The organism is Pantoea sp. MBD-2R, from assembly GCF_039134845.1.
In the GTDB taxonomy this organism is placed as follows: Bacteria; Pseudomonadota; Gammaproteobacteria; order Enterobacterales; family Enterobacteriaceae; genus Erwinia.
Genome location: NZ_CP152417.1, coordinates 2350195 through 2407865 on the forward strand (window position 1 = coordinate 2350195; position 57671 = coordinate 2407865).

The 57671-nt window shown below is 53.7% G+C and carries 50 protein-coding genes (2 of these 50 only partly in view); 15 read left to right on the forward strand and 35 right to left on the reverse strand.

From position 1 onward, the window contains the following. From fhuE to eptA, 4 genes are all read right to left on the reverse strand, one after another. A protein-coding gene (fhuE, locus tag AAGQ96_RS10780; RefSeq protein WP_342753532.1) for a ferric-rhodotorulic acid/ferric-coprogen receptor FhuE crosses the window boundary here: on the reverse strand, window positions 1-720 show its beginning. 1488 nt of this gene lie to the left of the window's left edge; 720 of the gene's 2208 nt are visible here — the first part of the coding sequence; it begins with the start codon at window positions 718-720; its stop codon lies beyond the left edge, outside the window. 562 nt (window positions 721-1282) lie between these two features. Beyond that, window positions 1283-2365: a two-component system sensor histidine kinase PmrB gene (gene pmrB, locus AAGQ96_RS10785; protein ID WP_342753533.1), complete on the reverse strand. Its 1083-nt coding sequence runs from the start codon at window positions 2363-2365 to the stop codon at window positions 1283-1285. Beyond that, window positions 2362-3042 (reverse strand): two-component system response regulator PmrA, encoded by a 681-nt coding sequence (pmrA, locus tag AAGQ96_RS10790; protein ID WP_342753534.1) that lies wholly within the window; start codon window positions 3040-3042, stop codon window positions 2362-2364. Before pmrA ends, pmrB begins: the two co-directional genes overlap by 4 nt. Next, window positions 3043-4680: a phosphoethanolamine transferase EptA gene (eptA, locus tag AAGQ96_RS10795; protein WP_342753535.1), complete on the reverse strand. Its 1638-nt coding sequence runs from the start codon at window positions 4678-4680 to the stop codon at window positions 3043-3045. A gap of 390 nt (window positions 4681-5070) precedes the next feature. Between eptA and AAGQ96_RS10800 the strand changes: the two genes are divergently transcribed. After that, window positions 5071-5880 carry a hypothetical protein gene (locus tag AAGQ96_RS10800; protein ID WP_342753536.1) on the forward strand — a complete coding sequence of 270 codons (810 nt, stop codon included), beginning with the start codon at window positions 5071-5073 and terminating at the stop codon, window positions 5878-5880. Between the two features lie 167 nt (window positions 5881-6047). On the opposite strand, the gene AAGQ96_RS10805 is transcribed toward AAGQ96_RS10800, so the two are convergent. Beyond that, window positions 6048-7064, reverse strand: coding sequence for an NAD(P)-dependent alcohol dehydrogenase (locus AAGQ96_RS10805; RefSeq protein ID WP_147197952.1), 1017 nt, complete (start codon window positions 7062-7064; stop codon window positions 6048-6050). A gap of 372 nt (window positions 7065-7436) precedes the next feature. On the opposite strand from AAGQ96_RS10805, the gene AAGQ96_RS10810 reads away from it, so the two are divergent. Genes AAGQ96_RS10810 through AAGQ96_RS10820 form a run of 3 tightly spaced genes read left to right on the forward strand, consistent with a single transcriptional unit; the run spans window position 7437 to window position 14301 of the window. Further along, window positions 7437-8927, forward strand: coding sequence for an SrfA family protein (locus AAGQ96_RS10810; RefSeq protein WP_342753537.1), 1491 nt, complete (start codon window positions 7437-7439; stop codon window positions 8925-8927). A gap of 2 nt (window positions 8928-8929) precedes the next feature. Next, window positions 8930-11914, forward strand: coding sequence for a virulence factor SrfB (locus AAGQ96_RS10815; RefSeq protein ID WP_342755550.1), 2985 nt, complete (start codon window positions 8930-8932; stop codon window positions 11912-11914). After that, window positions 11911-14301, forward strand: coding sequence for a virulence factor SrfC family protein (locus tag AAGQ96_RS10820; protein ID WP_342753538.1), 2391 nt, complete (start codon window positions 11911-11913; stop codon window positions 14299-14301). Before AAGQ96_RS10815 ends, AAGQ96_RS10820 begins: the two co-directional genes overlap by 4 nt. A 51-nt stretch (window positions 14302-14352) precedes the next feature. Here AAGQ96_RS10820 and AAGQ96_RS10825 read toward each other — a convergent pair whose 3' ends face one another. The 8 genes from AAGQ96_RS10825 to AAGQ96_RS10860 form a co-directional block, all read right to left on the reverse strand. Further along, a complete protein-coding gene (locus AAGQ96_RS10825; RefSeq protein ID WP_342753539.1) occupies window positions 14353-16719 on the reverse strand; it encodes a putative mucin/carbohydrate-binding domain-containing protein in 2367 nt (788 codons plus the stop codon). A 290-nt stretch (window positions 16720-17009) separates the two neighbouring features. Beyond that, window positions 17010-17279 carry a barstar family protein gene (locus AAGQ96_RS10830; RefSeq protein WP_147197961.1) on the reverse strand — a complete coding sequence of 90 codons (270 nt, stop codon included), beginning with the start codon at window positions 17277-17279 and terminating at the stop codon, window positions 17010-17012. 1 nt (window position 17280) lies between these two features. Further along, entirely contained in the window at window positions 17281-17724 is a 444-nt protein-coding gene (locus AAGQ96_RS10835; protein ID WP_342753540.1) for a ribonuclease domain-containing protein, read from the reverse strand. A gap of 113 nt (window positions 17725-17837) precedes the next feature. Continuing rightward, window positions 17838-19415 carry a methyl-accepting chemotaxis protein gene (locus AAGQ96_RS10840; RefSeq protein ID WP_342753541.1) on the reverse strand — a complete coding sequence of 526 codons (1578 nt, stop codon included), beginning with the start codon at window positions 19413-19415 and terminating at the stop codon, window positions 17838-17840. A 206-nt stretch (window positions 19416-19621) separates the two neighbouring features. Continuing rightward, window positions 19622-20644, reverse strand: a complete 1023-nt coding sequence (locus tag AAGQ96_RS10845) for an AI-2E family transporter (RefSeq protein WP_147197967.1) — start codon at window positions 20642-20644, stop codon at window positions 19622-19624. Window positions 20645-20848: 204 nt separating this feature from the next. After that, entirely contained in the window at window positions 20849-21184 is a 336-nt protein-coding gene (locus tag AAGQ96_RS10850; RefSeq protein WP_147197969.1) for a helix-turn-helix domain-containing protein, read from the reverse strand. Between the two features lie 244 nt (window positions 21185-21428). Beyond that, window positions 21429-21911, reverse strand: coding sequence for an Rrf2 family transcriptional regulator (locus AAGQ96_RS10855; RefSeq protein WP_147197971.1), 483 nt, complete (start codon window positions 21909-21911; stop codon window positions 21429-21431). Window positions 21912-22091: 180 nt separating this feature from the next. Then, window positions 22092-22964, reverse strand: coding sequence for an NAD(P)-dependent oxidoreductase (locus tag AAGQ96_RS10860; protein WP_342753542.1), 873 nt, complete (start codon window positions 22962-22964; stop codon window positions 22092-22094). A 198-nt stretch (window positions 22965-23162) separates the two neighbouring features. Between AAGQ96_RS10860 and AAGQ96_RS10865 the strand changes: the two genes are divergently transcribed. Continuing rightward, on the forward strand, window positions 23163-23714 hold the full coding sequence (locus tag AAGQ96_RS10865) for a flavin reductase family protein (protein ID WP_147200602.1): 552 nt from the start codon (window positions 23163-23165) through the stop codon (window positions 23712-23714). Between the two features lie 304 nt (window positions 23715-24018). Beyond that, entirely contained in the window at window positions 24019-25203 is a 1185-nt protein-coding gene (locus tag AAGQ96_RS10870; RefSeq protein ID WP_342753543.1) for a sugar transporter, read from the forward strand. A 44-nt stretch (window positions 25204-25247) separates the two neighbouring features. Here the strand turns inward: AAGQ96_RS10870 and rhaM are convergent, their stop codons facing one another. The 4 genes from rhaM to rhaB are packed head-to-tail and all read right to left on the reverse strand — an operon-like array spanning window position 25248 to window position 29129. Beyond that, on the reverse strand, window positions 25248-25562 hold the full coding sequence (rhaM, locus tag AAGQ96_RS10875; protein WP_147200603.1) for an L-rhamnose mutarotase: 315 nt from the start codon (window positions 25560-25562) through the stop codon (window positions 25248-25250). Continuing rightward, window positions 25552-26394 (reverse strand): rhamnulose-1-phosphate aldolase, encoded by an 843-nt coding sequence (gene rhaD / locus AAGQ96_RS10880; RefSeq protein WP_147197977.1) that lies wholly within the window; start codon window positions 26392-26394, stop codon window positions 25552-25554. Before rhaD ends, rhaM begins: the two co-directional genes overlap by 11 nt. Before the next feature lie 9 nt (window positions 26395-26403). Next, complete coding sequence (locus AAGQ96_RS10885; RefSeq protein ID WP_147197979.1) at window positions 26404-27660, reverse strand: L-rhamnose isomerase; 1257 nt, start codon at window positions 27658-27660, stop codon at window positions 26404-26406. Beyond that, entirely contained in the window at window positions 27657-29129 is a 1473-nt protein-coding gene (gene rhaB / locus AAGQ96_RS10890) for a rhamnulokinase (RefSeq protein WP_342753544.1), read from the reverse strand. The genes AAGQ96_RS10885 and rhaB overlap by 4 nt, the downstream gene beginning before the upstream one ends. Before the next feature lie 288 nt (window positions 29130-29417). Between rhaB and rhaS the strand changes: the two genes are divergently transcribed. Beyond that, window positions 29418-30245, forward strand: a complete 828-nt coding sequence (rhaS, locus tag AAGQ96_RS10895; RefSeq protein WP_147197984.1) for an HTH-type transcriptional activator RhaS — start codon at window positions 29418-29420, stop codon at window positions 30243-30245. Between the two features lie 14 nt (window positions 30246-30259). Then, complete coding sequence (gene rhaR, locus AAGQ96_RS10900) at window positions 30260-31114, forward strand: HTH-type transcriptional activator RhaR (protein WP_342755551.1); 855 nt, start codon at window positions 30260-30262, stop codon at window positions 31112-31114. A 13-nt stretch (window positions 31115-31127) separates the two neighbouring features. On the opposite strand, the gene rhaT is transcribed toward rhaR, so the two are convergent. Further along, window positions 31128-32162 (reverse strand): L-rhamnose/proton symporter RhaT, encoded by a 1035-nt coding sequence (gene rhaT / locus AAGQ96_RS10905; protein WP_342753545.1) that lies wholly within the window; start codon window positions 32160-32162, stop codon window positions 31128-31130. A 425-nt stretch (window positions 32163-32587) separates the two neighbouring features. Here rhaT and aldA point away from each other — a divergent pair, with 425 nt between their 5' ends. Next, window positions 32588-34033 (forward strand): aldehyde dehydrogenase, encoded by a 1446-nt coding sequence (aldA, locus tag AAGQ96_RS10910; protein WP_342753546.1) that lies wholly within the window; start codon window positions 32588-32590, stop codon window positions 34031-34033. An 84-nt stretch (window positions 34034-34117) separates the two neighbouring features. Here aldA and AAGQ96_RS10915 read toward each other — a convergent pair whose 3' ends face one another. Next, a complete protein-coding gene (locus AAGQ96_RS10915) occupies window positions 34118-35398 on the reverse strand; it encodes an MFS transporter (protein WP_342753547.1) in 1281 nt (426 codons plus the stop codon). Beyond that, window positions 35395-36819, reverse strand: coding sequence for a M20 family metallopeptidase (locus AAGQ96_RS10920; protein ID WP_342753548.1), 1425 nt, complete (start codon window positions 36817-36819; stop codon window positions 35395-35397). Before AAGQ96_RS10920 ends, AAGQ96_RS10915 begins: the two co-directional genes overlap by 4 nt. A gap of 158 nt (window positions 36820-36977) precedes the next feature. Between AAGQ96_RS10920 and AAGQ96_RS10925 the strand changes: the two genes are divergently transcribed. From AAGQ96_RS10925 to AAGQ96_RS10940, 4 genes are all read left to right on the forward strand, one after another. Beyond that, window positions 36978-37883 (forward strand): LysR substrate-binding domain-containing protein, encoded by a 906-nt coding sequence (locus AAGQ96_RS10925; protein WP_147197994.1) that lies wholly within the window; start codon window positions 36978-36980, stop codon window positions 37881-37883. Between the two features lie 82 nt (window positions 37884-37965). Next, the gene (locus AAGQ96_RS10930; RefSeq protein WP_342755552.1) at window positions 37966-39240 is read left to right on the forward strand and encodes a PocR ligand-binding domain-containing protein; all 1275 of its coding nucleotides are present in this window, start codon (window positions 37966-37968) and stop codon (window positions 39238-39240) included. Beyond that, the gene (locus AAGQ96_RS10935; RefSeq protein ID WP_342753549.1) at window positions 39212-40273 is read left to right on the forward strand and encodes a helix-turn-helix domain-containing protein; all 1062 of its coding nucleotides are present in this window, start codon (window positions 39212-39214) and stop codon (window positions 40271-40273) included. The genes AAGQ96_RS10930 and AAGQ96_RS10935 overlap by 29 nt, the downstream gene beginning before the upstream one ends. 179 nt (window positions 40274-40452) lie before the next feature. After that, window positions 40453-40767 carry a BMC domain-containing protein gene (locus tag AAGQ96_RS10940; RefSeq protein ID WP_342753550.1) on the forward strand — a complete coding sequence of 105 codons (315 nt, stop codon included), beginning with the start codon at window positions 40453-40455 and terminating at the stop codon, window positions 40765-40767. On the opposite strand, the gene AAGQ96_RS10945 is transcribed toward AAGQ96_RS10940, so the two are convergent. The 14 genes from AAGQ96_RS10945 to AAGQ96_RS11010 form a co-directional block, all read right to left on the reverse strand. Further along, the gene (locus AAGQ96_RS10945; RefSeq protein ID WP_342753551.1) at window positions 40738-41655 is read right to left on the reverse strand and encodes a glycyl-radical enzyme activating protein; all 918 of its coding nucleotides are present in this window, start codon (window positions 41653-41655) and stop codon (window positions 40738-40740) included. The genes AAGQ96_RS10940 and AAGQ96_RS10945 overlap by 30 nt on opposite strands. Window positions 41656-41701: 46 nt before the next feature. Then, window positions 41702-44245, reverse strand: a complete 2544-nt coding sequence (gene grpM / locus AAGQ96_RS10950) for a glycyl radical diol dehydratase GrpM (protein ID WP_342753552.1) — start codon at window positions 44243-44245, stop codon at window positions 41702-41704. Between the two features lie 38 nt (window positions 44246-44283). Continuing rightward, entirely contained in the window at window positions 44284-44577 is a 294-nt protein-coding gene (locus AAGQ96_RS10955) for a BMC domain-containing protein (RefSeq protein WP_147198005.1), read from the reverse strand. 15 nt (window positions 44578-44592) lie between these two features. Beyond that, on the reverse strand, window positions 44593-45981 hold the full coding sequence (locus AAGQ96_RS10960; RefSeq protein ID WP_147198007.1) for an aldehyde dehydrogenase family protein: 1389 nt from the start codon (window positions 45979-45981) through the stop codon (window positions 44593-44595). Between the two features lie 40 nt (window positions 45982-46021). Continuing rightward, window positions 46022-46807, reverse strand: a complete 786-nt coding sequence (gene pduB / locus AAGQ96_RS10965; RefSeq protein WP_342753553.1) for a propanediol utilization microcompartment protein PduB — start codon at window positions 46805-46807, stop codon at window positions 46022-46024. A 21-nt stretch (window positions 46808-46828) separates the two neighbouring features. Continuing rightward, on the reverse strand, window positions 46829-47110 hold the full coding sequence (grpH, locus tag AAGQ96_RS10970; protein WP_005969382.1) for a propanediol utilization system shell hexameric protein GrpH: 282 nt from the start codon (window positions 47108-47110) through the stop codon (window positions 46829-46831). Window positions 47111-47163: 53 nt separating this feature from the next. Next, a complete protein-coding gene (gene tdcD, locus AAGQ96_RS10975) occupies window positions 47164-48396 on the reverse strand; it encodes a propionate kinase (protein WP_342753554.1) in 1233 nt (410 codons plus the stop codon). A 25-nt stretch (window positions 48397-48421) separates the two neighbouring features. Then, complete coding sequence (locus AAGQ96_RS10980; protein ID WP_342753555.1) at window positions 48422-48928, reverse strand: heme-binding protein; 507 nt, start codon at window positions 48926-48928, stop codon at window positions 48422-48424. Between the two features lie 2 nt (window positions 48929-48930). Then, window positions 48931-49230 (reverse strand): EutN/CcmL family microcompartment protein, encoded by a 300-nt coding sequence (locus AAGQ96_RS10985; protein ID WP_147198015.1) that lies wholly within the window; start codon window positions 49228-49230, stop codon window positions 48931-48933. Between the two features lie 9 nt (window positions 49231-49239). Next, complete coding sequence (locus AAGQ96_RS10990) at window positions 49240-49947, reverse strand: hypothetical protein (protein WP_342753556.1); 708 nt, start codon at window positions 49945-49947, stop codon at window positions 49240-49242. Between the two features lies 1 nt (window position 49948). Then, window positions 49949-50608, reverse strand: coding sequence for a phosphate propanoyltransferase (gene pduL / locus AAGQ96_RS10995; RefSeq protein ID WP_342753557.1), 660 nt, complete (start codon window positions 50606-50608; stop codon window positions 49949-49951). Between the two features lie 15 nt (window positions 50609-50623). Next, entirely contained in the window at window positions 50624-51733 is a 1110-nt protein-coding gene (locus AAGQ96_RS11000) for a 1-propanol dehydrogenase PduQ (RefSeq protein ID WP_342753558.1), read from the reverse strand. Window positions 51734-51988: 255 nt separating this feature from the next. Next, complete coding sequence (locus AAGQ96_RS11005) at window positions 51989-53581, reverse strand: ABC transporter substrate-binding protein (RefSeq protein WP_342753559.1); 1593 nt, start codon at window positions 53579-53581, stop codon at window positions 51989-51991. Between the two features lie 179 nt (window positions 53582-53760). Then, window positions 53761-54189 (reverse strand): OsmC family protein, encoded by a 429-nt coding sequence (locus AAGQ96_RS11010; RefSeq protein ID WP_342753560.1) that lies wholly within the window; start codon window positions 54187-54189, stop codon window positions 53761-53763. Between the two features lie 125 nt (window positions 54190-54314). Between AAGQ96_RS11010 and AAGQ96_RS11015 the strand changes: the two genes are divergently transcribed. Continuing rightward, the gene (locus tag AAGQ96_RS11015; RefSeq protein WP_342753561.1) at window positions 54315-54494 is read left to right on the forward strand and encodes a DUF2158 domain-containing protein; all 180 of its coding nucleotides are present in this window, start codon (window positions 54315-54317) and stop codon (window positions 54492-54494) included. Window positions 54495-55036: 542 nt separating this feature from the next. Continuing rightward, complete coding sequence (gene pepT / locus AAGQ96_RS11020) at window positions 55037-56269, forward strand: peptidase T (protein ID WP_342753562.1); 1233 nt, start codon at window positions 55037-55039, stop codon at window positions 56267-56269. A gap of 55 nt (window positions 56270-56324) precedes the next feature. On the opposite strand, the gene AAGQ96_RS11025 is transcribed toward pepT, so the two are convergent. Then, window positions 56325-57671, reverse strand: partial view of a methyl-accepting chemotaxis protein gene (locus AAGQ96_RS11025; RefSeq protein WP_147198031.1) — the 3' portion only. 306 nt of this gene lie beyond the right edge of the window; 1347 of the gene's 1653 nt are visible here — the last part of the coding sequence; its start codon lies off the right edge, out of view; the stop codon is at window positions 56325-56327.

Genomic DNA, 57671 nt, shown 5'->3' on the forward strand with positions numbered 1-57671 from the left:
GTTATCCTGATAACCGGCAACCAGGCGACCGCGAACGTTGCCCGACTCACTCAGCGGCGCAGACAAATCAGCGACATAGCGCTGCTTGTTCCAGCTGCCGTAAGTCGCGGAAACGTCGCCGGTGAATTCTTTGCTGTCGGCATGCTTGCGCACCATATTCACCGCGGCGGAAGGATTCCCCGCGCCGGTCATCAGGCCGGTTGCGCCGCGCACCACCTCAACACGCTCATATAGCGCCGTATCGGTCTGGGAATCGCCCAGGTTCCAGCGCCCTTCAAAGACGGTTGGAATGCCATCGACCATATAGTTGTCGATTAAAAAACCGCGCGAGTAATACGTTTTGCGGTCCATATCCGCACCAGAAACGCTTTCCTGAATCGCGGTGGTGTTATTCAGTACCTGCCCCAGAGACTGAAGCTGCTGATCCTGCATGCGCTGCTTGCTGATAATACTGACCGATTGAGGAATATCACGCGCCGTCAGCGACATTTTGGTGCCGGCGTTAGTGACCGGCACGCTGTAATCGGTAGCAGCAGTGTCGCTGGCACTGTTGGCCGTGGCGTCTACCGTCAGAGTCTGCTGTTCTTTTGTCACTTCTGCCGCTGAGGCGTGCGGCATTTGAATGGCGACAGCGACCAGCGCAGCGACGACGGAATAAGGCGTGCCGGTTTTTAGGCTACAACAGCTACTTTCCCTGATACGGTTTAAGTCAAAAAACATCTTATTTCCTCAAAAGAATTTTTATTGTGTTTTATTTAAACGCCTGTCGAATGGCGCTCAGCCACGCTTAACAACTCGCCGGACTAATGGCGGCGATCCCCCTGTACCTGAAGAGGTTTTTCTGCTTTCCGCCCCGCGGGCACCCACAGAGACGCCAGTCCATAAATGCGAATGAGAACTATAATTTTTTTTATTTAGCATGTAAAAGATTATTAATGAACTTTTCAGGATTTTGTAAGTCCCCTGTTAAGCTCGTCTAAAGGTATGAAGGTTGAGTGGATGGTATTTAAAAGAAATAGATATGTATGTTGTAACTAAATATGGACGGGGCCACCCGCTTTTCGCTAACCGTGTCGGCTGCCACGCCGGGTTCCGTCACAAAAGAATCCTCTTAATGTTTCCTTAATATAAACCTGAGAAACTCCTCAGACGACATAGAGGAGTTTCCGATGAAATCTGCACGCATCCGTCCGGCCAGTGAATATGCCACCGCGCTGTTTTGCGCCCTGGTGATCGTCTCTTTTCTGAAAATCTGGTTCACCACCTTTTAGCGCCCCGCTTCTCAGCCGCCAGAGGTAAAAGTTATCCTGGCGGAACAGCCATGCTGCTCGCGACGATTCTCAAGGAAAAAGTGAGCCTGATGCAGTTGGGCAATGCGGGTGACAATACTCAGTCCCAGGCCAATCCCGCCGTAACGGCTGTCCATACGGACAAAAGCTTTGGTCAGTTCGCCGCTTTTACTCTCATCAATGCCCGGTCCCTGATCTTCCACCACCATTGCTGGCGCAGGCTGATGATCAATCCGAAGCGTGATAACCGTTCCTTCCGGGCTATAGCGATGGGCGTTCTCAACCAGATTACGTAACAGAACCCGTAACAACGTGGCGTCGCCGCGAACGCTCACCGCTGTGGTAAAGTCCATTTTCAGGATCTGCTGGCGCTGTGCCAGCATGGTGTGCAGTTCATGCTCCATTGGGATCGCCACATCCTCCACCAGCGAGACGTTCTGATAATTACCGGAAGTGAACGACTGACCCACCCGCGCCAGCTGCAACAGCTGCGAAACGCTGTTGGTCATCTGATCCAGCCGTTGCAGCAGCGGTTTGACGTTAATATTATTTTTTTTCTCAATCAGTTCCAGATGCAGGCGAAGCCCTGCCAGCGGCGTGCGTAGCTCGTGCGCCACGTCAGCGGTGAACATCCTTTCACGCTCTATACTGGTGGTTAAACGAGAGACCAGCTGATTAATCGCCAGGGTAACGGCATCCACTTCATTAACCGACCGGCGAAGATTGATCGGGTCGAGATCGTCGTCCCGGCGATTCTCAAGATGATGCTGAAGCTCATATAAGGGGCGGGTGATCCATTTCACCGCCTGATAGCAAATCAGCAGCGTCATGGCGATCATAATCAGGCTGGGCAAGGCCAGACTCGCTACCGCTTCATGGATCTCTTTCTCAACATGCTTGTGCTGATCGTGCTTGTGAACTTCCGCATCCACCAGCAGCTGAATTTGTTCTTTGCTTTCATGCCACAGCCAGGCGACGCTGATAACCTGACAAAAAAGCAGGATCAGGCCAATGACCAACAGCAGACGAAAGCGTATCGTGCTGCTACTCCGTTTTAGCTCGGACAGGTGTTTCATTCAGGTTTTCCGCACGTTTCCGCCGTTATCAGCGCATAACCAAACCCCCGTAGCGTGCGAATTGACGATTTGCCAATCTTCTCGCGAAGGTTATGGATATGCACTTCAAGGGTGTTCGTTGACGGCTCCGTTTCCCAGTTATAGATATCATTGTAAAGCACTTCGCGGTGTACCGGCTTACCCGCTTTCAGCATCAGCCTGGAGAGAATGGCATACTCTTTTGGCGTTAAGTCCAGCAGCTCACCGGAAAAATGAATCTGGCGGTGCGCCATATCCAGCGACAGATTGCCAGCCTCAATGCGGCTGTCACCCTGATTCACGTGTCGGCGGATCAGCGCGCGAATACGTGCCAGCAGCTCGTCCAGGGCAAAAGGCTTAATTAAATAGTCGTCAGCACCCGCGTCGAGGCCCGCAATACGTTCCTGTACGGTATCCCTTGCGGTCAGGATCAGTACCGGCAGCTTTATTTTCTGTCGTCGCTGCCGCAACAGCAGATGCAGGCCATCCTCATCGGGCAACCCCAGATCCAGCACCAGCAGGCTGTACAGCCCGCTCGCCAGATGCGCTTCCGCCTCGCGAACGCTAGTGACACCGTCACAGACATAGCCTTCACCTTCCAGCGCGATAATCAGCCCCTGCAACAGCAAGGCATCGTCTTCAACTACCAGTATTTTCATTTACGCTTTACTCCGACAGGCCGTCAGAATGTCATCGGAAGTCATGTACTCACGGGTCATCGTCCCCGTCAGGCCCAGTACCGTTGAAAAAAGATTATCCTGGGAAAAATGTTGCGTCGCGGCTGCTTTATTCAGACACCGCGTGTCCACAGCATAGCGTTTCTGATAGTCAGGAGATAACCAAATCACCATGGGAACATGCTTTTGCGCTTCTGGTGCAATGGCGTAAGGCATGCCGTGCAGATAAACGCCGTTCTCGCCCAGCGATTCTCCATGATCGGAGAGATAGACCAGGCTGGTGGTAAAGCGATCCTGATGAGCCTGTAGCAGCCTGATGGCCCGATCGACGATGTAATCTGCATAGAGCAGCGTGTTGTCATAGGTGTTAATCAGCTGCTGCTGAGAACAGGTCTGAATCTCATTGGTGTCACACGTCGGCGTAAACTGACGAAACGCGGGCGGATAGCGATGGTAATATGTTGGACCGTGGCTACCAATGGTATGCAGCACGATAACGCCGTTGCCTTTCAGCCGATCGATATACGCCTCCAGCCCGTGGAACAGGACGTCGTCATAGCATTCGCCATCAATACACATTCCGGGAAGGTTAAGGCGGGTCATATCCTGATGCGGCACGCGGTCGCAGGCACCTTTACAGCCGCCGTCGTTTTCATTCCACAACACATTGATCCCGGCTCGCTGAATGATATCCAGTAAGCCTTCCTGATGGCTGGCCAGCGCATCGTCATAATGCGCACGCGGCATATTCGAAAACATGCACGGAACTGACACCGCCGTCGAGGTGCCACAGGACACGGTATTCGGGAAGCCGATAACGTCATCGTTAGCCAGTCGCGGCGTCGTCTGACGTTCGTAACCTAACAGCGAGAAATGGTCTGCACGGGATGTTTCCCCAACAATCAGAATCGTTAAATTCTGTTTGCCTGCGAGCCGTTGCGGATTTTGATGCGCGTCCTCACCGATGCGTACCAGCGGCAGATTCGCCAGACGATGATGAGAGTAATAAGACCAGGACGCGACAATGCTGTTGGAAGGACTCAGCGACTTGACCAGCTCTTTATTATTACGGAACAGCGAGGCGTAATCTTTATAGAACGGCAGCGCCACCAGCCCAATCAGCAGCGCCGAAATCAGCAGACTGCCCAGACGATAAAACACGCTTTTCCATACTGGCTGCCTTTTTTTAACGCGGATCAGAAACAGCAGCACGATGGGTAAGATAGCGGAAAGGAGCAAGGTAAGCAGCAGCTGCGGCGTCACTAAGGCAAAGCTTTCGGACGCGGTGGTATCCAGCATGTTAACAATCATCGACCTGTCGAGCACGATACCAAAGCTGATAATAAAGTACTGAGCCGCAGCGGAAACCAGGATGAAAACCGCCAGCAGCACCCTGTCCAGCCGGAGAAACGAAGCCAGCGTCGCGGCTATATTGATTACGCTAAATGCCACTAACGGCATAGAGAGAAAAACCAGCGTGGTGTGCACTGTCGTCAGGGGCATAACTGCCAATACCTGACGGTAGTAAGCAATATTAAGGAATACGGCAATATAGAGTGAAAAAGCAGTCAGTAGCCAAAGCCGACTCAGTGCCGGTCTTTTCAGTGTAAACAGGGACATAACAGATTTCCGTTAACCAACAATGACCGATAATGTGGCAGAGGAAGATTAGGAAAACCTTAAGCCGCTTAAGGTTACGTCGGAAGCGAAAGCTAGCTGGCACCCCTGCCATCATTGAGTAAAATTCAATACTTACGGCAGGTAACGAAATATAACCCCGCGTTTTTTCGCACTTCGTTTAATTAAGCTCAACAAAACCCGCTGATTTCCCCCTACCACGGAGACAAGTGCGAAAGCCGCTTTCCCCCAGCCGATGGTTTAAGCATGATCTGAAGGAATTTGCAGCGGTCAGCGTTTTTAAGATGAACCCGAACCGTTACTGGCTGTATTCGGCAGCGCGGTAGCGGTAATATGGGCATCTCAAAGTGTGTTGCTTGATAGTGAGGTTCAATGATTTGTCGTTTTACTCTGGCCGCTGTAATGGCCACCCTGACGCTGGCTGGCTGTGCAAGTCAGCATAAAAGCGAACCGAGCGCGCCAACCGAGTCGGCGGATACCCGCTTTTTTAAAGGCCCTGCGCAAATATCGGCAAATGACTTCTCTGAAGGTCCGACCGAAGTCAAAGTCTCGCACGTCATCAGCCGTACGGATGATGGCTCGCCCATTTACGTCACCGTAGACGGTAACGATGCTGGCGCGATTATTCGTGGCCAGAGTCTGGAGCTGCACCTGCCCGCAGGCGATCATCAGATTGGGGGATATGTCCCTACACTGCTTGGCTTTGGCCGCGTAACCGTTCAGTCGATTAAAATCACCACCCGACCTGACCAGGTAAAACAGGTCGCCTATTCCGTTACCCGCAGTAAACCTGCCTTTACTGAAAAAGCCGCAATACCGGTAACGACAGCTAAAGCGGCACCTGCACCGGCACCAGAAAACATTAAGACGGCAACAGCCGCCGTATCGACGCCTGCCACCACCAGCGCCGCGCCGGTCTCAACGCCAGCATCTTCTTCTGAAGCAGCAACGGCGACTCAGACAACGTCAGCACCCGCTGCCGCGACAGTGCCGTCGGCCCCGGCAACGACGTCGACCACTGAGTCAGGCACCTCCGCTGAAACTCAATCTGCGCCAGCAACCACGTCGGGCACGGAAGAAACGGCTTCGAAAACAACCTCAACGTCTGAAACGGCGGCAGGTTCTGAATCTGCGTCGACGGAAAAAACTACGTCTGCCGAAGCCGCATCAACTCAGGGTTAACGATCGCGCTACCCGAAATCATTCTTTCTGCAAGCGAAGGCACCATGCCTTCGTTTCGCCCCGCTCTGTAACCCAGCGATAAAATTCTGCTTCAAAACTAAAAAAAAACGGCCACCCACAGGGTCGCCGTTGATGATGTGAAACGCGCAGCTAATCCGCGCGAAAAATCAGAAGTCCGCTTTCAGTACTACACGGTAATTCGCCTTACCGGCACGCACGTGTTCCAGCGCGTCGTTGATCTTCGACATCGGGAAAAACTCAACTTTTGGTGCAATATCGCGACGCGAAGCCAGTTTAAGCAGCGAACGCAGCTGACCTGGTGAACCCGTTGAAGAACCGGTCAGCGCTTTATCACCCATAATCAGCTCGAAGGCAGACACTTCAAACGGCTTCATGACCGCACCGACGGTGTGGAACTTGCCTTTAGGCGCCAGCGCGGCGAAGTAAGGTTTCCAGTCCAGATCGACAGCAACGGTGCTGATAATCAGATCGAAGCTACCCGCCAGCGCTTTCAACGCTTCCGGATCGCGGCTGTTAACCACTTCATCCGCACCCATATCCAGAATCGACTGTTTTTTAGCAGGTGATGAGCTGAACGCCACCACTTCTGCGCCCAGCGCATGCAGCAGTTTAATGGCAATGTGGCCCAGGCCACCGATACCAATAACGCCAACACGGCTGGTCGCCGTGATGTTGCTCATCAGCAGCGGTTTGAATACGGTAATACCGCCACACAGCAGCGGACCGGCAGTCGTCGGATCCAGTTTTTCTGGCAGAGGAATAACCCACTGCCAGTCGGCACGCAGCTTCTCGGCAAAGCCGCCGTGGTTCAAAATGGTTGGCGTGGAGCCATTTTCACAGTTAACGTGCTCGCCGTTAATACAGGCGTCGCAGTGCTGGCAGCTTTTAGCGGTCCAGCCAATGCCCACGCGCTGACCGACTTTCAGGCCCTTCGTTTTGGCGGCTTCGCCCATTGCCGATACGCGACCAATAACTTCATGGCCTGCGATGGTCGGATAGCTGGAGATGCCCCACTCGTTATCGATCATTGACAGATCGGAGTGGCAAACGCCGCAGTATTCCACTTCGACTTCGACTTCTTCTGCACTCAGCTCGGCAGCATCATACTCGTACAGTTCCAGTGCCTTGCCGGCTTCCATGGCTGCATAGCTTTTAATTTTCATTCGTTACCTCTGATGTGATTAACGTTTTGAGTCTAGCAAAGCAGGCTCGCTGACTATGCACCGAAACGAGTCATTATGCGGTAGGTTTGTATCAATATGTAAAAATAGCAGACTATTTCAGCATAATGACGATGCCGGACAAGCCCACATATTACTGGTGAAATAATGCACGGTTAGTCGCCTTTTAAAATCGCGCATAATTTCGCCATTTCTCTTTTTAAATGAAGGTGTTCCAGACTTTTTTGGCCTTTATGAGCTGAGCAGACCCCGCTTTTATCGCTTATTTCTGCATTTGATTTAAGTCTGCTGGGCTACAGTAAATAGAAATTTGGATTAAAACTTATTGAATCCTGACAAAAAAGGTCTTTTTGCGTGGCAAAATTATTCTTACGCAGCGGAAGTCTGGACGCGGTGCTCCCTCTCGGTGAAAATGGCCAGCCTGTCTGGCTGTCGGCCCTGCAACTACGAGAGACGCTGCGTCTGAGAAAACAGCAGCAGATAGCGGATTGTCTGGCTATTCCTCAGCCCAACGATGCGGGCGATCGCCTTGACTGGTACTCCCCGATTTCCGGTAAAGTCACCTCCTGGGCCGCCGCCAGCGACAGCTCTCGTTCCCATGCGCTCAACCAGCTTGTCGCCTGTCAGCAGGCGGTGGCCGATATGTGTCAGCGTGCGCAGAAATCAGAAAAAACCAGCCAGAAACTGTTTGGTGCGCTGCTGGCGAAAGCCATTCAGTTTCCCGATCAGAACTTTGTCTATCTGGTGGGCGGCAAACCGGTGTTAACCTTCTGGGGCTTTGTCAGCCTGGAGAAAAAAAATCGTCAGGATCCGCTGGACTGCCTGCGGGCGGTTGAAGAAGATGAGCCGCCGCTCTCGCTGTCGAAAATGGTGGCTACCGTCGCGCCTGCCGTTGTTTCTGCACCGGTAATCGCCGCACCGGAGCCAGCGCCGGCCGCGCCCGTTGCGGAGGCCAGTCCTGAACCCGTCGCGGTGAAAACGGAGCTCCCTGCGGATGCGGTGACTTATGCAGCGTTGGATCCTGCCTCTCCTCCGGCGCCTGCTCAGGCCACGGCCGAGCCCGACCGCCCGGCGGCGAAAAAGCCGTCAGGCATTAAAGGTCAGCTGCTGCGTTATGGCTGGATCCTGCCCACGGCGGCTCTGCTGGTGGTGTTTGGCGTGCAGATGAAAAACTATCTCGCTGCGCCCTCTGGCGATAAAGCCGCTCAGCCACCGGCACAGTCGAATCCGCAACCTGTCCCCGCGCCTGAAGCACAGACCTCAACGGCCGCGCCAGCCTCCACGGAACAGGCAAAACCTGCACCGGCGGCAGTTCAGACACCCACGCTGCCGGTTAGCTCTGCCAGCGTGGCGCCGACCCAACAGCCTGCCGCTACCGAACCTGCGGCAGTGCAAGCCACGCCAACAGAACCTGCGGCTAACGCCACACCGGCATCCGTTGCTGTTCTGCCACCGGCAGGCAAAGACGATCTGGTGCTGCCCCCGGATGCGGTCAAGCGCGGCTCTACCCGATTCCTTAACGGCAACTGGCGCGTCATCGTGGGCATCAAAACCCCACTGACCGGCAAGCCACCGATTTTGCGTTACCAGATAAAGAACGGCAAAGGCCAGGCCTTGATGACTCAGGGCGACGGCACCGTCTGCCGCGTTGATGTATACGCCGGATTGATGCAGTCAGGCAATCTGGTGATTAACAGCCGTACAAAAGCCCGTTGCAGTGACGGCGCGCGTTACCAGATGCCCGAGCTGGTCTGTACTCAGGGAGCCACGGGCGCGGCAGCATGCAGCGGCCAGTACGATGCCGACACGGTATTACCGATGACGATGAAGCGCGAGAGTAAATAATGATGCTGGCGACAATCGCTGATTTTAAACCGAATATGACGCTGATTCAGAACAGTGGCATTCAGTTCCTTGACTACGCTCTGACCCCGGAGCTGGACGCGGATATGCCCGGGAAATTTGTGCGGCAAACGGCAAACGGCCCGCTGTTACGCCTGAATTTTAACGCGCAGAGCGGCAAATACATGCTGCCCATTAGCGTGGGCGGGATGCCGGAAGTGGTAAAGCCCGAGTTCAGTTTCCCGCTGGCACAGTCGCTGGCGTTGCTGGACGGCATCTGGCTGCCGCTGCCGTTTCTGCGCTTTAATCCCCCCCGCACCTTTATTGGCGGCCCGGACAACTGGGCGCGGGTGCAGATTGTGGCGCTGGACAAGCCCGACGCTAACGGCAATACACACCGTGTTTGTTTCGCTTTTGAAACGCGTGTCTGGCCGGAAGGCGAAGACGAATCGCTGGCCCTGAATGAAAGCGATGTAAAAAACGGCGTCAGTTTTGCGCTTGCTCACGGCAGCGACGAGCTGGGTGAGTTTCTCGATCATACCTGGATTGATGGCTGGCTGCGCGAGGTGTTCAGCCAGCAGGCTGCCAGCCGCGAGCAGCGTCCTCAGGTCAACATCCGCTCGGCGCTGCGCGAATTTGAATATCAGGCGCACTACCTCAATATTTTGCATATGCTGGGCCACCAGCTGACGCTGCCGGAGCTGAAAATCAGCGCCGCTACGCTTCAGGAACCCGCCATTCCGGTCGACCTGATCCTGGACGTGGGCAACTCGCATACCTGCGGGATCATGGTTGAGGATCATGTCGATGACCATCATGGGTTGAAACACACTTATGAACTGCACATGCGCGATCTGACCTCACCGCATCAGCTTTACAACGAGCTGTTTGAGAGCCGCGTGGAGTTTGCTCAGGCCAGTTTTGGCAAACAGAACTTCTCGGTAGAGAGCGGCCGTGATGACGCCTTTATCTGGCCCTCCATTACCCGCGTTGGCCGTGAAGCCAGTCATCTGGCGCTGCAACGTCTGGGCACCGAAGGTGCAACCGGTATCTCCAGCCCGCGCCGCTATTTATGGGATGAAGAGAGCTATACGCCTGGCTGGCGCTTCAGCCGTACGCCGGGCAACGCCGCGCAGGAACCGCTGGCCACCGCCGCACCGTTAACTTTTCTGGTCAATGATGAAGGTCAGCCGCTGTACAACCAGCCGCTGGAAGAGCGTCTGCCGGTGTTTTCTCCGCAGTACAGCCGTAGTTCGGTGATGAGCTTTATGCTTTCTGAACTGCTGGCACAGGCGCTGATGCAGATGAACAGCCCGGCACAGCGTCAAAAAATGCTGCACAGCAGCGCCCCGCGCCAGCTGCGTAATATCATCCTGACGCTGCCCTCCGCCATGCCGAAACCCGAACGTGAAATATTCCGCCGCCGGATGATCGAAGCGATCGCGCTGGTGTGGAAAGCGATGGGCTGGCATCCGGCCGACGATGACTTCAGCAGCGCCAAAGACAAGGCGAAAAGCCAGGTGCCGGTGCCGGAAGTCCAAATGGAATGGGATGAAGCGACCTGCGGCCAAATGGTTTATCTGTATAACGAAACGCAGGTGAACTTTGGCGGCCGTGCGGAGGCGTTCTTCGTCAGTATGGCGCGTCCCGACCGCGCGCGTGCCGCTGATGAACCGGTTGGAAAAACGCTGCGCATCGCCTCGATTGATATCGGCGGCGGCACGACTGACCTCGCTATCACACAATACCGACTGGACGATGGCGTCGGTAACAACGTTAAAATTATGCCGCGCCTGCTGTTCCGTGAAGGCTTTAAGCTGGCCGGGGATGATATTTTACTGGACGTGATCCAGCTGTACGTTCTGCCTGCATTGCAGTCGGCCTTTAAGCAGGCCGGCATGGTCAATCCGGAAGGCGTGATGACCCGCCTGTTTGGTCATGAAGGTCGTCTGGATGGTCATTCCACGCTGCGCCAGCAGGTCACGCTGCAAATCTTTATTCCGCTGGGCCAGGCGATTCTGGAGGCTTACGAACAGTTCGATCCGCTGGAGCTGAATGCCGAAGTGGATGCACGTTTCGGCGAGTTACTGGCGCAGAAACCCACGCAAAAGCTGTTGGACTATATCAACCGTGAAATTCAGCGTGAGCTGCCGGGTGAGGCCGAAGCCTTTGATATTCTGAGCGTGTCGCTGATCGTCAAGCTGAGCAAGCTGCATGCGGAATTCCTCTCACCGCGCATGAACATTACCCAGAGCCTGCGCTCGATGTCGGAAGTGGTTGCGGTTTATGACTGCGATGTACTGTTGCTGACCGGCCGCCCTTCGCGTTTTCCTGGCGTGCAGGCGCTGTTCCGTCATCTTCAGCCGCTGCCGGTCAGCCGTATTCTTTCGCTGGATGGCTATCATACTAATGACTGGTATCCGTTCAACAAACAGGGCCGTATTGAAAACCCGAAATCGACCGCCGCCGTCGGTGCGATGCTGTGCCTGCTTTCACTGGATTTACGCCTCGCCAATTTCTGGTTTAAAGCGGGCGACTTCCAGCCTTATTCCACCATCCGCTATCTGGGTATGCTGGACGGCAACGGCGCTCTGACCAGTGAAAACGTCTGGTATGGCGATATCGATCTTGATGATGAAAAGTTTGCGCTGGATCCTCGCGAGCGCTTCCAGGTGCGCGGCGCACTGACGCTGGGTTTCCGTCAGCTGGATAACGACCGCTGGCCGGCTTCCCCGCTCTACACGCTGTCGATAGCCGATCCGCAGCTGGCACGCAGTGTGGCGGGCGATAAAGTCCTAAAAATTAAGCTGGCAGTAGCCAAAACCGAGGGCGAATTCGGCCCGGAAAGATTCGACATTACCGAAGCGACGCTGGATGACGGCACGCGCGTACCGCTGGAGCATCTGCGCCTGAAGCTGAACACCTTAGCCAGCAGCGGATCGGGTTTAACCCATTACTGGATTGACAGTGGGAGCGTATACAAAAAATGAAACCGTTGACGCCTAAGCAGTTGTCGGGGCAGTTCGGCAGAAAACTGGAAACCGTCGCGAAAGGCATCGGTCAATCCATCAGCTGGCTTGCAAGCGCACGTGAAACGGCGCCACGCCTGAACCTTGAGGCCGATCGCCTCGGCGTCAGGCTGCGTCGCCAGCAGAATAAAGCCACGAATCTGGCGGAAGCCGCCGGAAAAGAGAGCGCGCTGGGCTTTTTCGGCCTGTCGCAGGCGGGAAAGTCCTATCTGATCTCGGCGCTGGCCGCCAGTGAAAAAGGCCGGATGGAGATTGCGCTGGGCAACGCCACCTTTGATTACGCCCAGCTGAACCCACAGCAGCAAACCGGCACCATGGTGATGCGTTTTAGCGGCCAGCAAATCCGCGTCGATAATGAATGGCCGGTTCAGCTGGCGCTGTTAAGCGAAGAAGAAATTGTTGCCGTGCTGGTGGAGCTGTGGGCTAAGCGCGAGACCGATCCCTCTGCTATTCCTGACGAGCAGCAAATTGCCGAACGCCTGAAAACGGTAGCGATGTACCGGCAGCCGCAGGAAACCGACGGGCTGAGCAGTAATAACGTCGTGGCGTTATGGGATCGGCTTTCTGCTGCCCAGCTGGTCAGTAGCAAAGCGCTCGAAACCCATTTCTGGCCGCTGGCGGTAGAGTTAGCCCCCATGCTCAGCGTGGATGACCGGGCCCGCCTGTTCTCCCTGTTGTGGGGTGAAGATCGCGAACTGACCGCACTCTACCGACAGCTGGCCCACGTCTTACATCACCTTTCTGGCGCTTCCCGCGTGCTGGCCCCATTGTCGATAGTGGAAGATCCTGCGTTAAGCGTGCTGAATACCCATGGCCTGCGCTATTTCAATGCGTCAACCGATCGCGTGATCCAGGTTGTTCCGCAACATAATGGCCGCAGCCTGAAACCGGTCAACCTTGCACAGGCCGAACTGAGCCTGCTTGCGCGCGAAGTTTTACTGCCGCTTTACAGCGCGCCGCAGGAAACTCTTTTTGAACAGGTTGATTTATTCGACTATCCGGGTTTTGAAGATGCTGCCGTGCTGCCAGACGATGCGCATCACGAACTGGCGCTGGCCTTTATCAGCGCCAAGCGCCCTTTCCTGCTGACCCGCGCGGCCGAGCGTCAGGAAGTGAATATGCTGATGGTGTGCAGCGCCTGTAGCCAGCGCTCGGACACCCGCATCGTGGGCCGCGTGCTGGATAACTGGGTGAAACAGACTCAGGGAGAGAACAGCCAGGTTCGCAGCCGCCGTAAGCCCGGTCTGATTTGGGCGCTGACGCCTTTCGACCAGCGAGTGACCCATGGTCACAACTATGATGCCGCCGTGCAGCGCTATGTCGGCAACCCTGGCGATGCCTGGGGATCGATGCTGGCGATGGACGATAAAGGCGTGAAGCGCATGGCTGGCTGGCTGATGACCGAGATCAATCGTGAAAACAAAATGACGCGGTTGCAGGAACAGCTCGATGAGATAAAACGAGAACTGCGGGAAAACCTGCTGGGCCGCTGGTATCTGGCGTCGGAAAAAGAAGAGCCGCAGGCTCGCCTGCGCGTCGCTGAATCTTTACTCAAAGCGTTGCAGGCGAGAACCGGCGTCCACGGCGAGCTGCTTGAACGTCTGCTGCCTTCGCGCGAAACGCTGCGCCATCTCTTTATGCAGCATCAGCATCGCGCCAGCCGTCCGCTGGTTGAAGAGTATGCGCTGACCGAAGAGGATCCTTTTGGTATCGGAATGAGCATTGATCTGCTCAGCGATGAACCCGTACCGGGCCTGCTTAACGCACCTGAAAACGCCGCTGAAGATGAACCCGAGGCCGAATTTGCGCAGCAGGTTTATCGCCACTGGATTAACGTATTGCGCCAGCTGCCCGAGCAGAGCGCGCTGTTAGAACTGCTGGGGGTCACAAAACCGACGCTGGAAATGCTAACCGAAGAGCTGGTCACGGCCAGTATCCGGCTAAATATTGAAGCCGCACTGGTAAAAATCCTTACTGACAATGATGCCCAGGGTACGCCGCCAGAACTGCTGGCTGACCGTCAGGTTTCCAGAGCGATGAGCGTATTGGGTGATTTTGTTGCCTGGCTCGGCTTCCAGCACATTCCTGAAGCACAGCGTCCGGACAGCAAAATCAACCGTGGACAGAAGATTTTCGCCAAGCCGGAAACACAAACGGCCAGTTTGGGGCCAGGCCAGCGTCTGACGAAACTGGCGCTCAAACCCAATAATCATGCCGCCTATTACATTTATGACTGGCTGGTGGGGTTAAATGAGATGATCCTGCAAAATGCCGGTTATTCTGCCGCCCGTGAAATCGACAGCGAACATCGTGAACGGCTGGCGGAAATATTGAAACAGGTCAAATAACGACTGGTTATAAAAGGCGGCCAGTGCCGCCTTTTAAGCAGAACAAGCTAATCAATACTCAAACAGATAAATCCAGGGCTGCCCCCATGGCGCGGAGTAGAGATCCGGCGGCAAATTAATCGAATAGAAGTTATGTTGATAAACCTTGCCTTGATAAGTGACTCTCTCTGCCCAGGTTGCGTAGACCCGGGTACTTTCCCAGGCAGGATAAGGTAAGATCTCAGGCTTTTCTGCTGCTTCGGGTATTTCTGGCGCTTCTGGCTCTTTATTATTTGCAGGCAGCAAAGCATGGTACCTGGTAAGTAAAGTATCCCGTAGCGGATGCGTGAACGCCATAATAGCCAGCCAGAGATTATCTTTCGCCGCAGCATAATCAGCCGCTAAGATAACGGGATGGCTGGCGATACTCTCAGCCGCCTGCTCTATTGCTCGCAGAGTGGCCTCCTGCGGGTCATTATTTAATTCAATATTTCTTAAGCCGCATTCGGTAATCTCAAATACGGTGCTTTTCGCATTGCCGCTAATAATGCCCTCAAAGCTGGGGGATAAGCGCAGACGGTCAGGTTCAGCGTGGAAAACCTCTATTTTATAGCCAACTGTAAAGGCAAATTCCTGGTAGTTTACAGCGGTATCAGAGCCTTCCATGGTCCGTCTGTAAATTTCATTGTTGTTGCCGTCACGGATAACGATTTGCGCATAGGTTTGCCCTTTAAAATAGACGTGCGGATCGCGTCGGGTAACATCAATACCGATAATGCTTTGTGAATGATCGACAGAAACGTTGGCAAAATTAACGTCGCCAAGTCCAAGCATAACCAGCGTTTGATTCACTAATGGTGACGCTTTTTTCCAGACATAATTCACCTGCTGCGTACTATCCCCCTGTTTAACCACTAAATAACAGGACTGGATTTCATATTTTTTATTTTTCCCGGTTGGCATGCGCAGGGTATAAACACCGATATTCAGATCCTTTACTACCGTTGTCGTACTGCTAATCGGTACCACCCTGACGACATCTTTACCGTTGAGAATCTGTATCTTTTCGCCGTTGATCTGACTGAAATCATCAATATTCAGCTGTAAGGTCACGCTGCCTTTCAGGCCACTCACCGACAGTTGATCGACATCTACCAGGCTAAGCAAACTTTGCAAATTCAGCTGCTGCTGCAAACTTGCCAGCTGGTTGGCTTCAGCCAGTAGATAAAGCGGATAAACGGCTTTGGCACTGCTAAAGTGATTTTTTTCACGCTGTGCCGGCGTGATATAAGCGCCAACTTTTTGCATAAATGGCGCAACGTCAACCCGCTCGCCGAAAAAGGCAAAGCTTTCACACAGCATATCCAGCAGCGCATGATCGGTGGCGATGAAGCCAGCGCTGTTACTGAGCTGGCGATAATGTTGATTGAACTCGGTAAAGCCTGCCATTCCTGCTTTACTCACCATCAGCATAAAGAAATAGAGTTTTGAACGCAGATCCCAGTCATTTACAACCGTATCTGTACTGATGTAATCAGTGATGACTTTTTCAACCACCGCCTGTTTACCGTAATCATAAAGCCAGCCTTCCTTAAACTGACGGTCGCCAAGCGTGACGTGCTGATAACAGGCACATAAAATGTTGTTCCAGACTTCCGAAATGCCAATATATTTGTCTGACATGAAGTGCCCTTCATAACCGTGCGCAATTTCATGCAAACATCCCCAGCCGGGCTGTTGCGGGTAAAGCCAGAATGAGTGAATCGAAGCGGTACTTTCCGCTGTCCAGTTACTACCGTAATAAGCCGCACCTCCGCCATGTTTATCTGCTTTGATAAAGTAGCGATTGGGAATATTACGATCGGTATAAACCGCAGAATCAAATGAAATACCAATTAACGCATTGTAAAACTCAAAAATATGGCTGTAGCTTTCCAGCAGTATATTGATGCCATTTTCAGCATGCAAAGTACGCAGCGCTTTTTTATCCCCCTGGGGAACCAGAATGTTGACGTACTTACCCTTTATCAATGAAAACTCAGCCTGTTGGATGTCCCAACTATTATAAAATGCATGGTCATCATCACCCTCAATGAAAACCGGCAGCGCTTTCACCGTATCCTCAAACTCATACTCAACAACGACGCTGGCGTTGTAATAAGGCGTATCAATAAACGGGACGGAAGCTGCACTGGCGCTTAAAGATACCCAGCTGCTGCCAACGCTGATGGATGATTCAGTATGATGGTCATCATTCAGCAAGCGCAAGGTTAAATTAGCGCTAATATCGCCGACCTGACGGACGCAGATCGTTTGTCCCGCTGTCAGAATAATATCCAAATGTTGACGATCGTGATTAATACCTTTGGATAGCCCTGCGGCATCCATCCATACCGGACGTTCCAGGGTATAAAGCTGTTTGCTTCGGATAACGCGCATCTCACTCTCTTTTTAATTTATGAAAAGTAGAGGGATAGTAGCAGTAATGCAATTGTGCATAATTTTAATAAATAAAAAACGCCGGTAAAAATTAGCTAAAGTAAAAATGATCTGCATCATTTAAATAAAGATATTTTATTAAACCATCATAGCTATGGCTGGGATCGTGTTAAATAAATTGTTTTATGTAGACGGGGAAATTGACTGATAAGGTTTACTGACGACGTTTTTTAACAAATTCCGGAAGAAAAAGGGATAATATCCGCTAAAAATTACCCATGAACGCCATTTTAGCTTATGAACAGGCTGAACTGGCCTGCCGTTTCCTTTTCTGCCTGACGCATAACCTCAACGATAGCGGCAAACTGCTGGCGTTCGTGATGCTGTGCGAGATGACAGAAGATGACGCAAACCGGCAGATCGATCATGCCCGTCAACGCATCCCAAAGCGCATCCAGATTGGCGCCAAACGCCATTTCAATCGCAAACTTTTCAACAAACTGTCGGTAAAATGCTGCTACGTCAGCAATTTCCCTGAAATCAAAGCGGATCTGGCGCATCTCAATACACCCGCTCAACATGGCGATAATGATCCCGGGTGAGATAAATCAGTCCGTCACTGGAGTAAAGCAGGCGATCGCTGCCGCGATGCCCGCACTGATAATTGACATCCGCTTCAAACCAGCGGCGGCCCTGTGCCTCCGGCAACAGCTTTTCATGGTTGCCAAAACGATCGCCACCAATGGCCCGGCCGAGGCTACTACAGAGATCGCCCCGGGCGGGATCCCAGCCCCGTTTTTTCGCTTCTGCTTTGCTCAGATAGATGGACGGTAGCTGGTGATGCTGGTGCAGATAATCCGCCACACGCTGCTGCTGCGTCAGCGCGGTGACATCGTTGCTGTGGCTGGTGTTACCGGTGGAAGCGACATTTTTCGACGGGTGGCGCAGCCCGGCAGCCGTCGCCACAATCGCGAAGACAACTGCAATAATCAGTTTCTTGTTCATGGCCGGAGTTTGCCTCAGTAAAGACTAAGCGTCCAGCTTTCCGGCCATCTGCCTCTGAGATTATTTCTCAGCCGCAAAAAAAACGGCTATCGCACCCATAACGCGTGACAACGTCACACCTGAGCCAGCTTAAATACGCTGACGCTTTGCAGCAGGCTCTCTGCCTGAGCATGAAGCGACTGTGCCGCGACGGTGGACTGCTGAGACAGCGAGGCGTTTTGCTGCGTAGCCGAGTCCATCTGCGTAACGGCCAGGTTTACCTGATCGATGCCCACGCTTTGTTCGCCGCTGGCCAGTGAAATTTCCGCCACCAGCGAGCTGACACGCTGAACGTTCTCTACGATGTTTTCCATCGCTTCACCCGCGCGTGCAACCAGTTTGTTGCCCGCATTGATGCGCGTAACCGAACTGTCGATAAGTTCTTTAATATCCCGTGCGGCCGAAGCGGAGCGCTGGGAAAGCGCACGGACTTCTGCTGCAACAACAGCAAATCCACGCCCTTCAGCCCCTGCACGCGCGGCTTCAACCGCCGCATTCAGCGCCAGGATATTTGTCTGGAAAGCAATACCATCAATCAGGGTAATGATGTTGCTGATACGGTCTGAGAAATGCTGGATCTCGCCCATATTTTCCACCACTTCGTGCATCATGCTGCCGCCCTGTTTCGCGGCGGTGGTCGCCGTAAGGGCGATATCACTGGCGTGGCGGGCATTATCGGCGTTTTTTTTCACGACCGAGGTCAGCTCTTCCATAGAAGCGGCGGTCTCTTCAAGTGCGCTGGCCTGCGCTTCGTTACGGCCAGAAAGATCCTGACTGCCCAGGGCAATCTCAGCCGAGGCGGTCGCAATCGTTTCGGTTCCTTCACGCACGTCAGAAACGATGCGGGTCAGGTTGAGATTCATCTCCTTCAGGGCGGTCATCAGCAGCGCGGTTTCATCTCGTCCCCTGATAACAATCTGGGTTTGCAGATCGCCTGCCGCCACTTTCTGCGCAATGCCTACGGCTTCAGCCAGAGGACGCGTAATGCTGCGCACCAGCCACCAGGTGATGGTACAGCCGGTGATTAATGCCACCAGCATGGATACGATCAGAATCAACCGGGTATGCTGAAAGCTGGACTGGTTTTCTGCCTCAATGTTCTGATGCATTTTTTGACTGTGCGCCAGCACCTGGCTGACCACCTCATCAATCATTTTAGTGGGCAGCCGGTCAGCCCCCGTCACTAAACGATCGACGCGTTGCGCGCTGGTCGCATCGCCCTGATGAAACGCATCCAGCGCCGCCAGATAACGCTGTTGCAATTCGGCATGCAGCGCTTTGGTTTTTACCACTTCGCCGGTATCCATCCCCAGCTCGGGTAACGTGGTAATTAACTGGGTCAGCAATACCTGCGTTTTATCGCTTTGTGCAATAAAAGCCTGCTTATATTTCTCAAAAGATTGCAGATCCTGACCGCCGCGCAACAGCGTATTTTTCCACTCCTGCACCTGAATTTTAAACTGCACCTGAGCGTTGCGGGCCGTATCGATAACCTGCTCGATTTGATTTTCCTGCTGCATAATTGCATGACTTTGCTCAAGCGATGCCTGATTTAGCATTAGCCCGCGCAGGCCAATAAAAAGCGTTGCTAACAGCAGGAGCGCGGCTAACAATCCCAGCCGCGCACCGATTTTAAAATTAGATAATTTCATAAAACGCCCTGGTAAGTGTGAAAAGTGGAATGTTGTTGTTGGTTCTTCACAGCTGTTATCGGCAGCCGCAACGCTATTCTTTATGGGCGGGGGGATCGTGCAGGATTATCATGGGAAACCGAACCTGGGGCGCTCTGTTGCATGTCCGGTTTCCCACGCCTGAGATGGCGTGTGTTTGCAGCGGGCCGTGGCGGCCCGGCAACATGTTAGATCAGTCTGGCGAGGCGCAGCTCGCTTTTAAGGTAGGCATAATAAACCGGGGCCGCGACAACGCCTGCCAGCCCAAAAGCGGATTCAAACACCAGCATCGCCAGCAGGATCTCCCAGGTTTTAGCGTTAATGCGCGTGCCAAAAATGCGGGCATTGATAAAATATTCGAGCTTGTGCACCAGCATCAAAAATATCAGCGCAATAAACGCCGCTTCCAGCGAGATAGAGAGCCCAATCAGCACGATAACCGTATTGGAGATGAGATTGCCGATAATCGGCAGCAGGCCTGCGATGAAGGTCAGTACGATAACGGTTTTGGCGAACGGGAAATGCAGCCCAAACAGCGGCAGCACGCCGAATAGAAAACCGCAGGTGAGCAGCGTGTTGACCAGCGAAACCTTGATTTGCGCAAACACCACGTTATGGAACGACGCGGCTAATACGGTTAACCGTTCGAGCATGGCATACTTGAGCGGCGTCTCGGTGCTGCTGCTGGCACTGCCAATACGCAAAGAGATAATCGCCCCGAGCAGCATACCAATCAGCATGGTGGCAAAGGTGTGTGCCGCACTGCGGCCAAAGGTTTGCACCACGACCAGATGCTCACGCAGCCAGGTAATGACCTGATGCTGAAGTTCATCGATATCCGCTGGCAGATAACGCGTCACCACGGGCGATAAAGTACGCTGGGCATCTTCCAGCAATTTGCTGGCCGCCGCGTGAAAGGCCGCCGGGTTCTGAAAATCGTGCAGCAGGAAACCTATCAGCTTGGTGATGCCGCCAACCAGCGCCAGCAGTACTAATACCGTCAGGAAAAAGATAATAATCCAGCGAGCCAGTGGGCCTTTCACCAGCCTTTCCACCCAGGGCGTCAAAGCCAGAATGGTTTCATAGACGATAAAACCGGCCAGAAAACACGGCAGCAGCCGCAGCGGAAAAATTGAAAACAAGGCGACAAAAATCAGCACATAGCTTACGCCTTCACACATCCTCTGTTTACTCAGGTTGCGTATCTCCATCATCATTCCTGTCTGAATATTGCCAAAAATCATTATAATTCAGACAGTATACAACCGGGCAGGCATTTTTTGTCGATTCGATATGAAGTGAGTCAGGCAATCAAGGCTCTGGCTGTGTGCGGACAACCCACAGCGGGGAAAACGAAGCAGAATAAGAAATGAATTTCACAGCGGGCAGGCGCGCCCGCTATTGAAGCACTGCTGTCAGGCGCTGACCTGCACCTGACGACGCCATGCCCCTGGTGACTGGCCGAACTGGCGTTTAAAGCTGCGATTGAAAGACTGCTGGGAGTCAAAACCAAAGGAGATGGCCACATCCAGAATGGGTTCTGCGCCTCGCGCCAGACGTTCAGCGGATTTTTTCAGGCGACGGGCGCGAATATATTCACCCAGCGCATGGCCGGTATGTTGTTTAAACATACGTTGCAGATGCCACTTAGAGTATCCCGCGCGGCGCGCAACGGTGTCCAAATCCATCTTCCCTTCAATGTGAGTATCAATCCACTTCACGAGATCGCTAATGAAATCATCATGGCTCATTGTCTTCCCCTTAATGCTTTAATGCTGTTTTTTAAGTGTTGACCATTCGCGCCTTGCAGCGTAAAAGGTAACTTTGATGAATGCATTTCGGTAAGTTAAAGCAGCAACGGCCTTAATGCAAGTTTTATTGTTGCATTAAGTGCGATTTGCAACCTGCTGAAGCATAAGTGTATGGGCAAGATGGAGGGCAAAAAAAACCGAACATGGTGGCCATGTCCGGCTGGCTGGCAGGTCTTAAGACGACTCAGGATTCAACTTGCTCACCTGCTTTCATCGCCTCACAGCTTCCTTCAGGATAGCGGCGATCGCGTTCATAGATCTCGCGTAGTGCATCTGCAACCGTGCGTTTTGCCAGCACGTTTAGCGACGCCTGTTCGGCTTCGTGAGCCAGCTCTTTAAAGAACCAGCAGGTATTGGCGCTCACCAGACAACGCGCCGGCACTTCCGGACGCCCCGCCAGTAAGGGTTTATCTTCCAGCACAGAAGTATAAATATCACACAGGGTGATCTCTTCCGCCGGACGCCCTAACCGGATAGTACCGGTCCGACCGAGCGTTGAAACGATAATGCCGTCGCGAGCAAGCGGCACCATCATTTTGCGTACGAAACTGGGATTAGCCTCAAGGCCCATCGCCAGTATTTTACTGGTGCTGCGTTTACCTTCCCGCTCCGCCTGGGCCACGCACAGCACCATCTGTAGGGCCGTAGGAAAACGAATATCAAGCATGTTCAGATCCTTGCTTTTAGCAGTTCCTCACCGTTTCAGCGGTGGTGTTAAAAAGCATTGAAAATCAGTCAACTATAAAAGGCAATGCCTTATTAATATAACAAATACTGTTACATTTTAGAAGATGGGCGTTAAGCGTTTAGGGCTATTGGTTATATAGCCCTGAAAAACATGAGGATTTTAAGAGGTTTTTTCGCTGAGATAACGGTAGATCACCGATAAATCTTTCTCGCCATAGCCTGCGTCTACGGCATCCTGCCAGACCTCAGAAATCAAATTCAGACCGGGAAGTTCGCTGTTTTTAGCGGCAGCCAGCGCCAGGTTAACGTCTTTTAACGCCCAGGTGAGATGCATTTGCGGATCGTAACTCCCCTCTTTGATCATCTCCAGCTTGCCTTTTACGTAGGGTACAGCCAGCGGGCCGCCATCCAGTACGTTCCAGAACTCGTCCGGGGTGAAGCCAAACTCTTCCGCCATTTGCGTACTTTCCGCCAGCCCCTGAACCATTGAAATCAGCCAGGCGTTGACCACCAGCTTCATGCGCGAGGCAGCGCCTGCTTTGCCCAGCCATTTGGTTCCTTTGGAAATGGCAGCAAACACCGGTTCGACATGCGCAGCACGTTCGCGATCGCCACTGGCCAGCACCACAATTTGCGCATTTTGCGCGGGAGTCCTGGTGCCTGAAACCGGAGCATCCAGCAGCACCACGTCCGGGCGCTGCTCGCTGAATTGGGCAATCAGTTTTTCCGTGGATTCCACGCCGATGGTGCCCATTTGCACCACGATCGCCTGTTTTTTCAGCGCCGCCGTTGCCTGTTGCAACACGCTTTCGGTGGTCGCAGCATCGGCTAGCATGCTGATCACCACGTCGGCCTGCCGTACGGCTGCGTCAGGCGTGTCGACCAGTTGAAGCCCGGCGCTTTGCAAATCTTCACCGCGGGCTTTTGTCCGGTTCCAGCCCCAGGTGATAAAGCCATTTTTCAACAGATTGGCGGCAAAAGCATGGCCCATGGCACCCAATCCCAGTACTGCGACAGAGGGACGTTGACTCATCTTAATTCCTCATAATGGTTAACAGGTTGGTGACGCTGCGGACACCGTCAACTATCCAGGGTAGCGCAACGCGCAGCAGAATGCTTGATTTGCAGAAGCATTCGTTAGAAGAATGCGTAAGCGGTTATGAATAATCTCCAGCCCGTTTCTATAGTGTTTAGTACGCCCACCATTCGGTCAGCTGCGGGAGAAACGATGATGAGTAAAAAACAAGATTTTCCGGTGCATAATGTCCGCCACTTTCTGGAGCCGGGCCCGGTCGTGCTGATCTCGTCAATGCTGGGTTCAGAACGAGATATCATGACGCTGGGCTGGCATACCATTCTGGAATTTTCACCCTCTCTGGTGGGCTGTATGATTTCTGCCGGTAATCACAGCCATTCCCTGATCAAACAAAGCGGTGAATGCGTCATTAATTTGCCCACATCGGCCCTGCTGGATACGGTTGTGGCCATCGGCAATAGCAGCGGCAAAGCGATCGATAAGTTTCGTGAGTTTGGCCTTACCGCTGAACCCGCAAGCCGGGTAAACGCGCCGCTTATTGCAGAATGCCACGCCAGTTTCGAATGTCGGATCTATGACGATTCGCTGGTGGATAATTTTAACTTCTTTATTTTTGAAGTGGTTAAAGCCCATGCCGCCGCGTCACCACAGCAGCCCGAAACGGTGCACTACCGTGGCGATGGCCAGTTTATGCTGTCAGGTAAACAGGTCAGCCGCCGCTCGCTGTTTCGCCCGGAAATGCTCTGAACGCAAACGCATCAGGCTCCACCGCAATGACATTAATAACTTAAGTCAACCTGCCGATAATCTCCCTGGAAGCATTATCATTCCTGTCTATACTGGTTGGTCAGCTTTTTACGCTGCTAAATGAACAAAAATTGCTGTAACCACAATCAGAAGCCGTTCCTGCCGCGCACGATGCGACAGATGTTCTGATTTACAAAAAAGAGGTTTTTTTTCATGTCATCTGCCAGGTAAATCAAACACAATATCCCTGTTTCTGCTTTCGCCCTGGCGAAATTAACCTAATAACAACAAGTCGTTAACTCTAATGCAATCATCTACCGTTTCACGCAAAACAGCATGGCTACGAGTCATCATGTTAGCCATTGCTGCGTTTATTTTTAATACCACCGAGTTTGCGCCGGTGGGCCTGCTTTCTGATATTGCCGCCAGTTTTTCCATGAAAACGGCCCAGGTCGGGCTAATGCTGACCATTTACGCCTGGGTGGTCGCGCTGATGTCGCTGCCGATGATGCTACTGACTCGCCAGGTTGAGCGGCGCTTTCTGCTGATTGCGATTTTTCTGCTGTTTGTCGCCAGCCATGTGCTTTCTTCTTTCGCCTGGAGCTTTAATATCCTGGTGCTGTCACGCATTGGTATTGCGCTCTCCCATGCGATTTTCTGGTCGATTACGGCTTCGCTGGCTATCCGTGTAGCGCCTGCCGGTAAGAAAACTCAGGCGCTGAGCATGCTGGCTACGGGCACCGCGCTGGCAATGGTGCTGGGTTTGCCTATCGGACGCCTGATTGGACAGTATCTCGGCTGGCGCATCACCTTTGGCGTAATTGGCGTTGTGGCGCTGGCAACCATGCTGTGCCTCGCAAAATTGCTGCCGAAGCTGCCAAGCGAACATACCGGCTCGCTTAAAAGCGTGCCGATGCTGTTTAAGCGCCCTGCTCTGGTTTCACTTTATCTGCTGATTGCCGTTGTGGTTACTGCGCACTATACCGCCTATAGCTATATTGAACCTTTCATCCAGAGCGTCGCGGCGATGGGTGACAACTTTACCACTTTCCTGCTGCTGATCTTTGGCGCGGCGGGGATTATCGGCAGCGTATTGTTTAGCGCCCTGGGGAATAAGTTTCCGGCAACGTTTCTGCTTAGCGCAATCGCGCTGGTTTCCCTCTGCATGTTGACCCTGTTGATTGCCGCAACGCACAGCGTAGCCATCTCAACGCTCTGCGTTATCTGGGGCATGTCGATGATGATTATTGGCCTTGCCGTACAGGTCAGGGTGCTGGCGCTGGCACCGGATGCAACCGATGTGGCGATGTCATTAATGTCCGGTATTTATAATCTGGGGATTGGTGGTGGTGCGCTGCTGGGGAATCAGGTCAGTCTGCATTTATCTATGACTAATATCGGTTACGTCGGCGGTACGATAGGTTTAATTTCTCTGGCGTGGTGTTTGTGGAGTATGAAACGCTATCCTCAGCTGCGGATAAACGGTTAAAAATAAACCCCGTGAAGTTCACGGGGTTTTTTTGTTCAGATTCGTCACTCCAGATAAAAGACCGACTGGAGCTCCGCACTCACCGGGCTGTTATCCGGATTCGACGGCATCAGGGAACACATCGACTGCCACCAGCGCTGACAGACTTCCGTTTTTGCTACCGCAGCCCAGCGCTCTTCCGATTCGATTTCCACCACTGCAAACAGAAGATGACGAGGCGCATCCAAAAAAATGCTGTAGTGATGCGCACCATGATCTTTCAGCGTCTGCGCCAGCTCTGGCCAAATCGGATTATGGCGCTGCTGATACTCTTCATGTTTGTCAGGATGCACCTGCATAACAAACGCTTTACGCAACATGGTCATGCGTCGCGTCTAAGGCTGCCTGCCATGGCTTAACACCAAAACGTTTACCCAGCGCAATCAGCTGATCGGTGGTAATGCTCTGGCGCATTCCCCCCATCGACAGGACGTTCACCACCACCTGAGACGATTTTTCTGCGGTATCAATCAGGCCAAAGGTTTCGTCGAGGGTCGGCCCTGCGCCAAATATGCCATGGAACGGCCACATCACCAGACTGTGCGAGGCCATTTGTAAGGCGGTCGCATCACCAATTTCATCCGTGCCGGGCACCATCCAGGGCACAATTCCCACGCCGTCCGGGAACACCACCAGGCATTCGGTGCTGCCTTCCCATAACAGGCGGGTAAAGCGAGCCGCGTCCAGCTCAACCACATAGCTTAGCGACATAAAATGGGTCGCGTGACAGTGCATAATCACCCTGTCAGCACCGTTAGTGGCCTTCATTCTTACTGCATGTGACTGGAAGTGAGAAGCCAGCTCTGACGTCGGCAGTCCCCCATTGCTCAGTCCCCAGTAAATGCTGTAAGCACGACCGTCGTCACTGACCTGTAACAGGGCCAGGCTATCCGTGGGATCCAGCTGTACGTTGCGGAAAAATTTCCCGGAACCGGTAACGAGGAACCAGCAGTTAGCCAGCTCTGGTGCAGCCTTAGTCAGTTCGACCGTTCTGGGTTCGCGGTAAAAATCCTGCGCAAACGGTTTCACCTCTTCATCCAGAAGACGCAGACTGACGTTGCCGCCGTTGCGTTCGTCCCATCCTTTCAGCCACATATCAGTTGTGGCTTTGACCATTCCCTGGACGAACCATGAAGTCAGAATGTGTTGCATATTGCATCCTTAACGTTTGCTGAGAGTTTGTTGTTCATAATGACGTACGCTGTTAAGCCAGCTGGCATCAGCAGGCACGTCGTGGCGCAGGCAGTACGCTTCCCACACCGCCTGCCACGGCAGCGATTTTTGTTCTTCGAGTAGCGCCAGGCGCGTGGTGTAATCCCCGTCCAGCTCCAGCTTTTTCAACATGTCTACCGGTTCCAGCAGTGCACGCAGCAACGCTTTTTTGGTGTTACGGGTGCCGATGACCCAGGCAGCGATGCGATTAATGGAAGCATCAAAGAAATCCAGCCCGATATGCACTTTATCGAACAGGCGCTGGCGAACGATCTCGTTAGCGATTGCCTGGGTTTCATCATCCAGCAGGACGACATGATCGCTGTCCCAACGAACCGGGCGGCTGACGTGCAGCAGCAGGCGCGGCACGTAGAGCATCGCGGTAGAAATTTTGTCGGAGATCACCTCTGTAGGGTGGAAATGCCCGGCATCCAGCGTCAATGCCGTCTGGCGGCTGCTGGCATAGCCGAGGCAAAACTCGTTGGAACCTACGGTGTAGCTTTCCGCACCGATACCAAAAAGCTTGCTTTCCACTGCATCAATATGATGAGCCGGGTTCAGTTTTTCGCTGATGATCTCATCCAGGGAATTCATCAGGCGCTGACGCGGGCCGAAACGGTCGACGGTAAGGTCTTTCATCCCGTCGGGCACCCAAATGTTCATAATCGAAGGCGTGCCCAGCTGTTCGCCGAAGTAGGCAGAAATTCTACGGCTGGCTTTGCAATGCTCGATCCAGAACTGGCGCGTTTCCTCATCCGCGCTGGCCAGCGTAAAGCCATCTTCGCTCAGAGGATGCGAAAAGCAGGTTGGGTTGAAATCCAGCCCGATGTTCTTCGCTTTCGCCCACTCTACCCAGCGTGAAAAATGCTGAGGCGCAATCTCGGTGCGTTCAACCGGCGTGTCGCTTTCCAGGTAGATAGCGTGCAAATTCAGCCTCTTAGGGCCAGGAATCAGCGACATTGCCATATCAAGATCGGCACGCAGTTCAGCCGGCGTCGATGCCCTGCCGGGATAGTTACCGGTGGCCTGAATGCCGCCGGTCAGCGAACCCTGCGGATTTTCAAAACCGCGTACGTCATCCCCTTGCCAGCAGTGCATGGAAATGGGCAGCTTGTTCAGTTGCTCGAAAACCGCGTTTACATCCACGCCAATTTCCGCATAACGCAATCCTGCCAGTTCAAACGCCTGCTCAATTGCTCGGGTCATATACATAGCTCCTTAGCCGTGTGTGTCAGTGACTGAAACAGTGCCCAGCTGCGGCACCAGGCGTCACTGGCCTGTGGGGTAAAAGTTTTTAGGGGGAAATTCTGGGTAATTAACTGGCGGAAGTGCGTAACGTCTCGCACATCGCCACTGGCGATCAGCTGGCTACCGATATTGCCTAACGTTGAGGCTTCAACAGGCCCGGCAATGACCGGGATGCCGCAGGCATCGGCGCACAGCTGATTGAGAAAATGGTTCTGGCAGCCACCGCCAACAATATGTAACTGGCTGAAAGCCGCGCCACGGACGGCAGTCAGCTCTTCAAGAACCTGACGATAATAGAGCGCGAGGCTGTCAAAGATGCAGCGTGCAAGCGCGGCCGCAGTACCCGGCGTCGGCATGCCCTGTTCTGCGCAGGCATCCTGGATTTCACGCACCATGGTGACCGGATTGATAAAGCGTTCGTCGTTAGGGTTGATCAGCGACCGGCAGGCGGGCTGCTGTGCAGCCTCGGTAATCAGGCTATCCAGATCCTCAATCACCAGTTCGCTGCAAATACGCTGGAGCAGCCACAGGCCCATAATGTTTTTTAACACGCGAAAGCGACCTTCCGCCCCACCTTCATTGGTGATGTTAGCCGCCAGCGCCGCCTCACCGTTATAAGGTTCAACGCTTTCAAACCCCATCAATGACCAGGTACCGGAACTCAGCCAGGCAACGTTGTGCTCTGTTAGCGGCGCGGCCAGCACCGCGCTGGCGGTATCGTGCGTTGCCACAGCGATCACCGGAACGGCTTTTCCCGCTGGGGTTTTCCAGTCGCCTACTTTACGCCCCGGTGCGGACGGTTTTCCAAACCAGGCCGGGCGAGCACCGGTCCATTCCAGCAGCATTTCATCCCATTCCCCGCTGTGAATATTGAGCAGCTGCGTGGTGGTCGCGTTGGTGTATTCCCAGTTAAGTTTTCCGGTCAGGCGATAATGGAAATAGTCAGGAATGAGCAGCGCATGACGGACATCGTCCAGCCAGGCAGGCTGGTCTTTACAGAGTGCTCGCAGCTGATAAAGGGTGTTAAAAGGCAGGAACTGAATACCGGTGCGCTGATAAACCGCTTCCTTCCCCATTTCACGGCAGGCTTTCTGCATCAGGCCATGCGTACGATCGTCGCGATAGGCAACCGGCAGCCCAATGCGTTTACCCTGCGCATCCAGCAGCACGTAATCCACGCCCCAGGTATCAATGCCAATGCTGTCCGGAACGATATTCTGCTGCTCAAGTTTGTTAAGCGAAGCGAGAATAAAGGCCTCCAGGGCGTCCACATCCCAGCACTGATAATCCTCAATTTTCACCAGTCGGTTTACGCAGCGGGCAATCTCGCTCAGCTGCACTTTTCCGCTGGCAGTATCGACCTGGCACAACATGACGCGACCGCTGGACGCGCCCAGATCAATAGCAACACAATTTCGCATGGTCATGGCATTGGCTTCCTGTCAAATCAATGCCTCCAGTCTAAAAGCGCGCGGATTTACTACCTTCCTGTTACTGCCAGCTGCGTCGGGTGCCTGGCAACACCACAAAGGTGAACGTGAAGCAGGTCACGCTTCTGCAAAAACAACGGGTTGTGATGCGCTACGCAAATTTCTTGATGCACAGGCATATTCTTGAAAAATAAGCAGTCAACCCGCTATTTTGTGTCAAAAAATCAAGGTTCGTTCCTCAGGCAGGCAGTACTATTTTTTACTGATAAAGCAGGAGGGCTAATCATGACCGTGTTACACAGCGTGGATTTTTTCCCTGGTGGTGGGCTGCCCATCGCTATTGAACCCCGGGCGCCGCAGGGGGCTTTTCCAGAACACCACCATGATGATTTTCATGAAATTGTGATTGTTGAACAGGGCGCGGGTATTCACGTGTTCAACGGCGAACCCAGAACGCTGTGCGGCGGCTGCGTCTGCTTTATCCGCGACCATGACCGCCATCTGTATGAAAATACCGATCGTCTGATCCTGACCAACGTGCTCTATCGCGGACCGGAAGCGTTTCGCTTTATTACGGGCTTTCAACATTTGCTGCCGCAGGAAAATGAAGGCAATTACCCTTCTCACTGGCGCATCAGCAGTAAGGTAATGGAAAAAGCGCGACTGCTGATTGCAGGGCTGGGGAAAATGCCCCGGCCCTGTAGTCTGATCGATCAGGCCGAACAGGAAATGTGTTTTATGCAGCTGCTGGTCTTACTGCGTCGGGGCTGCAGCGAAGAACCGGGCGACGATCAGGACGGCCGGATGCGCGGCCTGCTGAACTGGCTTGCGGATCATTACAGCGAGGAAGTTGACTGGGAAGCGCTGGCCGAGCGCTTTTCGCTCTCGTTACGAACTTTGCACCGGCAGCTCAAGCATCAAACCGGCAGTACCCCGCAGCGTTATCTCAATCAGCTGCGCCTGTTGCAGGCGCGACATTTACTGCGCCACAGCGAAATGCGCATTACCGATATCGCCTATCACTGCGGATTTGGTGACAGCAATCACTTTTCCACGTTGTTTAAGCGCGAGTTTGGTCTTTCTCCGCGTACCATCAGGCAAAACGACCTGTGAGGTGAAACGTGACCCTGCCCCTTCGTCTGGCAAAAGCCGACTATTTCCCTTCCGAAATGATGCCTGTGGCGGTTGCCGAACGGACGCCGCAGCCCTCTTTTCCGGCTCATATCCATGAGTTCAACGAGCTGGTGGTCGTCTGGCGCGGCAACGGTCTGCACATGATGAACGATCGTCCATGGCTGATCACCTGCGGCGATCTGTTTTACATCGGCCCGGGCGATTGCCACAGCTACGAGTCGGTGAACGATCTGGTGCTGGATAATATTATTTATTGTCCCGAGCGTTTTCGTCTTGAACTGGACTGGTCACAATTTTTGCCGCAGGAGCCGGCATGGCGATTAACGACGCGGGGTATGGCGCTGGCTCGTGGCGTTATCCAACAGCTGTCGCAGGAAAGTCGCAAAAGCGACCTGCTCTCCAGACAGCTGACGGAAGCGCTGTTCCTGCAGCTGGTATTGATCCTGCAACGCCACCGCTATGCGGCCAACAGTGGCGGCCATCTGCCGGAAGGCGAACAGCTGGATTTGCTCATGTCTGCGATTCAGGGACAGATCGCCCATTTTGATTTAGGCGAGTTTTGCCAGCAGCATCAGCTTTCTGAGCGCGCGCTGAAGACGCTGTTCCGCCAACAAACCGGCATGATGCCGGCGCAATACCTGCGGCAGCTGCGGCTGTGTAAGGCAAAGTTTCTCCTGCGTAGCAGCGGCTGCCTGATTGGCGAAGTGGCTGCCCGCTGCGGATTCGATGACAGTAATTATTTTTCAGTGGTGTTCACACGTGAAACGGGGCTGACGCCCAGCGCGTTCCGGCAGCAGTTTGAGCATCACGCCCAGCGCAAAAATCTTCTGCTGCCGTACGAATATTAACGCAGAGCCGTTATCAGGACATCATTCCCATCCCCACGATATTGGCGGCGATAATAATGACAAAGCAGCCGCCACACAGCACGCTCACCGGACGTCGCCCCACATTTCTCCACTCTTTCAGCACCAGACCGACCAGACCGCCGCACAACACGTAGAAGCTCATATGTAGCATCCAGCTGATAAAATCATACTGCGCCGGGATACGGGCGTGGCCCCAGGCGTAGAAGAAAAATTGCAGATACCACATGGTGCCACCCAGCAATGAGAGCAATACATTCGCGATCAGTAGCGGCTTAGCCACGGAGAAATCCGCTTTTACCGACAGCGTGGACTTGGTGGCAAGACGAATGAAGCAGAAGCCCAGATTAACTATCGCGCCCCCTCCCATAATGATCACGTAGCTGGGTAACGAAGCGTAAAGCGGATCGATGCCCATGGCGGCGGCGGCATCGTGCATTGGTTTTGCCGCATTCATCGCAAACGACATACCGGCCGAGAAGATCCCGCACATCACCGCCAGCATCAGTCCTTTTTTCAGGTTAAATTCTTCGGCGGTAATGCCCATCGCCCGCTCTTTCATCAAACCGGCCCGGGACACAATCGCTACCCCGAGCAGCGCAACCAGCACGCCAAGCAGCGTCAATCTGCCGCCGGTTGAGCTGAAGAGTTCGACAAAACGTCCCTGCAACAGCGGCGTCATCAGCGTTCCGACCACCAGGGTAATGCCGATGGCGATGCCGATCCCCATCGACATGCCCAAATAACGCATGGTCAGGCCGTAATTGATATTACCGATGCCCCACATAGCGCCGAACAGAAATACCGGCAGGAGCTGAGAGAGGGTAAAAGAGCTGTAAAACGCCCAAAAGTGAGGTAGCAGTACAGCGCTGACCGCCCAGGGCAACAGGATCCATGACATGATGCCGCCAACTGACCACATGGTTTCCCAGGACCAGTTACGCACCTTTTTCATTGGAGCGTAAAAACAAGCGGCGCTGGCCGCGCCAACCAGATGCCAGAGGATGCCGGAAAGGATAGTTTGACTCATTGTTATCTTCCTTCGTAGGTAGGGTTAAATCCCGGTGAGCCAGCAGTCTACGAAGGATTGATCGGGCGCGACCTTATGCTGGCTGCCCGCGCGGATACAAAAATGGCAAAATTCAGCAGCTATCGCCGACCGCGATCACAAACTGTACCAGGCACGATTCCGGCACAGACAAAAAGCGTGAATCCCCGTTAATTCCTCTCAGTCTCGCCTGCTGTAAAAACATTTCCTTAACCCTAAAGAAACATCTCTTTCTTTTTGAAGCGTGCGCACCTTAGAGCAACGCCAGTATTTGCGTAAAATAATTGTTTTTTTGCCAAAACTCTCGCAGGCGTGGCAATCCCACCAAGGCAACAAAAAATACAAACAAATACACTTTAATTTAACAACTATTTAACCTGAAAATCGCACTTTACGGAGACCCTGCCATGAGCCTGCGCCAATATCGTCATTATATTAACGGTCAGTTTGTCGAAAACCACAGCGGACGCTGGATCGCGGTCATTAATCCCGCCACGGAAGAAACGCTCTCACAGATCCCGCAGGGCAGCCGTGAAGATACCGATCTCGCGATCGTTGCAGCTGAAGCCGCTCAGCCAAAATGGGAAGCGTTGCCCGCCGTTGAACGTGGCAACTGGCTGCGCCGCATTGCTGCTGGCGTACGGCGTCGCGAAGCAGAAATTAGCGCGACTATCGTTGCCGAAGGCGGCAAAACGCAGCAGCTGGCGAAAACAGAAGTCCTGTTCACCGCTGACTATCTTGAATACATGGCGGACTGGGATCGCCGTTATGAAGGCGAGATCGTGCAGAGCGATCGCGTCAACGAAACCATTCTGGTATTTAAAAAAGCCATTGGTGTTACCGCCGGCATCCTGCCCTGGAATTTTCCCTTCTTTCTTATTGCCCGTAAAGCGGCTCCGGCACTGCTAACCGGCAATACGATAGTGCTTAAACCGAGCGAACTTACGCCGAATAATGCAATGATTTTTGCCGAAATTGTTGACGAAATCGGCTTGCCGCCGGGCGTTTTCAATATCGTCACCGGCTATGGCCCGGACGTTGGCCAGGCGCTGGCCGCAAATCCCAAAGTCGGTATGGTCAGCCTGACCGGCAGCGTGAATGCGGGCGTGGCCACGCTTGCAACCGCTGCGAAAAATATCACTAAAGTGTCGCTGGAGCTGGGCGGAAAGGCGCCGGCCATTATCATGAAAGATGCCAATTTGGACCGGGCGATCGGTGCGGTCGTCGCATCACGAATGATCAACACCGGGCAGGTTTGCAACTGCACCGAGCGGTTATACGTTCAGGAAGAGGTTTATGACGAGGTCATTGCCCGTCTGGCTGCGGCGTTCCGGGAAGTGACCAGCGGCGATCCGGGTCAGTCGGATAAGCTGGATATGGGGCCGTTGATCTCCGCCGACGCGCTGGCACGAATGGAGCAGAAAGTTGCTGAGGCCGTGGCGCAGGGCGCTAAGGTTGTTACCGGTGGTAAACGGTCAGGCAATAAAGGCTTTTTCTTTGAACCCACGCTGTTAACCAACGTGCGTCAGGATATGGCGATTATGCAGGAGGAAACCTTTGGCCCCGTTCTGCCGGTAATGCCGTTCCGCACGCTTAACGATGCCATTGCGCTGGCAAACGACAGCGAATACGGTTTGACCTCATCCATTTTCACCGAAAATCTCAATACCGCAATGCAGGCGTTGAAGAAACTGAAGTTTGGCGAAACCTACGTCAATCGTGAGAATTTTGAAGCGATGCAGGGTTTCCACGCGGGCTGGCGAAAATCGGGGATTGGCGGTGCCGATGGCCGTCACGGGCTGGAAGAGTATCTGCAAACTCACGTAGCCTATTTACAGGCGCACGAGGATTAAGGGGCGGAGCGGGAACGCAGTCGTCTGTCAGATAATTCGCTGGCAGGAGAAACACGACAGGTTCCTACCGCATGTCCTTGTGCATTAATCCCTCAACCGAACCTGACTTTTCAGCAGCGCCCAGCCGCTCACCAACGCCAGCACCATTAAATAATACCCAGGGGCGAGACTGGTTCCGGTGGCGGTGATCAGCAACGTACAGATTAGCGGCGCAAATCCGCCGAATACGGTGACGGCAACGTTATAGGTAATGGCCATGCCGCTGGCACGGGTGCTGATGGGAAACAGATCCGCCATCATGGAGGGTACCGTGGCAAAATAAACCGATTTCAGCAGCGCCATCCAGCCCACCAGCACCAGCAACCTTGCTGGTGTAGGATGATCAACCACCTGCGAGAACGCCGGATAGATAGTCAAAATCAACAGCCCCAGCGAGCCCCACATCAGCGGTCTGCGACCCGTTTTTTCCGCCAGCAGCCCCATCAGCGGCGTCACCACCGTCAGGATCACGCCCGCCAGCAGCGTGGCGCTAAAGGCCGCCGAACCGGGTAAATGCAGGCTGCGTGTGGCATAGGTCGGCACATAATTCAGCATATAGTTGATGCCGGTTGAAATGACCATCAAACCCGTCGCCAGCAGCATCAATGTTTTTTGCCGGGCAAAAAGCAGCGTAAGCGGCGAACGCACCTTTTCACGCGTCACGAAACTTTCAGGTTCATGAACGTGGCGACGGATATACAACCCTACCGGGCCAATCAGCAGGCCAAATGCAAACGGAATGCGCCATCCCCAGTCCTGAATCTGCGACTCGCTCAGCCAGTGAGTCAGGCCCAGGCCGAATGCGGAAGCCAGCAGCGTGCTGGCCCCCTGGGTAGCAAACTGCCAGCTGGCAATAAAAGCCCGTCGATGGGGAAAGTGTTCCACAAGAAATGCCGTTGAGCTGCCAAACTCACCGCCCGCGGAAAAGCCCTGAATCAACCGCGCCAGCAGGATCATTACCGGCGCAATCAGGCCAATGCTGCGCCATGACGGCATCAGCACAATGATTGCACCACCCAGCGTCATCAAGGAGATGGAAAGCAGCAGCGCTTTTTTTCGTCCGACGCGATCGGCGTAAGCGCCCAGCACCACCGCGCCCAGCGGTCGGATCAGAAAAGAGACGCCAAAGCTGCCAAAGGTCAGCAGTAGCGATACGGCAGGATCCTGCGTCGGGAAAAAAGCATGGGCAATATAGCTGGCAAAGAAGCCATAAACCGCGATATCAAACCACTCCAGCGCGTTGCCAATGCAGGTCGCGAACAGGGTTTTATACAGATTGGGCGTCGCCTGCACCGTCTCAATTCGCCGATCTATTACGGTGCTCATCGCGATGCTCCCTGCTGATAGTCATGATGGCTGGCAAGCAGCTGCCCGCCCTTCTCGCCCAAATCCCACAGCAGACGCGTCATTATTTGCAGACCTTCACGCGCAATGGATTTCAGCATATGTTCATCAACGGCATGCTGACCGCAGGCAGGATAAGAGTGCGGTACCCACAGGGTGGGCAGGCCGAGAATGTGCGCAAACACATCGTTCGGCAGCGAGCCGCCGAGATTAGGCAACAGCGCAGTTTTCTTACCGCTGGTCTGCTGCATCGCGGCCAGCGCCCAGTCGACCAGCGGATCGCGTGGGTCGAGCCGGGTTGCTGGCGAACCACGCAGCACCTCAACCTCAACCTGAGCCATGCCGTGCTTATCCAGATGCGCGCGTAGGTGCTGAGCAATATTTTCCCAGTCGGTACCGACTACAAAACGCAGCTGACAAACGGCGGTGGCGCTGCCAGGAATGGCGTTCATCGGCTGCGCCGGGTTACCCGTGAGAAACGACAGCACTTCCAGCGTGTTCCAGCCATATAAGCGTTCAGTGGGTGTTAACCCCGCCTCGCCCCAACTTTCATCAATTTGCGGACCTTCAGCGCTGCTCACTACTTCAATATCGCTCAGGATGGCGCGGACAGCGTCGCTAATTGCGGGTGGCCTGAGCGCGCTAACCTGCAATTGTCCCTGATGATTGACCAGGCAGGCGATGGCGTTAGCGAGCTGGGTGCCCGGGTTGGAGAGCAAGCCCCCCCAGTTGCCTGAATGGTAATCTCTGTCGCGCGCCTGAATGCTCAGACGAACGTTGACCGCACCGCGCGAGCCAAGAAACAGCGTCGGGCGATCGGCGCTGTGCCTTGGCCCGTCAGAGGCGATAAAAATATCGGCGCTAAGCAGCTGCTGATGGTCACGACAGATTTGTGCAAGGCCAGGCGAGCTGATCTCCTCGCCCATTTCAAACAGGAATTTGCAGTTAAAGCCTAACCGACCGCCGCGTGCGGCAAAAATCTGCTCCAGCGCGGCAATGTTAACCGAATGCTGGCCTTTATTATCGGCGCTGCCGCGGCCGTACCAGCGATCGCCCTCTTCGGTCAGTTCCCACGGGGAAAGCCCTTCGCGCCAGTTTGCATCATCGCCAAAAACCACATCGCCATGTCCATAGCACAGCAGCGTGGGCAAACTGGCGTCTTCGATTTTGGTTGCCAACAGAAACGGTCGGCGCGGTGCCTGAGGATTGGCAATAGGGGTCAGTTCAAAACCCAGCGCCTGCATTGCCGGGCCGATCTCTTCTTGCAGATAGCGTTGCAGTTCCGCGTCGCGATCGTCTCGCTGGCTCTCGGAACGAATCGCGATGCGGCGCGCCAGCGTTTGCTGAAATTTGCCGCTGTCGAAATAGGCTGCCGCCTGTTTTACCGTCTGTTCAGCTGTCATAAATCTGCCCCGATGCGTTTGCATTGTGATTTTGTTATGCAGACCATCTAAGCTAAAATCGCGCTTTGCCACAATTATTAAAATATCAAACAAGCGTTGCTTTAAAAGCAACGCCCGGCTGCACGAAAACGCGGCATGCACTATAAAGAGGCACAGCGATGCACAGTTCGGAAATTCGCTATTTTCTGGCCGTCGCCAGTAGCGGTTCGTTAAGCGCCGCCAGCCAGCAGCTGTTTGTGGCTGTGTCGGCAATCAGCCGCCAAATCCAGCGGCTGGAAGCGGAAATCGGCACGCCGTTATTCGATCGTCACGCGCGGGGAATGGTGCTGAATGATGCAGGCAGGATTTTTGAGAGCCATGTGCGTCGAAGCATGCTGGGAATGGACCAGGCCCTGGCGGAGATTAAAGGCCTGAAGGCGGTGCGACGTACGGCGCTGCGTCTGGCCTGTACCGACGGGATGGCGTTCAGCTTGTTACCCACGCTGTGCTCGCAGTTTCGCCAGCTCCATCCGGCGGTCAGTTTTACACTGACAGTCAGTAGCACCTTAGGCGTGGCGGAAATCCTGCGCCAGGGGGAATGTGACGTGGCTTTCCAGTTTAGCCTGCAACCGGAGCGAGGCGTGAACGTGGTAGGGTCCTGGCCCGCGCCGGTACTGATGGTGATGAATGAACACCATCCGCTGGCGACAAAGCCTTTTCAACTGCGCGACTTAACGGCGTTCCCCGTTGCCCTTCCCGATCAGGGCACCACCGTGCGGCAGCTTTTCGAACTCTCCTGCCAGATGAGCGGCACGTTTATCGAACCGGTGCTGACCTGCAATAACTTCAGTACGCTTTATAGCTTTTTGCTGCAAAATCCGCAGGCCATCACCCTTTGCAGCCAGTTTACCGTGCTGTATCAGGCAAAAGAACATGGCCTGCTGCTACGCTCGCTGGGCATCGATCAGCTTACCCAGCGAACGTTGCAGGTGCAGACAGTCTCTGGCCGCCAGCAATCGGCGGCGCTAAGTCTGTTTTTGACGTTTGTTGCCAAAGAGCTGGAGTTACAAAGCGCGCTTTTTTAGCTGTGAGCAGGCTCAATATTTACCAGGCCGAACCCGGTTACATTTCATGATGCACGGAGAAATGTTGCTACGGACGGGTGTCATGAAATCACGCTATACGCTTTCAGAATTTTTAGATGTGGCCAGGCTGCAAACATTGCAGGACAATTTTAGCCAGTCAATGATGATTGCACTGGTGGTCGTTGATGAAACAGGCGCGCCTGTAACCTCCCCAAGCGGCTTTTCTGACTTTTGCTTAAGGGCGCGCGCGCACCCCAACCGGGCGACATACTGTTATCAGAGTGATAATGCAGGAGGCCGTGCCGCTATGCTGGCTGGTAAGCCGGTCGTGTATCGCTGCTGCTGTGGTTTCGTTGAGTTTGCCGTTCCTATCATGATTAACGGCCACTATCTTGGCGCCTTTATTGCCGGACAGGTCAACGTAGAAAAGGAGAAAGAGCAGACCATTCCTTATATTTTGCATAACCGCCCGGTTATGCCGGATAACCCGTGGCCGATCGATCGTAATCACACAACGCCGCGCATGCCTTATCAACGTCTGGAGTCTACAGCGCGCACGCTGTTACAAGTGGCTTCCTACCTTGTTGAGCAAGCCTGGACCAATACGGTGCAGCGGGAGCTTCATCAGAAAGAGCGGGAACTCTCCGAGGCGCTGCACAAGCGTATCGAAATTGAACGCTCATTGCATGAAGCGGAATTTAAGGCGCTCTCCTATCAAATCAATCCGCACTTTTTATTTAATATTTTAAATACCATCAGCCGGCTGGCTTTTCTTGAAAATGCGCAGCGTACGGAAGCAATGGTACATGACTTCTCCGATATGATGCGTTATTTGCTGCGTAAAAATAACCAGCAATTCATTACGCTGGGACAGGAAATAAACTATGTAAAAAGTTATCTTTCGGTGCAGAAAGTGAGAATGGCAGATCGCTTCACGTATCAGTTTGACATAGCCGAAAAATATTTTTCCGTGCTGTGCCCTTTTCTGTTCCTGCAACCGTTGATAGAAAATTTTTTTAACTATGTCGTTGAGCCTCGCGAGGTGAAAAGCTCCTTACTGATCCGCGCTATGGATAATGGTCACAATATCATTATTGACGTAACAGACAATGGCGATGGGATTTCACCTGAGGATATCGAAAATATTCTTTCGGGCAGGAAAAAACGGCAACAGGGCAGTATCGGAATAAGCAATATTCAGGAAAGAATGCGGTTATTGTTCGGACAAGACGATGCGTTGACCATCAACAGCGCGTACCGGCCGATGATGGGGACAACGGTGTCCGTGCGTTTTCCTCTGCATTCACCCCCCGCTAAGGAGAGCAATAATGTACCATATCGTGATCGTGGAAGATGAGCTGATAGAGTCGGAATCGCTGCATCGTATTGTGAGCCAGAGCGTAAGCAATGCGGAGATTTATCTGGCCCGCACAGGGCGCGAAGCCATGCAGCTGCTCGATCAACTCAGCCATATCAATATGATGCTGGTGGATATCAATATCCCTTTACCGAATGGCCAGCAAGTTATTGAGTATCTGCGACAGCAAGGCAAAGAAACCCGCGTTATCGTGATTACGGCTAATGATGACTTTACCCTTATACGCAGCATGTTTAACCTGAAGGTTGATGATTATTTACTCAAGCCGGTTAAGCAATGCCTGCTTAGTGAGTCGGTCAGAAATAATTTGCGCATCAGTAAAAATGAAATTGCGGCAGCGATTGCGCTGAAAGCACATATTTCCGGTTTGATAGAAAGCGGCGATTATACGCAGTGGCATAATTTTCTTTTCGGCCTGATGGAGCAAAGCGGTGACGGTGCAGCCGCTTCAGATAATGGCAAAAGCCTGGCGGAAGCGCTGGAAGTCTTGCAACAATATGTTGTTGCCGAAAATGAAAAACTGGCTGGCTGCCATGAAAAAATCGGACAGATTATTCTGCTCCTTCACCAACAGGGTTTGGCCGGACATCATTACCGTTTTATGATCGCTGCATTACTGGAAGTCAGCGCCACTATATACGATCTTTTTTTCAGACGAAATTACCGCCACCTCGATTTTATCGCCCGGGCAAAGTTTCATATTGAAAGAAATATTTCAGGAAATATGACCCTTGATAGCATCGCGGAAAAATCTTTTGTCAGTCCCTGCTACCTTAGCAGAACATTTAAAAAAAATACCGGCATTGGCTTTGCCCTTTATATTACGCGTCGTAAAATCAAACTGGCTAAGTCGCTGCTAATGCACAGCGACCTCAATGTTAACGCTATTGCCCTTGAACTGGCATGGCAGGACGCAAATTACTTTTGCCGCATTTTCAAAAAAGAAACCGGTCTGGCCCCTTCTGATTTCCGCAGAAAGAGGGCAAAAAAATCCACACTGTCGACAACATAGTTTACCGCCAGTGTGGAGTGGCCCCGTTAAAATGCGGTTTCGCCTTGCTGCTGGTTTTACAACATGTTGCCGAACGGCGTCCTGGATGCCTGGGGCGTTATGCCCCTTATCCGGCCGCCGTGCTGTGCGGTGACGCCCGCCTCTGGCGCGGCGCTTAACCTCATAAAAAGGAGAATAGTATGTCAGGGAAAGGCCTGGGATTAATTGAAGCCGTCGGGCTGGCGGCAGCGATAAAAGCCGCAGATGCCGCGCTGAAAGCAGCCAACGTCACGCTGGCTGGCTATGAGCTCACCAAAGGCGGCGGTCTGGTGACGCTAAAAATGCAGGGAGATGTTGGCGCAGTCAATGCCGCGATTGCAGCAGGGGCGGCAGCGCTAAAGGAAGCCGACCAGCTTTATTCACACCTGATCATTGCCCACAGTGCGGAAGGTGTGGAAAGTTTTATCCAGTCTGCTGAAACGGTGTTAACCCCCGATTTGGCAGGAAAGTCCTGACGCTTCGATTTCCGCCTGCAATAGCGCCATCCTGTTTTCATCCGGCTGAGCGATATTCGCCAGTGAATAATCCCGACCCAGCAGAGCGTATTTGTTCTCACCGAAGCTGTGATAAGGCAGCAGGTGAAGGGTGTCGACACGGGACATCAGTCGGGCAAATTCGGCAATACTGCGCATCTCTTGCGGATTATCGTTAACACCAGGGATCACCGGCACGCGCACTACCGTTTGGGTAATAAAAGAAATTCGAATCAGATTTTCCAGAATACGCTGGTTACTGACACCCGTAAAAGACGCGTGTACCTGAGGATTAATCGCTTTAATATCCGTCAGGGCAAGATCCACCCAGGGAAAAACCTGCTCTATCACTTCCCGGCTGGCCATGCCCGTCGTTTCAATCGCCGTGTGCCAGCCCCGTTCTTTACAGGCTTTAAGCAACTCGCGGGCAAATACCGGCTGCGCCAGCGGCTCGCCACCAGAGAGGGTGATCCCACCGCCCGACCGCCGGAAAAGGTTTTCCTCTTTTTGCAGTTCGAGCATCACGGCCGCCACCGTCATGCGCTTCCCTTTCATTTCCAGCGCCGCGGTCGGACAGACCTGCGTACACTCACCGCACTGAATACAGCGTTCCCGATCGATAAAGAAGCGATTGCGGATGGAAATAGCCTGCTGCCTGCAAACTGCGATGCACTTTCCACACTCAATGCAGTCATTTTTTTTATAAATCACTTCCGGCTGAGGCCGCTGCGATTCCGGGTTGCTGCACCATTTACAGGCCAGCGGGCAGCCTTTAAGAAAAGGGATGGTGCGTATACCCGGCCCGTCATGCAGAGAGTAGCGTTGAATATTAAAAAGTACGCCTTCCGCGTGGTAATCGACTTTATCCATATCCTGTCCTTTTTTATGCGAGCCACTCCCTGGCCCGCTGTCCTGTTCAGAACTGCTGTTCCGTACGGCTGATGATGTCGTCCTGAACCTCTTTCGCCAGCACGACAAACTGCGCGCTGTAGCCTGCTACCCGCACGACCAGATCCTGATGCTGCTGCGGATTCTTCTGCGCCTCAATCAGGGTTTGCCGATCGATAACGTTAAACTGCACGTGCATGCCCTTTTTATCGAAATAGCTTCTGACCAGGCCGCTGAAATTGCGCAGCCCTTTCTCGCCAGCCAGCGAAGAAGGCAGGAACTTCTGGTTATAGAGCGTACCGTTTGAGGCGATAAAGTGATCGAGTTTTGCTACCGAGTTCGCCGCTGCTGTTGGGCCGAGCATATCCTTGCCCTGGCGCGGTGACACGCCATCGGCCAGCGGTGCGCCGGCCAGGCGGCCATCAGGAAGTGCGCCGACATCTTTGCCGAACAGCACGTTGGCGGAAACCGGATAGATCCCGGCCTGGAATTGCCCGCCGCGCGGATTACGGTATTTCTGCACTTCCTGGCAATAGATTAGCGCACAGCGACGGGCGACCATATCCACGTCGTCAATGTCGTTACCAAAACAGGGCGTGTTTTCCAGAATGCGGCGGATGTCGGCAAAACGCGTCATGCCAGACGTTGTGGAGGATGACGGCTCAGAGGCGGCAGCAAGCTGACGGTAGACTTCGTTTTTGATTGCCGCCGGGTCCAGTAAGCCGTTTTGCTCGATAATGCGTTTAACCACCTCATAGACGGCCTGCTCATCCGGCAAAGCATCGTCAGGCGGCGCTTCGCCGGTCAAATAACCAAAATTGCTCTCCAGCGCGCTTTTCAGTTCGGCAAGGCTGACCCTGCTCTCTTCAAAAACCTGTTTTTGCAGGGCATAAACGGAATCACCGGTATCCGCTACGCCAAAGGCCTGCGGCCCGGTAAAATTGTAAATTGCTCCGCCTTCCTGCAACGATTTTCCGCGTCCGATACAGTCATCAACCAGTCCCGACAGGAATGGCAGCGGACAGCGCTCCCCGTGGGCAAGATCCACGCTGTTACAGGCTTCCACCAGCTGATGGACAAAATGCGCCATTTGCTGGCTGAAGGCGGCGTAAAAGTCATTGATGTCGCGATAAGTGGTGATTTCACCCGTGGCCGGCCCCAGCTGTTTATCGCCTGCGCGGCCGTTGTTCAGGGTGATTTCCAAAACCCTGGCGACGTTAAAGAAGGCCGCGTCATGCCAGCCTTCCGTACGGTGTGGCGCCTGAGGTTCAACACAGCCAATAATGCAGTAATCGCGCGCGTCGTGCAGCGAAACGCCCCGATTTTGCAGCGCCGGTATAATAACTTCGTCGTTATACATGGCCGGGACACCCAGCCCCAGACGCACCAGCTCACAGGCGCGGTAGAGGAAAGCATCCGGCGTCCCCTGCCAGACGCGAATAGAGAAAGAAGGTTGCGGCAAACGGACGTGGGCCGTGGCTTCCATGCACATATAGCTCAGCTCGTTGGTAGCGTCACGCCCCTCTTCCGTCTGCCCTCCCACGCACAGGTTCTGAAATACGGCGTAACCGGCAAACGCCTGAGCCGATACCTCGTCGCGGGTTTTATTTATATCATTAAGTTTGATCCAGCAGCAGTCGACCAGTTCCTGAGCAAACGCGTGGGTAAGGGATGTATCCGCAGCGAGATAAGGATACATATACTGGTCGAACCGTCCTGGCGAGATAGAGTGGCCGCTGGATTCAATCTGCAACATGCTTTGAATAAACCAGAAGGTCTGGCAAGCTTCCCAGAAAGTCGTGGCGCCCTGTTCCGGGACGCGAGTACAGTTTTGCGCAATCTGTTCCAGCTCGCGCTGCCGAAGCGGATCTTTCTCTTCCTGAGCCAGACGGGAAGCCTCCTGCGCATAACGATGGGCAAAGGCAATCGCGGCTTTATAGGTGATAATCAGCGCGTGGTAGAACTGCTGGCGGCGGATATAATCCGGCTGGCTGCGATCAAGCTGTTCGAGCGCGCGGGTCACTTCATTGATAATGCCCTGAAAGCCGATTTTCAACACTTTGCCGTAATCCACGCTGACGTGTCCCACGCCGCCAAAGAAATAGTTCCCCACGGTAAAAACGCCGCCGGCCATACTGTCGTGCGTACCCTGAGACATATAAGATGCCGCCAGGGCACTGGTGGTTTTACCCGGCCAGTACTGAAATGCCTCGCGCAGCGCCTGCGCGGTTTCACTGGGAATAATGAAGGGATCGGCCAGACGATGTTCCATGGTCGTAAACTCTTTTTCTACCCAGTCGTAAGAAAACTCCGGGCAGATCTGCGTCGAACGGGGATGGATCGTTACTGCACCGACGATCAGCTCGTCGGTACGAATGACGATTGGCAGCGCGTTGAAGAGTTTCTCCACGGCTTTTGCCCGGCGCATGATGGCGGGTTGATGCTCGTTTTCTTTATACGCCTGCGTAACCAGTACCGCCCGTGCGGCCTCCACGTGAGGTCGGGCCTGAATAAGCCTGTTTTTCAGTCGTATAATGCGATCGGTCGGCTCTGAAAAACCTTTCTCTAACATAATTTCACTCCCTGAATACGGTGGTTGGATCGGGTAGCTTAAGTGGCGTCATGAGCAATGACCCGCATAGCTTCTTCCACAGCCGACAGCTCGCCAAATATTGCCAGCGTGGTGACGTGCTGTGGGCAACTGCCGGTAATTTCTGTCACTACTATCTGGGCACTTTTGCTGGCCAGATCGGCATAGAAATAGAGATCGGGCACCGGCAGCATCAGCAGCCCGACCGCATCAATGCGAATCAGCCCGACGCGGGCACGAAACTCTGCCGGCATCCGGCGCTGCAACATTGCCAGCGTATCGGGCGTGGGGGCCTTAATAAGACGCGTTTTCATGGTTAACAGCCTGTCTCAGCGGATATTAAGCGCCTCCACCATCACGCAGCGGCGGCAGCGGGTAAAAGAGCGGGCCGAGGTCAGCCCTTCTCCCGTCGGCCCGGCAATGGTAAAGGTGGTATAGCCCTCGCCGCCCACGCCGATCCCGGCAAAGGAAGGGCCATTTTTGACAAAAATAGTGGTCTGGATTTGGCGAGCCATTTTGCTCAGTTTATCGATATTGGTGGAATGCATTATCGCGGTGTGCCGATGCCCCTGCTCAACCTCTACAGCAAGTTCAATAGCCTCGTCCACGTTAGCCGCCCGCACCACGGGCAGAACCGGCATCATCATTTCATGAACGACAAAAGGATGGGATTTATCCGTTTCCAGCAGGATGACCCGAACTTCTTCAGGGGTGGTAATGCCCAACTGCTGAAGGATATAACGGGCATCTTTACCGACAAAAGCCGTTGCCGGTCCGCTTCCCTGCTCGTTCATTACCAGCCTTTGGAGCTGCTGGATCTGTTTTTTATCGCTTAACAACCAGGCGCCGCTTTTTTTCATGCAGTGAATAAGGTAGTCGGCAACCTGACTGACCACGATGACTTCTTTTTCGGCTATGCAGGGCAGATTATTATCGAAGCTACAGCCATTCACGATATCGCGGGCGGCCTTTTCTATATCCGCCGTTTCATCAACCACCACCGGCGGATTTCCGGCACCCGCCCCAATCGCTTTTTTGCCGGAGGCCATCACCGTTTTGACAATCGCCGGCCCGCCAGTGGCAACCAGCATGTTGATGCGGGGATCGGCAATCAGCGCAGTGGTGTTGTCGAGGGAGGGTTGTGACACCGTCACTACCAGATTTTCAGGCGCTCCCAGCGCCGCCAGCTTTTGGTTTATCAACGCAATAGCGTGCAGTGAAACATTACGCGATCGGGGATGCGGGCTGAACACGATGCTGTTGCCCGCCGACAGCATGCTGATGCTGTTATTAATGATCGTTTCCGTTGGGTTGGTGGTTGGCGTTATTGAGGCAATGACGCCCCAGGCGGAAAATTCCATCAGCGTCAGACCTCTGTCGCCGCTCTGCGCACGGGTGCAGAGATCTTCAGTGCCTGGCGTTTGCAGCGCTGCCACGCGGTTTTTAATCACCTTGTCAGCGCAATTGCCCATTCCCGTCTCTTCTACCGCCATCCGGGAAAGGGTGTTTAATACCTCTTCCTGCGAAAAGAGTTCACGAAGCCCGCGGATAAAAGCGTTACGATCCTGCATTGAACAGTGGTGAAACTGCACCTTCGCCCGTGCCGCTGCGCTAATCGCTTCCTCTACTGAGTCAAAGATACCGTCACAAACCGACAGGCCTTGCGTATATTTGCTAAGGACCTGCGAGACGGCCCGGGTAATTTCATCATCATTCATCTTCAAGCTTCCTTACCTGGCATCCCGATGTCCATTGAAATCAGATGTAGGGTGTGGTGGTGGATTTGATCGGTGTCGGATCCAGCGCGGCAAGCAGCTGTAAACCTGTCTCACGTGCGGCTATTACCGCCTGGCGAACCGCACCGGAATCCCCGGAGAAGGTGAAAATCACTTCATTACTGAAGCTGGTGCCTTTTGCCGGACTGGCATAACTGACCGCCTCGATAACGGCAGCTTTTGCCGCCGCATCGGCAATCACTACGCCAATCGCCGCAGGCGAAGCACAGGTCATACCAAACGCCTTTCCTGGTGGGGCGCCAAACGCCTTGTAGAGTGCATGGCTGGCGCGGGCGGTGTACTGAAACTCCAGATGTCCCGCAGGCGTACCATAAACATCTCCCATCGTGCGGGCGATTTCGCTGAGCGTGACTTCAACGGCACGGCGCACATCCGATACGTCTTCTGCACCAAAAATAATCATGCAGCCGTGGCCGCCGCCGCCTTCGGTATCCCGCGCCAGTTCAATCGCCACGATTTCGCTGTTGGTGGCTTTTACCGCTTCGTCGGCGGCAAAAATATGCGGGCCAGCGCCGGTTCGCCCGCCAATAATGCCCAGCGAACGGTATTTGCCGTCGATATGCATCACGTCATGCAGTTGGTTGTCGACATTCGCAATGACCAGACCAATCGTATGGCCCAGCGCCGTCCCGACAAACTCCGTTAATCCACATCCCTGCGTGTTGGTCCGTTTCTCAACTGACCGTTCTGCCGTCTCTTTGTTAATGACGTCAGAGATTATCTGCTGAATGCGTTCCTCATCGCGCATAGCCACCCTCCCCGGGCCTGATTAGCTGACGGCCTTAGGCAGGATTTTTTCCACTTCAATATGCGGTCGTGGAATGACATGTACCGACACCAGCTCGCCCACTTTACCCGCTGCGGCGGAACCCGCATCCGTCGCCGCTTTTACCGCACCGACATCGCCCCGTACCATGACCGTTACCAGCCCGGAACCGATTTTTTCATAGCCCACCAGCATCACATTCGCCGATTTGACCATGGTATCGGCGGCTTCAATCGCCGACACCAGCCCTTTTGTTTCAACCATACCTAATGCTTCCTGTTGCATAATAACCTCGCTAATGAAAGGAACAGAGGTTAAGGAACTTCATCCTTAACGGTTTAAAAGTGGTTCGCTGGCAATAAAGTTGCCTGCCTGCCGCCAGCTATCGCCGCGGCATCTTCAGCAATCATCTTTTCTTCGTTGGTCGGGATCACGGCGATAACCGGGCTGCCCGGCGCTGATATCACGCCGCTCTGCCCACCCCGAATAGCCAGATTTTTTTGCTCATCCAGACGCAGGCCAAACACCGCCAGCCGCCTGACCGTCAACTCGCGTACCAGCACGGAGTTCTCGCCAATGCCGCCGGTAAAAATGAGCGCGTCCAGCCGATCCAACGCGGCCAGATGTCCGCCTAAATGACGGGCCAGCCGGTGTACCATCACCTCAATCGCCAGCCTGGCGCGGGGAACGCCCTTTTCGCAGGCGGCCTGGAGCGTACGGCAATCGCTGGAGAGCCCCGACAGTCCGAGCAAACCGCATTGCGTGTTGGCAAGGTGGCAAAGCGATTCAATGGACTGCCCGGTGCATTTCGCCAGCCAGGCTGCCGCACCCAGATCCAGATCGCCGCAGCGCGTCCCCATGACCAGTCCCTCCAGCGGCGTCATCCCCATCGAGGTATCGACGCTGCGCCCATTTTTCACCGCGCAGACCGATGAACCGTTGCCAAGATGCGCAATAAGGATGCCGTGATGAGCAGGATCGAGTTGCAGATAAGCCACCGCTTCTGCTGCTATATAGCGATGCGAGGTGCCGTGAAAGCCATAGCGTCGGATCTGATAGCGTTGCTGAAATTCCAGCGGAATGGCATAGGTGTAAGCTTCCGGCGGCATTGTCTGGTGAAAAGCGGTGTCAAATACCGCAACCTGCGGCAGTTCAGGCAGCAGCGCGAGGGCCGCTTCAATGCCGATCAGATTTGCCGGATTATGCAAAGGGGCCAGCGGCGACACGCGGCGGATTTTATCGACGGTTTCCGGCGTCAGTAATACCGAATGCGTAAACTCGCTGCCGCCATGCGCGACTCTGTGCCCAATTGCGCAGAGCGAACCCAGCATATTCAGCCGGGTCAGCTGCGAAAACAGCAGGCTCAGCGCACACCGGTGGCTCGGCTCGTCAAGAACAAGCGTGGTTTTTTCGCCCTGGGCCTCGACGAAGGTCATACTCGCTTCCGGCTGCCCCAACCGTTCTGCTAAGCCGGAGAAGACGGGCGTGTTTTCCTGCAACGGCAGCACTGAAAATTTCAGCGAGGACGAGCCGCAATTAATGACTAAAACTCGTGTAGCTGAAGAGGCCATACTCCGATCTCCCCTGGTCAGAAAACTAAGCCGAAACCAGCGGGTAACGACTGGCGCTAAAGCGGAGAATCGCCGCACGGGCAATGGCGATATCCTGTTCAGCTGTTCCGCCGCTAACGCCAATACCGCCCAGTAATTGCCCCTGTGACCAGCACGGCAGTCCGCCTCCCAGCCAGCATATCCCTGGGTCAGCTGCCAGCGCGTGCAGCCCCATTGCGGGCTGAACCTGTCTGCCGAGCTCGTGCGTCGCCATTTTCAGCGCTACCGCCGTCCAGGCTTTCTGCGGAGCCAGTCGGTGGCTAATCAGCAACGCCTCTTCCATGCTAAAGAAATAGCGCTGATGACCGTGGGCATCCACCAGACTGAAGACTACCGGCACCTGCCGGGCCTCGGCCTCCTCACGTACGGCGTGGGCCAGCCATGCCGCGTCATCGAGATTCAGACCGGTTTTTGGCCGGGCTGTATGGCTGGCGATAGCAGTATCAATGCAAACTTCAAGCCTGGGGGCCTCAGAACCCTTATAATCGATCATCTTTATTCCTCATCCTGCTTCCCTTGTGTTGACGCATCATGCATTTTTAATGAATCCACGATGCCAACCACTGCCGCATCAATCACCGAATGGTCTGTCGCGTTGCTCATCCTGGCGGAAGTGCCGGTGGTGACGATAACGACTTCGCCATTTCCGGCACCCACGCAGTCCACTGCAACCTGGGCATACCCCGTAGGAAGATAGTGTTCATTCAGCCGCGCAACGACCAGCAACTTAGCCCCGTTGAGTGAGGCGTGCTTACTGGTGGAGACCAGCGCGCCGGTAACTTTTGCCAGATACATCGTTTCCCCTTAACGTCCCTGAATAACGCTGATATTCCACCGTCGAAGCTCGTCCCGGGCAGCCGGGGTAATTAACGTGTTCCGATCGAGATACAGGCTTTGCCCTGGTGTCATAAGCCGCACGTCCCGCAGTGCGATCAGGCGATCTTTTCTTTCCACGGGCTGGCTTCCCTTAACAACCACACCATACTGTTGCAGGGTGGCAATATGCCGGGCGATCAAGGCCCGGAGCGCGGAAGGAAGCCATGTTGCAGTGCATTCCGGGCCGAGCGTGGCGATCACCTTTTTCTGCCTGCCGAGCGCATAAAAAACCCACTCGCAGGCCATGTTGTCTCGCAGGCCCGACGCGATTTTCATCAGGCTGTTCAGCGACAGCGACGGCAAAAAAAGCAAAATAAAATCAGCGGGCTGTGACTGGATGCGGGGGTTTTCAAACCGTGCCGCGCCTCCCCGCTTAAGGTTCCACAGCTGGCAGCCTGCCTTTACAGCGGACTGACTGGCGCTGTGTGAGAAGGCAATTCGCAGCTGATAGCCTGCACGGTGCAGCGCTTCAAGGCACTTCAGGCTGCCTGACAGGCTCTCGATTTCGCCGCCGGTCATCACGATTTGCAGGCGTCCGGGCTGTACCTGCCTGTGCGCGCTGAGGACCTGGCTGATTATCGCGTCCAGACGGTGCGCAAACGTCTGCGGCCTGCTCTCTTTCCGCGCCTCAGCCATGTCAGCACGCCTGCTGCCAGCGGTGAACGATATCGCCGTTATGCAGCCCAAAACCGTTCGCTTCTTCCCGATCTATATGCAGTTCCAGTACCGCATCCTCACTGACACGCACCCGCACATGTCGCATAATGCCGCCGCGTGGGCCGGCCGCTTCAATGTCGATCTCCATGCCATCAGATAATTTGTGCTGTGCGGCTTGCTGCGGTGAAATATGCAGATGCCGCCAGGCAACAATGGTCCCGCGCTTTGCCTGCACTCGCCCGCGAGGGCCAAGGATCTCAATGCCTGCGGACTCCTGAAGTTCACCGGACATCCGCACCGGCGCTTTCACGCCCAGCACAAAGCTGTCGGCAATGGAAATTTCAATTTGGGTGGTGGTGCGCAGCGGCCCCAGCACCCGTACGCCGGCGATATCGCCTTTAGGGCCATGTAGCGTAACCGTCTGATCGGCGGCAAATTGTCCGGGCTGCTTCACTGCTTTCATCCGCGTTAACGTTGCGCCATAGCCAAACAGCGTTTCCATATCCGCCAGGCTGAGATGCAGATGACGATTGGAAATCCCTACCGGAATAGCCAGCCTTGTGGGCTGAATTCCCGCTGTTGCAGACAGCTCCTGCATAATTTGTCGGGTAAGCGTTAAGGCCTGCGGGCAATGGTTCATTCTTTTCTGTCCTTGTTAAGAGATTTCTGTCAGCAAGCGGTCAATATCCTGAGCCGTGGGCGTGCGCGGATTCGACAGGGTACAGGCATCGGCTAAGGCCGCAGAAATAACTGACTGACGCAGCCGGCAAATATTCTCCCGTGTAATACCGTATTCAGTGAGCGTTTCGGGAATAGCAAACTGCTGATTCAGATCGCGAATATGATCGATTAATTTGCCAACTGCATGACGATCGTTATCCGTGTCGATCCCCATTATTTTTGCGCATCTCAGGTAACGCTCCGTTATTACTGGATTTTGCGTCGCGCAGTTATAGGCAATAATTTTCGGCAGCAGCATTGCGTTAATTCTGCCATGCGGAATATGCAGCATCCCGCCAATAGCATGCGCCATACCGTGGACCAAACCCAGCCCGGAGGAATTAAATGCCATTCCGGCCAGACAGGCCGCGTGATGCATTCGTATCCGCGCCTTAATATTTTTTTCCTGATAAAACACGTCGGGTAAATATTTGACGGTCAGGGCAATCGCTTTCTCGGCAAAAGCATCACTGAAATCATTAGCCCCCGTGGAAACCAGTGCCTCAATAGCATGCGTCAGCACGTCCATCCCTGTATCTGTCGCCACCTCTCGGGGGACGCTAAGCACCAGTTGAGGATCCAGAATCGCACTGTCGGGCAGGATATTCGCCGTAACCAGCGGATATTTTCGCCCATTTTCCGGGTCGGAGATAACTGCATAAGCGGTGGCTTCTGAGCCTGAACCACTGGTAGTGGGAATAGCAATCAGCTCAATGTCGCTGCCCATCTCTTCAAGCGTCACCTTAATGGCTTTTGCCGCATCCAGCGAGGATCCGCCGCCAAGCGCAATAATCACGTCGGGTTTGAAGTCATTAAAACGTGCGGCTCCGGCCTTCACGATTTCCACATCGGGATCCGGCCTGACATCCGCATAAATACAGACTGAAGCGCGTGGCATTGCCTCAATCAAAGACTGCGTTTTTCCTGATGACACCATAAATGCATCGGTGACAATGCCCACCTTGCAGGCGTCGAGGCGTTGTAATGAGTGAATCGCTTTTTCACCGAAATAAATATCAGGTATGGATAGCAGATGACAAACCATGTTCTCAACTTCCTCAGGCGGCTGTTCTGACGTTTCTGGCGAGGAGACTGCGGATTAAATTAGCACTAACGGAGGAAGGACAAACTACGATTGCTTGCGCGGAGAGCGGATTAAATTGTGCTGTCGGTTTGGTAACTGACAAAATAATGCAGAGGAAGTACAGGCGTATTGACTGACGAAGCAGCGGGTTTTGTCGATATATACTGCCCTGCGCCGGTTATCGCGCAGGGCGTGCTTTTTCCCCGGCGGGCAGCTTTATTTCAAATCCACCTGATAGAAAATATGTTTACCAAAGGGATCGACCTGATAGCCGCTCACTTCTTTTCTGACCGGTTCGAAAATGGTCGAATGGGCAATCATCACCGCGGGCGCCTGGTCGTGCATAATCTGCTGCGCCTGACGGTATAATTCAATACGTTTATTGTGATCCTGCTCGGCACGAGCCTGCGTAATCACCGTATCGAAAGGCTTGTAGCACCATTTGGAGGAATTCGAGCCGCCGTTCGCCGACGTACAGCTAAACAGAGGGCCAAAGAAATTATCCGGGTCGCCGGTCGCCGTGGTCCAGCCCATCAGCGCGGCCTGGTGTTCGCCATTTTTCACCCGTTTGAGATATTCACCCCATTCAAAGCTGACAATTTTCGCGTTGATACCGACATTGGCCCAGTCAGCCTGAATCATTTCCGCCATGCGCCGGGCATTGGGATTGTAAGGCCGCTGAACCGGCATCGCCCACAGCTCAATAGTGGTGCCGGGCTTGATGCCCGCCTGCTGAAGGAGGATTTTGGCCTGCTGTGGATCGTAAGCGTAATCTTTCAGCGCGTTGTCCGCGCTCCAGACATCAGGCGGCAGCAGGTTTTTTGCTACGGTTCCGGTTCCCTGGAAAACCGCCTGAATAATCGCCGGTTTATTAATTGCCATGGTCAGCGCCTGGCGCACCTTCAGGTTATCCAGCGGCGCTTTTTGCGTATTAAAAGCCAGGAAACCGGTGTTCAGGCCCGCCTTCTGCATTAACGTGACTGACGTGTTCTCTTTCATCCGTGGCAGATCGGCGGGGTTCGGAAACGGCATGACCTGACACTCGTTTTTCTCAAGCTTCGCCAAACGGACTGAGGCATCCGGCGTGATAGAGAAAACCAGCCGATCCAGCTTTGCTTTGCCCTGCCAGTATTGCGGGAAGGCGCGATAGAGAATGCGGGAATCCTTTTGGTACTGCACCAGCTCGAAAGGCCCGGTTCCCACCGGCTGCTGGTCGACCTTTTCCGGCGTGCCCGCCTTCAGCATCGCATCGGCATACTCGGCGGAGAGAACAGAGGCGAAGTACCAGCCTAAATCAGCCAGAAACGGCGCTTCGGCATGTGCAAGGGTAAAACGCACGCTGTGCTCATCAACTTTTTCTATTTTTTTCAGCAGCGTACCGAACTCCAGACTTTCAAAGTTAGCGTAAGTCCCGTTGGAAACGTTATGGTAAGGATTGTTGACGTCTTTTTGCCGCATAAACGAGAAAATCACGTCATCGGCATTAAAATCTCTGGTGGGTTTAAACAGCTTCGTAGTGTGGAATTTAACGCCTTTACGCAGATGAAAAGTGTAAACGGTGCCGTCGGCGCTGATATCCCACGACTCCGCTAAGCTGGGGATCAGTTCAGTGGTGCCCGGTTTAAAATCCACCAGCCGGTTGTAGATGGGCACCGCGCTGGCGTCCACGCTGGTACCCGAGGTAAACAGCTGCGGATTGAAGTTTTCCGGCGAACCTTCCGAACAAAAGACTAACGTCTTCGCGGATGCGCCTGAAGCAACGGCCAGCGTCAGTGCGGCCATGGTCATTCTGAGTCCCAACTTTTTCATCGCCATCCTCTCGTTGTCGATTATTCCTGTTTGTACAGAGAGTAATCTAAACGCTGGCGAAGCGCAGAACCAGAGTCAAAATGGGATGATCTTCATACATTTTGATTATATTTCAGGATTTTAGGGGGATAGCGATTAACGAAATACCCTGCCGGGCGGCAGGGTATCTTACTCGGGCATTAATTCAGGGTATAGTCGAGTGTAATTTCAGTGTTCAGCAGCTGCGACACCGGGCAGCCTTCTTTGGCTTTATTGATGATTTCATCAAATTTAGCGCTGTCCACGCCAGGCAGTTTAATCTTGCTCTGCAACGCGACTTTAGTGATTTTGAAGCCTTCGCCGACTTTATCAAGCGAAACGTCAGCGACGGTATCGATGCTTTCCGGCACCAGGCCTTCATTGCCAAGCATCAGCGACAGTGCCATAGAAAAACAGGCCGAATGCGCAGCGCCAATCAACTCTTCAGGGTTGGTGCCTGGCTTGCCTTCAAAACGGGTATTAAAACCGTAAGGTTGCTCTTTCAGCGCGCCGCTTTCGGTGCTGATGGTCCCCTTACCTTTTTTGATATCGCCTTCCCAATGCGCCTGCCCTTTCTTATGAATGGTCATGAAAATCCTCCCGTTTATTAGTGATGAGTTTTCAGTATAGTGGCTTTTTACGACTTTGCCGGGGAACGGCTTGCAAATGCTCAATAGCTGACCGTTAATAAAAGAAGACTAACAGGAGAACCACAATGTTTAACGTAGATGATGTAGTACAAAGCAAAACTGGCGGGCCTAAAATGGTGGTGTTAGAGGTGAAAGGCGACACGCTCTACTGCGCCAGAGTGGATGACAAAGAGAAAAAAGAAATTGAGGTCCCCACCAGCTCGGTAAACCTCTATCACGAAGAAGGCGACTTCGGCGTCTGCTGAATCCCGGCAGGCAGCATAAAATATTCGGTTAACACAAGCTGCCCATCTTACCGGGCAGCCTGTTATTCACCTTAACGATAACGGTTTTTATTCATTTTCCGGCCATTGACGATCATAGCGGTATTACCGTAAGCAACCACCTGCAGGTTTTCAATCGCTTCGTACGCCTGCGAAACACCTGAACAGACAATCTGGATATCCAGTTCAACATTCTGTTACGGTAAAACAACATGACCGCTGTTACTTACCCGATGAATGGTATTAATTTAACATTAAAATATAATAAACAGTCCTGAAAAAGGACTTCATAAATATTTTTACTTGCGCTGCATCATGGCGAATATACCTTTCACCTTTCTGCTTGTTTATCTCAATTATCACCGTGATAAATTAGGAATTAATGATGCAAATCGAAGCGTGTAGAATAAAAAACAGGTGAGAAAGTTAAAATAAACAAAAATAGACAAGCGCAATAGCCCTTTTCCCTCTAAAAAGAGTAGGCTATATTCGCTGAACGACTTCATTCAAATCAGGAAAACAGCATGATTCAGGATTTATCCAGCCAGTTATGCACGCGTTTCTATCGTTATCTGGCCGTCACCAGCCAAAGCAACGCGGTTTCCACTCAGTTACCCAGCACGCCAGAGCAGCATGATATGGCCAAACTGCTGGCTGAAGAGCTGCGTGCGTTAGGACTGAAAGAGATTGTTATTGATGAGCACGCGACGGTAACGGCGGTTAAACCCGGTAATCGCCCGAATGCGCCACGCATCGGCTTTATCACCCATATTGACACCGTAGACGTGGGGCTTTCACCTCATATCCATCCGCAAACGCTGCGTTTTGAAGGTCAGGATCTCTGTTTAAATCAGCAGCAGGATATCTGGCTGCGCGTTGATGAACATCCGGAAATCGCCGCCTATCAGGGGCAGGAAATTATCTTCAGCGACGGCACCAGCGTGCTCGGTGCAGATAACAAAGCCGCCGTCAGCGTGGTAATGACGCTGATGGAAAATTTGCAGGATGACACGCCGCATGGCGATATTGTGGTGGCCTTTGTACCTGATGAAGAGATCGGCCTGCGCGGTGCCAAAGCGCTCGATCTGGAGACGCGTTTTAACGTGGATTTCGCTTATACCATTGACTGCTGCGAGCTGGGCGAAGTGGTGTATGAAAACTTCAATGCGGCAGCGGCAGAAATCGTCTTTACCGGCGTGACGGCGCATCCGATGTCCGGCAAAGGCGTGTTGGTCAACCCGCTGCTGATGGCGCTGGATTTTGTCGCTGAGTTCGATCGTCAGCAGACGCCCGAGCATACCGAAGGACGCGAGGGTTATGTCTGGTTTAATGATATGACCGCCAATGCCAGCCAGGCGCGGCTCAAAGCATCCGTTCGCGACTTTGATCTGGCCTCGTTTACCCAGCGTAAACAGCAGATTGCCGAGGTCAGCGCCAGCGTTGCTGCAAAATATCCCACTGGAAAGGTCGAATTTAACCTGACCGATATCTACAGCAATATCAGTAATGCTATTGGCGAGGATCGCCGGGCGATTGATTTGCTGTTTGCCGCGCTTAAAGCGCTGGATATTGCGCCGAAAGTGACGCCGATGCGGGGTGGCACGGACGGTGCCGCGTTGTCAGCAAAGGGTTTGCTAACGCCAAACTTCTTTACCGGTGCGCATAATTTTCACTCAAAATTCGAGTTTTTACCGGTACCGTCGTTTGTGAAGTCGTATCTTGTTGCGGAAAAACTGTGTCGGCTGGCGGCGGAATAATCTCACTTCACCGGCAAAAATCAAATTGCGGGAAGCGAACTTCCCGCGCGTTGAATCAGAATGAAACCCAGTCGTCAGCAGCCGCTTTTGCCGCCAGCGGGCGAGCAGCAGCAGCAACGGCACGAACCGGTGCCGGGCTTCTTGCCGGGCTGTCAGCAGAAAGACGGAATTTAGAGACGGACAGCGTCAGTTCTTCGGTCTGACGTTCCAGCGCGCTGGCCGCTGTGGAAACTTCTTCCACCAGCGAGGCGTTCTGCTGCGTCACGCTATCCATTTCCGTAATCGCGGTGCCAATCTGCGAAATACCTTTGCTCTGCTCTTCAGAGGCTGAGGCGATCTGCTTCATGATTTCAACCACTTCCGCCACGGCTTTCAGCATTTCATCCATGGTGCTGCCCGCTTCGCCAACCAGTTTGGAACCGTTACTCACGCGGCTCACCGAGTCGGCAATCAGCGTTTCAATCTCTTTTGCCGCACCGGCGCTGCGCTGCGCCAGGTTACGTACTTCGCTGGCGACCACGGCAAAGCCACGACCCTGCTCACCGGCTCTTGCCGCTTCCACCGCCGCGTTCAGCGCCAGGATATTGGTCTGGAAAGCGATACTGTTAATCACGCTGGTGATTTCGGCAATTTTATGCGAACTGCCGGAAATACCCTGCATCGTGCTGACCACATCGCTAACCAGCTTGCCGCCTTTGCTGGCGGTCGCGGAAGCGCTCTGTGCCAGCTCACTCGCCTGACGGGCGTTGTCGGCATTGAATTTCACTGTAGCAGTCAGCTGTTCCATACTGGCTGCCGTCTGTTCCAGCGCAGCGGCCTGCTGTTCGGTACGCGAAGAAAGGTCGTTATTGCCGGAAGAAATTTCAGCGGCGCCGCGATAGATATTATCTGTGCCGCTACGGATGGAGCTGACCGCCTCACGCAAGCTGTCCTGCATGGCACTCAACAGAGGCACCAGTTTGCCAACGCAGTTACGACCAATATCTTCCAGCGGATGGCTGAGATCGCCATCGGCAATGCGGCGGAAATGTTCGCGCATGCCGTCCAGCGGACGAACCAGCATTTTGACCAGATAGCGATCGGTAAACAGCAAAATCAGCAAACCCGCGACAACCGCCAACACGATAACCAGCTTGGTCATATCGGTCAGACGATCGACAGTCACGCGGGTTATATCAAGCTTATCGCCTGCGGCAACGTTGAACTTGTCAACGCTGGCACCAAATGCACGGCTAAGCGGCGGCGTTACGGAAGCGGCATGGCGACGGAAATCGTCCAGTACCGGCTGCTGCGCCAGGCGCATCTGCGGCAGGACGCCCTCTTCCAACAGTTTCTGCCAGCTTTCGATGACCGCTGTAGCAAGGCTGGCATTCAGTGGACCTGGTGCTTCGGCTTTAAAGTC

What these genes read in the sequence shown, in the direction of transcription:
- AAGQ96_RS11000 (WP_342753558.1), bottom strand. Translation starts at nt 51,733, where the DNA reads ATGGTTTGTCATCTGCTATCCATACCTGATATTTATTTCGGTGAAAAA.
- AAGQ96_RS10825 (WP_342753539.1), bottom strand. Translation starts at nt 16,719, where the DNA reads ATGCGCGTTATCCGAAGCAAACAGCTTTATACCCTGGAACGTCCGGTA.
- AAGQ96_RS10835 (WP_342753540.1), bottom strand. Translation starts at nt 17,724, where the DNA reads ATGAACAAGAAACTGATTATTGCAGTTGTCTTCGCGATTGTGGCGACG.
- AAGQ96_RS10850 (WP_147197969.1), bottom strand. Translation starts at nt 21,184, where the DNA reads ATGAGCCATGATGATTTCATTAGCGATCTCGTGAAGTGGATTGATACT.
- AAGQ96_RS10805 (WP_147197952.1), bottom strand. Translation starts at nt 7,064, where the DNA reads ATGAAAATTAAAAGCTATGCAGCCATGGAAGCCGGCAAGGCACTGGAA.
- AAGQ96_RS10865 (WP_147200602.1), top strand. Translation starts at nt 23,163, where the DNA reads ATGAGTAAAAAACAAGATTTTCCGGTGCATAATGTCCGCCACTTTCTG.
- AAGQ96_RS11005 (WP_342753559.1), bottom strand. Translation starts at nt 53,581, where the DNA reads ATGAAAAAGTTGGGACTCAGAATGACCATGGCCGCACTGACGCTGGCC.
- AAGQ96_RS10980 (WP_342753555.1), bottom strand. Translation starts at nt 48,928, where the DNA reads ATGATCGATTATAAGGGTTCTGAGGCCCCCAGGCTTGAAGTTTGCATT.
- AAGQ96_RS10915 (WP_342753547.1), bottom strand. Translation starts at nt 35,398, where the DNA reads ATGAGCACCGTAATAGATCGGCGAATTGAGACGGTGCAGGCGACGCCC.
- AAGQ96_RS10840 (WP_342753541.1), bottom strand. Translation starts at nt 19,415, where the DNA reads ATGAAATTATCTAATTTTAAAATCGGTGCGCGGCTGGGATTGTTAGCC.
- pmrB (WP_342753533.1), bottom strand. Translation starts at nt 2,365, where the DNA reads ATGAAACACCTGTCCGAGCTAAAACGGAGTAGCAGCACGATACGCTTT.
- AAGQ96_RS10815 (WP_342755550.1), top strand. Translation starts at nt 8,930, where the DNA reads ATGCTGGCGACAATCGCTGATTTTAAACCGAATATGACGCTGATTCAG.
- AAGQ96_RS11015 (WP_342753561.1), top strand. Translation starts at nt 54,315, where the DNA reads ATGTTTAACGTAGATGATGTAGTACAAAGCAAAACTGGCGGGCCTAAA.
- AAGQ96_RS10935 (WP_342753549.1), top strand. Translation starts at nt 39,212, where the DNA reads ATGTACCATATCGTGATCGTGGAAGATGAGCTGATAGAGTCGGAATCG.
- tdcD (WP_342753554.1), bottom strand. Translation starts at nt 48,396, where the DNA reads ATGGCCTCTTCAGCTACACGAGTTTTAGTCATTAATTGCGGCTCGTCC.
- pmrA (WP_342753534.1), bottom strand. Translation starts at nt 3,042, where the DNA reads ATGAAAATACTGGTAGTTGAAGACGATGCCTTGCTGTTGCAGGGGCTG.
- AAGQ96_RS10940 (WP_342753550.1), top strand. Translation starts at nt 40,453, where the DNA reads ATGTCAGGGAAAGGCCTGGGATTAATTGAAGCCGTCGGGCTGGCGGCA.
- rhaS (WP_147197984.1), top strand. Translation starts at nt 29,418, where the DNA reads ATGACCGTGTTACACAGCGTGGATTTTTTCCCTGGTGGTGGGCTGCCC.
- AAGQ96_RS10990 (WP_342753556.1), bottom strand. Translation starts at nt 49,947, where the DNA reads ATGGCTGAGGCGCGGAAAGAGAGCAGGCCGCAGACGTTTGCGCACCGT.
- AAGQ96_RS10885 (WP_147197979.1), bottom strand. Translation starts at nt 27,660, where the DNA reads ATGACCCGAGCAATTGAGCAGGCGTTTGAACTGGCAGGATTGCGTTAT.
- AAGQ96_RS10845 (WP_147197967.1), bottom strand. Translation starts at nt 20,644, where the DNA reads ATGGAGATACGCAACCTGAGTAAACAGAGGATGTGTGAAGGCGTAAGC.
- eptA (WP_342753535.1), bottom strand. Translation starts at nt 4,680, where the DNA reads ATGTCCCTGTTTACACTGAAAAGACCGGCACTGAGTCGGCTTTGGCTA.
- pepT (WP_342753562.1), top strand. Translation starts at nt 55,037, where the DNA reads ATGATTCAGGATTTATCCAGCCAGTTATGCACGCGTTTCTATCGTTAT.
- pduL (WP_342753557.1), bottom strand. Translation starts at nt 50,608, where the DNA reads ATGAACCATTGCCCGCAGGCCTTAACGCTTACCCGACAAATTATGCAG.
- AAGQ96_RS10960 (WP_147198007.1), bottom strand. Translation starts at nt 45,981, where the DNA reads ATGAATGATGATGAAATTACCCGGGCCGTCTCGCAGGTCCTTAGCAAA.
- AAGQ96_RS11010 (WP_342753560.1), bottom strand. Translation starts at nt 54,189, where the DNA reads ATGACCATTCATAAGAAAGGGCAGGCGCATTGGGAAGGCGATATCAAA.
- AAGQ96_RS10945 (WP_342753551.1), bottom strand. Translation starts at nt 41,655, where the DNA reads ATGGATAAAGTCGATTACCACGCGGAAGGCGTACTTTTTAATATTCAA.
- aldA (WP_342753546.1), top strand. Translation starts at nt 32,588, where the DNA reads ATGAGCCTGCGCCAATATCGTCATTATATTAACGGTCAGTTTGTCGAA.
- AAGQ96_RS10855 (WP_147197971.1), bottom strand. Translation starts at nt 21,911, where the DNA reads ATGCTTGATATTCGTTTTCCTACGGCCCTACAGATGGTGCTGTGCGTG.
- AAGQ96_RS10930 (WP_342755552.1), top strand. Translation starts at nt 37,966, where the DNA reads ATGAAATCACGCTATACGCTTTCAGAATTTTTAGATGTGGCCAGGCTG.
- AAGQ96_RS10820 (WP_342753538.1), top strand. Translation starts at nt 11,911, where the DNA reads ATGAAACCGTTGACGCCTAAGCAGTTGTCGGGGCAGTTCGGCAGAAAA.
- grpM (WP_342753552.1), bottom strand. Translation starts at nt 44,245, where the DNA reads ATGTTAGAGAAAGGTTTTTCAGAGCCGACCGATCGCATTATACGACTG.
- AAGQ96_RS10830 (WP_147197961.1), bottom strand. Translation starts at nt 17,279, where the DNA reads ATGCGCCAGATCCGCTTTGATTTCAGGGAAATTGCTGACGTAGCAGCA.
- rhaM (WP_147200603.1), bottom strand. Translation starts at nt 25,562, where the DNA reads ATGTTGCGTAAAGCGTTTGTTATGCAGGTGCATCCTGACAAACATGAA.
- rhaD (WP_147197977.1), bottom strand. Translation starts at nt 26,394, where the DNA reads ATGCAACACATTCTGACTTCATGGTTCGTCCAGGGAATGGTCAAAGCC.
- AAGQ96_RS10985 (WP_147198015.1), bottom strand. Translation starts at nt 49,230, where the DNA reads ATGTATCTGGCAAAAGTTACCGGCGCGCTGGTCTCCACCAGTAAGCAC.
- rhaB (WP_342753544.1), bottom strand. Translation starts at nt 29,129, where the DNA reads ATGACCATGCGAAATTGTGTTGCTATTGATCTGGGCGCGTCCAGCGGT.
- AAGQ96_RS10860 (WP_342753542.1), bottom strand. Translation starts at nt 22,964, where the DNA reads ATGAGTCAACGTCCCTCTGTCGCAGTACTGGGATTGGGTGCCATGGGC.
- AAGQ96_RS10800 (WP_342753536.1), top strand. Translation starts at nt 5,071, where the DNA reads ATGATTTGTCGTTTTACTCTGGCCGCTGTAATGGCCACCCTGACGCTG.
- grpH (WP_005969382.1), bottom strand. Translation starts at nt 47,110, where the DNA reads ATGCAACAGGAAGCATTAGGTATGGTTGAAACAAAAGGGCTGGTGTCG.
- rhaT (WP_342753545.1), bottom strand. Translation starts at nt 32,162, where the DNA reads ATGAGTCAAACTATCCTTTCCGGCATCCTCTGGCATCTGGTTGGCGCG.
- pduB (WP_342753553.1), bottom strand. Translation starts at nt 46,807, where the DNA reads ATGCGCGATGAGGAACGCATTCAGCAGATAATCTCTGACGTCATTAAC.
- AAGQ96_RS10920 (WP_342753548.1), bottom strand. Translation starts at nt 36,819, where the DNA reads ATGACAGCTGAACAGACGGTAAAACAGGCGGCAGCCTATTTCGACAGC.
- AAGQ96_RS10870 (WP_342753543.1), top strand. Translation starts at nt 24,019, where the DNA reads ATGCAATCATCTACCGTTTCACGCAAAACAGCATGGCTACGAGTCATC.
- AAGQ96_RS10955 (WP_147198005.1), bottom strand. Translation starts at nt 44,577, where the DNA reads ATGAAAACGCGTCTTATTAAGGCCCCCACGCCCGATACGCTGGCAATG.
- AAGQ96_RS10925 (WP_147197994.1), top strand. Translation starts at nt 36,978, where the DNA reads ATGCACAGTTCGGAAATTCGCTATTTTCTGGCCGTCGCCAGTAGCGGT.